Genomic DNA, 51,143 nt, shown 5'->3' with positions numbered 1-51,143 from the left:
GCGGTCTTCATCACCTCGGCGGACTGGAGCACGAACGGCAGCTGCATCTGACCGGAGCCGAACAGCTCGCCGACCGTCTTCATGCCGTCGAGGAGGGTGTCGTTGACGATGTCGAGGGCCGGGCGGGTCTGCAGGGCCTCGTCGAGGTCGGCCTCCAGGCCGTTCTTCTCGCCGTCGACGATCCGCCGCTTGAGGCGCTCGTCCAGCGGGAGGGCGAGGAGCTCCTCGGTCTTGCCGGCCTTCATCGACTTGGTGGTGGCGCCCTCGAAGAGGGCCATCAGCTTCTGCAGCGGGTCGTAGCCCTCGGCGCGCCGGTCGTGGATCAGGTCGAGGGCGGTGGTGACCTGCTCCTCGTCGAAGCGGGCGATGGGCAGGATCTTCGACGCGTGGACGATCGCCGAGTCCAGGCCCGCCTTGACGCACTCGTCGAGGAAGACCGAGTTGAGGAGGATGCGGGCGGCCGGGTTGAGGCCGAAGGAGATGTTCGACAGGCCCAGCGTGGTCTGGACGTCCGGGTGGCGGCGCTTCAGCTCGCGGATCGCCTCGATGGTGGCGACGCCGTCCTTGCGCGACTCCTCCTGACCGGTGCAGATGGTGAAGGTCAGGGTGTCGATGAGGATGTCCGACTCCCTGATGCCCCAGTTGCCGGTGAGGTCCTCGATGAGCCGTTCGGCGACGGCGACCTTGTGCTCGGCCGTCCGGGCCTGGCCCTCCTCGTCGATGGTGAGCGCGATGAGGGCGGCACCGTGCTCCTGGGCCAGTCGGGTGACCTTGGCGAAGCGGGACTCGGGGCCGTCGCCGTCCTCGTAGTTGACCGAGTTGATGACGGCCCGGCCGCCCAGCTTCTCCAGACCGGCCCGCAACACCTCCACCTCGGTGGAGTCCAGCACGATCGGCAGGGTGGAGGCGGTCGCGAAACGCCCCGCCAGCTCCCGCATGTCCGCGACGCCGTCACGGCCCACGTAGTCCACGCACAGGTCGAGCATGTGCGCACCCTCGCGGATCTGGTCCCGCGCCATCTCCACGCAGTCGTCCCAACGGGCCTCCAGCATGGCCTCGCGGAACTTCTTCGAACCGTTGGCGTTGGTCCGCTCGCCGATCGCCAGGTACGAGGTGTCCTGCCGGAAGGGCACGGTCTGGTAGAGGGAGGCGGCGCCGGGCTCGGGGCGGGGGGAGCGCTCGGGCGGGGTGAGGCCCTGGACCCGCTCGACGACCTGGCGCAGGTGCTCGGGGGTGGAGCCGCAGCAGCCGCCGACCAGGGACAGGCCGTAGTCGCGGACGAAGTTCTCCTGCGCGTCGGCCATCTCGGACGCGGTGAGCGGGAAGTACGCGCCGTCCTTGGTGAGCACGGGCAGGCCGGCGTTCGGCATGCACATGAGGGGCGTACGGGAGTGGCGGGCGAGGTAGCGCAGGTGCTCGCTCATCTCGGCGGGGCCGGTGGAGCAGTTCAGGCCGATCAGGTCGATGCCGAGGGGTTCGAGGGCGGTCAGCGCGGCGCCGATCTCGGAGCCGAGCAGCATGACGCCGGTGGTCTCGAAGGCGAGCGAACAGATCAGCGGCACGTCCACGCCCAGGGCGTCCATGGCGCGGCGCGCGCCGATGAGGCTGGACTTGGTCTGCAGCAGGTCCTGGGTCGTCTCCACGATCAGGGCGTCGGCGCCGCCGGCGAGGAGGCCCTCGGCGTTCTGCTGGTAGCCGTCGCGCAGCACGTCGTACGCGATGTGGCCGAGGGAGGGCAGCTTGGTGCCGGGGCCGATGGAGCCGAGCACCCAGCGCTGGCGGCCGTCCTCGGCCCCGAACTCGTCGGCGACCTCGCGGGCGATCCGGGCGCCCGCCTCGGAGAGCTCGAAGATCCGGTCGGCGATCTCGTACTCGCCCGCGGCCGAGTGGTTGGAGCCGAACGTGTTCGTCTCGACGCAGTCGACGCCGACCTCGAAGTACGCCGCGTGGACCGAACGGACGATGTCGGGCCGCGTGACGTTGAGGATCTCGTTGCATCCTTCGAGGTTCTGGAAGTCCTCGAGGGTGGGGTCCTGAGCCTGGAGCATGGTGCCCATGGCTCCGTCGGCGACGACGACTCGGCTTGCGAGTGCCTCGCGGAGGGCGGCGGCGCGGGTCCGGCTGTCAGCGGAAGGGGTCGGCGACGAGGCCATGGATGAGCTCCCTGGGATGCGACGGCTGTCGGCTTTGCACCCTCGGGGGAGGGTGCACGGGGCCAGCGTAACCGCGCCGGGCCCGGGGTGGACACGGCGTCCCACGGGCCGGACGGCATCCTGTGTGCGGGGACTCCCGGTCCTGCCCCTCCTTGGCCGACACTGTGTGGTGTGACGCGAGGTCGGCATCGACCGATAGTGTTCAGCATTGTCGAACAATGGGAGAAGGGTGAGGGGCCGGGCGATGGCGAAGAACATCCAGTCGCTTGAACGGGCGGCGGCCATGCTGCGACTGCTCGCGGGTGGCGAGCGCCGGCTCGGCCTGTCCGACATCGCGTCCTCGCTCGGGCTCGCCAAGGGAACGGCCCACGGCATCCTGCGCACCCTCCAGGCGGAGGGCTTCGTGGAGCAGGAGACGGCCTCGGGCCGCTACCAGCTGGGTGCGGAGCTGCTGCGGCTCGGCAACAGCTACCTGGACGTGCACGAGCTGCGGGCGCGCGCGCTGGTCTGGACGGACGACCTGGCGCGGTCCAGCGGCGAGAGCGTGCACCTGGGGGTGCTGCACCAGCGGGGCGTGCTGATCGTGCACCACGTCTTCCGGCCGGACGACAGCCGTCAGGTCCTGGAGGTGGGGGCCATGCAGCCGCTGCACTCCACGGCGCTCGGGAAGGTCCTGTCGGCGTACGACCCGGTGGCGCACAGCGAGGCGCTGGAGGTCGAGCGGGAGGCGTTCACGCCCCGGACGACCACGGAGCTCGGCGACTTCGAGTCGCTGCTCGACATGACGCGGGCCCGGGGCTGGGCGGCGGACGTGGAGGAGACCTGGGAGGGCGTGGCGTCGGTGGCGGCGCCGATCCACGACCGGCGGCGGATGCCGGTGGGCGCGGTGGCGGTCACGGGGGCCGTGGAGCGGGTCTGCCCGGGCGGGGAGCTGCGCCCCGAGCTGGTGGCGGCGGTGCGGGACTGTGCCCGCGCGGTCTCCCGGGACCTGGGGGCCAACCGCTTCTGACCGCCCGCCGCACAGAACCGAACCCGCCGGTAACGATCCCGTCATCGGCGGGTTTTTCACTTCCCAGACCCTTGACGCGCTGTTAACCCGAGGGCAAAACTTCCGTTCATCGGTCGGCATTGTCGAACACCTAACGGCAATAGGCGCTAAGGTGTGACAGTGCCAAGGGCCGGCAACGCCCTCACACGAGGGCGCGGACCACCGGAGGGACCCGGGGTTCGCCTTCCCCTGGACGAAGGACAAAGGAGTCGCGGGTGTCCAGCTCCGACATCTTCCTCGGCGAGACCATCGGTACCGCCGTACTCATTCTGCTCGGCGGCGGTGTGTGCGCCGCCGTCACGCTCAAGAGCTCCAAGGCCCGCGGCGCGGGCTGGCTCGCGATCACCTTCGGGTGGGGCTTCGCCGTCATGACGGCGGTCTACATGACCGCTTCCCTCTCGGGGGCCCATCTGAACCCCGCCGTCACGGTCGGAATCGCGATCAAGGACGGGGACTGGAGCAACGTCCCCGTCTACGTCGCGGGCCAGATGCTCGGCGCGATGATCGGCGCGGCGCTGGTCTGGGTGGCCTACTACGGCCAGTTCCGGGCGCACCTCACGGACCCGGAGACCCTCGGCGAGGAGCCGATCGAGGGTCCCGGCCCGGTGCTCGGCGTCTTCTCCACGGGTCCCGAGATCCGCAACACCTGGCAGAACCTGGCCACCGAGATCATCGGCACCGTCGTGCTGGTCCTGGCCGTGCTCACCCAGGGCCTCAACGACAGCGGCAAGGGCCTCGGCGTCATCGGCGCCCTGATCACCGCGTTCGTCGTGGTCTCCATCGGCCTCTCGCTCGGCGGTCCGACCGGTTACGCCATCAACCCGGCCCGCGACCTCGGCCCGCGCATCGTGCACGCCCTGCTCCCGCTGCCGAACAAGGGCGGCTCCGACTGGAGCTACGCCTGGATCCCGGTCGTCGGCCCGCTGATCGGTGGCGCCGTCGCCGCGGGTATCTACACCATCGCGTTCGCCTGAGCCGTCCTTCTTCGAGACCCCCTTGGAGCACACCGTGACCGACGCACACACCTCCGGCCCGTTCATCGCGGCCATCGACCAGGGCACCACCTCCTCGCGCTGCATCGTCTTCGACAAGGACGGCCGGATCGTCTCGGTCGACCAGAAGGAGCACGAGCAGATCTTCCCGAAGCCGGGCTGGGTCGAGCACGACGCCGCCGAGATCTGGACCAACGTCCAGGAGGTCGTCGCCGGCGCCCTGGAGAAGGCGAACATCACCGCCGCCGACGTCAAGGCCATCGGCATCACCAACCAGCGCGAGACCACGCTGCTCTGGGACAGGAACACCGGCGAGCCCGTCCACAACGCCCTCGTCTGGCAGGACACCCGCACCGACGCCCTCTGCAAGGAGCTCGGCCGCAACGTCGGCCAGGACCGCTTCCGCCGCGAGACCGGCCTGCCGCTCGCGAGCTACTTCTCCGGCCCGAAGGTCCGCTGGCTGCTCGACAACGTCGAGGGCCTGCGCGAGCGCGCCGAGCGCGGCGACGTCCTCTTCGGCACCATGGACTCCTGGGTCATCTGGAACCTCACGGGCGGCGTCGACGGCGGCCACCACGTCACCGACGTCACCAACGCCTCCCGCACCATGCTGATGAACCTCCACACCATGGCCTGGGACGAGAAGATCCTGCAGTCCATGGACATCCCGGCCGCCGTGCTGCCGGAGATCCGCTCCTCCGCCGAGGTGTACGGCACGGTCAAGGGCGGCATCCTCGACGGCGTCCCGGTCGCCTCCGCGCTCGGCGACCAGCAGGCCGCCCTGTTCGGCCAGACGTGTTTCGCCGAGGGCGAGGCCAAGTCCACGTACGGCACCGGCACCTTCATGCTGATGAACACCGGCGACAAGCTCATCAACTCCTACAGCGGCCTGCTGACCACGGTCGGCTACCAGATCGGCGACGCGAAGCCGGTCTACGCCCTGGAGGGCTCGATCGCCGTCACCGGTTCGCTCGTCCAGTGGATGCGCGACCAGATGGGCCTGATCAAGTCCGCCGCCGAGATCGAGACCCTCGCGTCCTCGGTCGAGGACAACGGCGGCGCCTACTTCGTGCCGGCCTTCTCCGGCCTGTTCGCCCCGTACTGGCGCTCCGACGCGCGCGGTGTCATCGCCGGCCTCACCCGGTACGTCACCAAGGCGCACATCGCCCGCGCCGTCCTGGAGGCCACCGCCTGGCAGACCCGCGAGATCACCGACGCCATGACGAAGGACTCCGGCGTCGAGCTGACCGCGCTCAAGGTCGACGGCGGCATGACCTCCAACAACCTGCTGATGCAGACCCTCTCGGACTTCCTGGACGCGCCCGTCGTGCGTCCGATGGTCGCCGAGACCACCTGCCTCGGCGCCGCCTACGCCGCCGGTCTCGCCGTCGGCTTCTGGCCGGACACCGACGCGCTGCGCGCCAACTGGCGCAGGGCGGCGGAATGGACCCCTCGCATGGACGCCGACAAGCGTGACAGCGAGTACAAGAGCTGGCTCAAGGCCGTCGAACGCTCCATGGGCTGGCTCGACGACGCATCCGAGGAGTAAGACGAGATGACCACCCTGCAGACCGTCCCTGCCCTGGGGACGCACCCGGCTGCCGGTTCCCTGCCGAGCCGCGCCGAGACCCGGGAACAGCTTGCCAAGGCGACGTACGACCTCCTGGTGATCGGGGGCGGCATCCTGGGCATCTCCACCGCCTGGCACGCCGCGCAGTCGGGCCTGCGGGTGGCCCTGGTGGACGCCGGCGACTTCGCCGGCGCCACCTCCTCCGCCTCCTCCAAGCTGCTCCACGGCGGCCTGCGCTACCTGCAGACCGGCGCGGTGAAGCTGGTCGCGGAGAACCACTTCGAGCGGCGCGCGGTCTCCCGCCAGGTGGCCCCGCACCTCGCCAACCCGCTCACCTTCTACCTGCCCGTCTACAAGGGCGGCCCGCACGGCGCGGCCAAGCTCGGCGCCGGCGTCTTCGCCTACAGCGCCCTCTCGGCCTTCGGCGACGGCGTCGGGCACCTGCTCTCCCCCGCCAAGGCCGCCCAGGACGTGCCGGAGCTGCGCACCGACAACCTGAAGGCCGTCGCCGTCTACGGCGACGACCAGATGAACGACGCCCGGATGGCGCTGATGACCGTCCGCGCCGCCGTCGCCGCCGGCGCCACCGTCCTCAACCACGCCGAGGTCACCGGCCTCCGCTTCACCCGCGGCCGGGTCACCGGCGCGGAGCTGCGGGACCGCACCACCGGCGACGAGTTCGGCGCGAACGCCCGGCTCGTGCTGAACGCGACCGGCCCGTGGGTCGACCACCTGCGCGCGATGGAGGACCCGAACGCGGCCCCGTCCATCCGCCTCTCCAAGGGCGCGCACCTGGTCCTCAAGCGGACCTCGCCGTGGAAGGCCGCGCTGGCCACCCCGATCGACAAGTACCGCATCACCTTCGCGCTCCCCTGGGAGGACATGCTGCTCCTCGGCACCACCGACGAGGAGTACGAGGGCGACCCCGGCCAGGTCGAGGTCACCGAGAAGGACACCGCCCAGATCCTGGACGAGGCCGCCTTCTCCATCCGCGACCAGCAGCTCTCCCGCGACCTGATCACGTACTCCTTCGCCGGTCTGCGGGTGCTCCCGGGCGGTCCCGGCGACACCTCCAAGGCCAAGCGCGAGACGGTCGTCACCGAGGGCCGGGGCGGCATGCTGTCGGTGGCCGGCGGCAAGTGGACGACCTTCCGCCACATCGGCCGCACGGTGATGAAGAAGCTGGAGTCCCTGCCCGGCCACCCGCTGGGCGAGGACTACGAGCCGGTGTCCGCGCTGCCGAAGCGGCTGCCGCTGCCCGGCATAGCCAACCCGAACGCGGTCGCCCACCGGCTGCTCGTCGACGGCCCGGCGCCCGGTCCGCGGATGGCCGCCGACACCGCCAGGCACCTGGCCACGCACTACGGCTCGCTCTCCTTCGACATCGCCCGGATGGCGAACGAGAACCCCGAGCTGGCCCGCCGGATCCACCCGGACGCGCCGGAGATCTGGGCGCAGGTCGCCTACGCCCGCGACCACGAGTGGGCCGAGACGGCGGACGACGTGCTGCGCCGCCGTACGACGCTGACCATCCGGGGTCTCGCGACGGACGAGATCCGCGCCGGGGTCGAGTCGATGCTGCGGAAGTAACTCCCCCGCGGACAGCGGCGATCGGGGGCGGTTCCTCGTCGAGGAGCCGCCCCCGACGCGTGCCATGCGCCGTCCACACGGCCGCAACACTCGGCGCGCACAGTGGGGGCATGAAGTTCCAGGTGCTCTCGATCGTCCACCACTCCCCTCATCCGCTCACCGGCGAACTGCTGTCCGCCGCCGACCGGTTGGAGCAGGTCGTCGCGCTCGGCGAGACCGCCGAACGGCTCGGCTTCGACGCGTACGCGGTCGGCGAGCGGCACGCGGGCGCGTTCCTCTCCTCGTCCCCGACCGTGCTGCTCTCCGCCCTGGCCGCCCGCACCAGCCGGATCCGGCTGCTCACCGGCGTCACCGTGCTCGCGATCCTCGACCCCGTCCGGGTCGCCGAGGACTACGCCACGCTCGACCAGCTCTCCCGCGGTCGGCTCGAACTCGTCGTCGGCAAGGGCGCGGAGGCCGGTCACTTCGACCTCTTCGGCCTGGACGAGGAGCGGCAGTGGGACCTCCAGAAGGAGAAGTACGAGCTGCTGCGCCGGCTCTGGACGGAGGAGGGCGTCGACTGGGAGGGCGAGTTCCGGCCCCCGCTGAAGAACGTGACCACGGTCCCGCGGCCGTACGCCGGCCCGCCCCGGATCTGGCACGGCTCGGCCACCAGTCTCAACTCCCCCGAGCTGGCGGCGAAGCACGGTGATCCGCTCTTCACCGCCAATGCGATCCAGCCGCGCGAGGCGTACGCGCGGCTCATCGCCCACTACCGCGAGAAGTTCGAGGAGTACGGGCACGATCCGGCCCACGCGCGCGTGGCGGCCGGTTCCGGCGGGCTGCTCGTCGCCGACACCCCCGAGCAGGCGGTGAGCCGGTACAAGGAGCTGTACGAGGCGAGGGTGCGGCAGAGCTTCAAGCCGCACCTGGAGGGGAAGGCCGGGTACAACACCCCCTTCCGCACGATCGAGGACGCGATCGCGGACGGCCCCCAGCTGATCGGCTCGCCGCAGCAGATCATCGACAAGATCCTCGGCTACCACGAGCACTACGGGCACGACCTGCAGTCCGTCACGGTCGACACCTTCGGCCAGTCGACGGCCGAGCAGACCGAGACGCTCCAGCGCTTCGCCGAGGAGATCGCGCCCGTCGTGCGGAGGGAGGCGCCGAGCACCCTCTGGGAGGAGTGAGGGGAGGTGCGGGAGCGCCGTGTGGGGAGGCGAATTCCTGGGTAGTCGATCAAGGCCGCACGGGTTTTCGGGGACGTCCGGGGACTGCGGGCGGACCACCGGAAAGCCGTAAGGTGGGGCCGTACGACAGGAACTTCGAATAAGGAGGCGCTGGGTGATCGAGCTCGAGGGGGTACCCGAGCTGATCGACCCGGTCATGGTGGCAGCGTTCGAGGGCTGGAACGACGCCGGCGACGCCGCCTCCACCGCGGTCGCCCACCTGGACCGGGAATGGAAGGGCGAGGTGTTCGCGGCGCTCGACGCCGAGGACTACTACGACTTCCAGGTCAACCGCCCCACAGTCTTCCTGGACAACGGCGTCCGGAAGATCACCTGGCCGACGACCCGGCTCTCCGTGGTCCGGGTCGGCGGCGAGAAACCCCGCGACCTGGTGCTTGTGCGCGGGATCGAGCCGTCGATGCGCTGGCGCTCCTTCTGCAACGAGCTGCTCGCCTTCGCGCACGAGCTGGGCGTGGAGATGGTGGTGATCCTGGGCGCGCTGCTCGGGGACACCCCGCACACCCGGCCGGTCCCGGTCAGCGGAGTGACCTCCGATCCGGACCTGGCGCGGACGATGGACCTGGAGGAGACCCGGTACGAGGGCCCGACGGGCATCGTGGGCATCCTCCAGGAGGCCTGCACGCACGCGGGCGTGCCGGCGGTGAGCCTGTGGGCGGCGGTGCCGCACTACGTGTCGCAGCCGCCGAACCCCAAGGCGACCCTGGCGCTCCTCAACCGCCTGGAGGACCTGATCGGGCTGCGGATCCCGCTGGGCGAGCTGCCGGAGGACGCGCGGGCCTGGCAGCTGGGCGTGGACCAGCTGGCCGCCGAGGACAGCGAGGTCGCCGAGTACGTGCAGACCCTGGAGGAGGCGCGGGACACGGCGGAGCTGCCGGAGGCCTCGGGCGAGGCGATCGCCCGCGAGTTCGAGCGGTATCTGCGGCGGCGCGAGCCGGGCACGGGGCCGGGCTCCGGCCCGGGGGTGGCCACGGAGGGCGGCGACTTCCTGCGGGACCCGGGGAGCGGCCGGACCCGCCCGCCGAAGCCGGAGCGGCCGGGCCCGGAGGCGGTGCCGGGGACGGGCCCGGGGACCGGACCGGAGCCCCCGTCCGACCCCGCGGAGACCGAGGACGACGGGGACGCCGGCGAGACCGGAGAGACCCGGGAGTAGCCGTACGGGAGGGGTGGCGCGGCCGCCCCTCCCGTACCGCGTTCCGGGCCCCGGGCGTCAGGCGCAGCCGAACCTGGCCGCCGCCCAGTCGCCGTGGTCGCCGCTCTTCGACCCGTTGGTGTCCGTGATCCGCAGCCGCACGTGCCGGGCGCCGGTCACGTCGACGTTCACGGGCAGGGTCTCGGAGGCCCCGGTCAGCCGGGGCGAGGTCCACAGGACCCGGCCGTCGGCCTCGACGGAGAAGGCCACGTCCCCGTAGCCGTTGATCTCGTCGTCGATGCCGACGTCGGCGGTGAAGGTGGTGCAGCGGCCGCCGAGGTAGACCTCGATGTCGGAGTCGGCGTGGGCGCCGACGCCCTTCTCGTAGGTCTGCCCGGCCAGGGTGAGGGGCTGGCCGTCGGCGGCGCCGGACTCGCCGTTGGAGCGGTCGCGCTCGGGCGGCCCCCAGCCGTTGGTCGCGCGCAGCCAGGCGAGGTCGCTCGCCCAGGCGTCGGCCGTCGGCGCCGGGGGCATCACCCCGAGCGCGAACCGCTGGACGGCCGTGCGGTCGGTCCCCGCGGCGCGGTGGCGGGCGGTCGCCGTGAGGGTGGCCTCGCCGGGCTTCGCGTCGGCCGCCGGGGTGACGGCGACCTCGACCCGGCGGGTGGTGCCGGCCGGGACGCGGGCGATCGGGGCGGCCGGGGTGACCTGCCAGCCGGCCGGGGCGTCCAGGGAGACCCGGACGTCGGTGGCGTCCCGGGTGCCCGCGGTGACGTCCACGGCGACGGTGCCGGGCGTGCCGGCGCCGAGCTCCTGCCCGGTGGGGGCGGCGAGGGCGGCGGAGGCGCCGGGGACGGCCCCGCCGACGGCGCTGGTGTCGGTCAGGCGCAGTTCGAAGGCGCGGTCGGTGGGCAGGGCGGTGGTCTTGATCCGGACCACTCCCCCGCGCTCGTCGCGGTCGTACCACCAGCCCCGGCCGGCCGCGTCGAAGGCGGCGCGGGAGGCGAGGGCGGGGAGTGCGCGTCCGTCGAGCCTCACCGTGCCGGGGGCGTCGCCGGTGTGGACGGTGAGGGCGTACGGCCGGGCGGCGGGCTTGCCGGTGTAGGTGCCGGTGCTCGCGCCGATCCGGACGGTGACGTCGCCGGGGCCGGACCGGGGGGCCCGGACCTCGGCGCGTTGGGTGGCGTACTTCCCGGTGCGGTGCTCGCGGGTGACGCCGTCGTCCTCGTACAGCTCGAAGGAGGAGTCGCCCTGCGGGTAGACGTCCCAGGCGAGCGGGTCGCCGGGGGCGCGGTCCTGGTACGAGCGGATGGACCCGGGCCACATGGGGACGGCCGCCCCGGCCCGTACGAAGAGGGGCAGGGTGTCGAGCGGGGCGCTGTAGTCGTCGAGGGTGAGCGGTCCCTCGTGGACGCGCCCGTTCCAGTAGTCGATCCAGGTGCCCTTGGGGAGGTAGATGCCGTCGCGCTCCACGGCGTCCTGGTGGACGGGGGCGACGAGGAAGTCCTCGCCGCTGAGGAACTCGTACTTCGCCGCCTCGGTCGCGGCCTTCGGGTCGTCCGGGTATTCGAGGGCGAGCGGCCGGGCGAGGCCGACGCCGCTCTTCGTGGCCTTGTACGCGTGGCTGTAGACGTACGGGAGCAGGGCCTCGTGGAGCTTGAGCGAGGCGCGGTTGATCGTGGTGTACGGCTCGCCGTACCGGAAGGGCTGCTTGTCGTTGGCGGCCCAGCCGTCCATGGTCATGGTGACGGGCAGGAACGTCTTCCACTGGAGGTCGCGGGTGTACGTCTTGGCGCTGCCGCCGAAGATGCCGTCGACGTCACCCGTGGTGTAGGCGAGTCCGGACATGGACGCGCCCGCGTAGGTGGGGATCTGCCAGCGGATGTACTCCCAGCTGCCGGACTGGTCGCCGGACCACTGGACGCCGCAGCGCTGGGCGCCGGACCAGCTCTCCGGGGCCCAGGTGAAGCCGCGGGCGTCGCTGTTGGCCTCGATGCCGGCGTGGGCGTCCTTGCAGCCGTCGAGGGCGAACTTGTAGCCGTCGCCGACCCAGGCGACGTCGAGCTTGGCGACCCGCTGGCCGGCCTTCACCTGGTCGGCGAGCTTGTCGATGCCGTCCTCGGTCCACAGCCCGAGCTTCATCTTCCGCTCGCCGAGGCCCGCGGTGGTCTCGGCGAGGTTCTCGTAGCCGCAGCCGTAGCCGTCGTTGACGAGCATCCAGCCGTTGGGCATGTCGTGCCGGACGTAGCCGTCGGCGATCCCCAGGGCGTCGAGCGTGTGGCGCTCGCCCCGGTTGGCGTTGTGCAGGTAGCAGTCGGAGTCGCCGATCTCCAGGCCGTACACCGGCGGCATGAAGGGCTTGCCGGTGAGCCGGGTGTACTGGCCGATGACGTCCTTGAGGGCGTCCTTCCCGGCGCCCGCGAAGTAGTAGGCGTCGAAGCGCCGTTCCTTCGCGCTGGTGGTGACGGGCTCGGTGAAGGCGTACGTGTTGGGCGCGTAGGTGTTGCGGTAGACGCCGTAGCCGGCGGAGGAGAGGTAGAAGGGGACGGAGTTGGGGTGGCCGCCGTCGTTCCAGTTGTAGTCGACGCCCACCTCGACGGTCTTGCCGCGGTGGGAGGTGTTGCCGCGGCCGTTCTGCATCCCGGCGCCGTAGAACTGCTCGTCGGCGCCGCGGGCGAGGGTCTGGACGGTGCGGTCCTGGTTCCAGGTGAGGCCCTGGGTCTCGGTCCAGAGCGGGGTGCCGTCGGCGCGTACGGCCGAGAAGCGCAGCGGTGACTTGGCGGCGCGCAGGGTCACCTCGGCGGTGGCGAGTTCGTACCGGTCGCCGAGGTCGCGCCAGCGGGTGGCCGGGGGCGGGCCCTGGGGCAGCGTGATGTCGGTGCCGGTGGGGTCGGTGAACTTCCCGTCGGGGGCGAGTTCGATGCGGAAGGTGTCGGCGGTGACGAAGGAGACGCGGGCCTCCGTGTGGCCGGCGGTCAGCCGGTAGACGGCTCCGTCGGCGGCGAAGCCGGTGACCTCGCCGACGGTGGTGTCGGACGGTTCGGCCGTGGCGGTGGCTCCGGGTCCCGCGAGGGTGGCGACGAACCCGAGGAGTGCACCGACGACTGCTGCTCTCATGCGCATTGATGATTGCATGAGGCCTATTTAGCGCAGATTCGAGCATTGCGACAGGACAAAAAGGAACCGCCCTCGGACTTCGTCGGGAAGTCCAAGGGCGGTCACTCAAAAGGAAGTTGTTCTTCCGGTACGACTACAGGGCGACGCCCAGGAGGGCGTCGACGGCGCGCGAGACGAGACCGGGGGCGGACTCGTCCGTGCCGCCCCCGGCCGTCTGGAGCTCGGCCCAGCGGTCGACCGCGGCGAGCGCGGCGGGCGTGTCCAGGTCGTCGGAGAGGGCCTCGCGGAGCTCCTCGACGAGCGCGTCGGCGGACGGGCCGTCGGGGCGCGAGACGGCGGCGCGCCAGCGGCCGAGCCGCTCCACGGCCGTCTCCAGGACCCGGTCGGTCCACTCCCAGTCGTCGCGGTAGCGGTGCGAGAGGAGCGCGAGCCGGATGGCGGCCGGGTCGACGCCGTCGCGGCGGAGCGCGGAGACGAAGACCAGGTTGCCCTTGGACTTCGACATCTTCTCGCCGTGCAGGGCGACCATGCCGGCGTGGACGTACGCCGTGGCCATGGGGAACTCGCCGGTGAGGGCCTGGGCGTGGGAGGCGCCCATCTCGTGGTGCGGGAAGATCAGGTCGGAGCCGCCGCCCTGCACGTCGAAGCCCATGCCGAGGTGGTCGAGGGCGATGGCGACGCACTCGATGTGCCAGCCGGGGCGGCCGGGGCCGAGGCTGCCGCCGTCCCAGCTCGGCTCGCCCTCGCGGGCGGCCATCCACAGCATCGGGTCGAGCGGGTTCTTCTTGCCCGGACGGTCCGGGTCGCCGCCGCGCTCGGCGGAGAGGTGGCGCATCAGCTCGGTGTCGTAGTGCGACACCTGGCCGAAGTGCGGGTCGGCCTCGACGGAGAAGTAGATGTCGCCGTCGAGCTCGTAGGCGGCGCCGGAGTCCCGGAGCCGCTCGACGAGCGGGACGATGCCCGGTATGGCCTCGACCGCGCCGATGTAGTGCTGCGGGGGCAGCATCCGCAGGGCGGTCATGTCCTCGCGGAAGAGGGCGGTCTCGCGCTCGGCGAGGCCGACCCAGTCGATGCCGTCGCGGAGCGCGCGCTCCAGGAGCGGGTCGTCGACGTCCGTCACGTTCTGGACGTAGTGCACCTGCCGCTTGGTGTCGAGCCACACGCGCTGAACGAGGTCGAACGCGTTGTAGGTCGCCGCGTGACCCATGTGGGTCGCGTCGTACGGCGTGATGCCGCAGACGTAGATACGGGCGACGGGGCCGGGGGCGAGGGTCACTCGTCCACCGGTCGCGGTGTCGTGGATCCGGAGGTCGCGGCCCTTGCCGGGAAGGGCGGGGACCTCAGAAGCGGGCCAGGCATGCATGACCCGAGCGTAACCGGACAGGTGTTCCGGATACGAACCGGATCCGGGATCTTGACCGATTAGGCGCCCTTGCGGGTCGGAGGTGTGCGTGCATACCCCCCAGGGGTGCAGGCCCCCCGGAACGCCCTGGCCGAAAACGATCGGCCGGGCCGGGAGCTCAGACGGGCGGCCAGGGGATCGCGGGCCACTGCCCCGAGGGCTCCGGGTGCCGCCCGGTGGCCCGCAGCGCCCCCACGCGGGCGCGTACGGCCGCGACCTCGGCGCCGGTCAGGAGTTCCGCCAGTCGGGTGGCGAGCGGCGCTCCCGGGGCCAGGGACCGGTCGAGCGAGTCGAGCACGCCGGCCGCCTCGGCGGGCAGTTCCTCGCCCGCCCAGCCCCACAGCAGCGTGCGCAGCTTGTCCTCGACGTGGAAGGTCACCCCGTGGTCGATGCCGTACAGCCGACCGTCGGGGGCCGGCAGCAGATGGCCGCCCTTGCGGTCGCCGTTGTTGATGACGGCGTCCAGGACGGCGAGCCGACGCAGCTCGGGGGTGTCCGCGTGGACGAGGAGCGCGGTGCGGTCCTCGTCGATCTGCGCGGGCCCCACGGCCTTCCAGCCCTCGCCCGCCTCCTCGTCCTCGGTGAGCGCCAGGAGCCGCGCCTCGGGGTCGGCCTCGATCCACAGCTGGACCATGCCCTCCCCGTACGGGCCGTCGCGCAGCACGGTCGGCGGGACCAGGCCCCAGCCGGTGGCCTCGGAGATCTCGTACGCGGCGACCTCGCGCTGGGCCAGGGTGCCGTCGGGGAAGTCCCACAGGGGCCGTTCCCCCGCGACCGGCTTGTAGACGCAGGCGGCTTCCCGGCCCTCGTGGGCGACGGAGCAGTACAGCACGGCGTTGGACGCCTCTCGGACCCGGCCGCGCACGGTCAGCTCACCGCGCGCGAGCAGCTCCGTGTCGCGCGCGCTCTCGGGGCTGCTCATGCTCCGCGACGGTATCCGTTCTGACGCGGGCAGACGTGCCCCTCCGGGTCGAGCGGCAGGCTGCACAGCGGGCACGGCGGCCGGCCGGCGTTGACGACGTCCAGGGCCCGCTTGGCGAAGGCCCGGGCCTGGGCCCCGCTGAGGCGGACCCGGAGCATCGGCGGGCCGTTCTCCTCGTCCTGGAGCAGCCGCTCCTCGGCCTCGGCGAGGTCCTCCTCGGAATCCACGTCGAGCTCGACGAGCGCCTGGGCCTCGACGATCATGCGCTGCTCCTCGCCGTCCCAGGCGAGGGCCATGGTGCCGACCCGGAACTCCTCCTCGACGGGCACGTCGAGGGGGGCCGTGTCGGCGATCTCCGCGGGGGCGACGGCGGGCACGGGCGCGTTGCCCCCGGTGCGGCGGACGACCTCGTCGAGGAGTTCGTCGATGCGCTCGGCGAGGGCCGCGACCTGGGTCTTCTCCAGGGCGACGCTGGTGACCCGGCCGCCGGCGGACGCCTGGAGGAAGAAGGTCCGGCGGCCAGGCAGCCCGACCGTGCCGGCCACGAAACGCTCCGGCGGGTCGTAGAGGAACACCTGACGGGACACGTTCCCGGCTCCTTGGGTCTCGACAGTCGTACTACAGCGGCGCGTCCACCCTACTGCGCAAGAGGATCACGGTGCGCCCGCACCGCCACCGACCTCCGCGGTCCCGCTGCCGCCGGGGTGCTCCCGGGGGGCGAAACCGGCGAAGTCCCCGGTGTCGCCGAGGCGGAGGAGGAAGGGACGCAGGCGCGTGTAGCGGATCGCCGTGACCGAGCAGGGGTCGACGTGGATGCGCTGGAAGAGGTCGAGGTGGAGCCCGAGGGCGTCGGCGACGATCGCCTTCACGATGTCCCCGTGGGAGCACATGAGGTACGTGGCGTCCTCGCCGTGCTCGGCCTCGACGCGGGCGTTCCAGTCCCGCACGGCCTCGACGGCGCGGTGCTGCATGGCGCGCATGGACTCGCCTCCGGGGAAGGCGGCGGCGGAGGCGTGCCCCTGGACGACCTCCATCAGCGGCTCGTCGTTGAGTTCCGCCAGCTTGCGGCCGGACCAGTCGCCGTAGTCGCACTCGCTGATCCGGTCCTCGACGTGGAGCGGGAGGCCGGGACGGGCGTCGAGGAGCGGCCGCAGGGTCTCCCGGCAGCGCTGGAGGGGGCTGGTGACGGCCGCGGCGAGCGGGACGTCCGCGAGGCGCCCGGGGAGGGCGGCGGCCTGGGCGGCCCCGCGCTCGTCGAGCGCGATCCCGGGCGTGCGCCCGGCGAGGACCCCGGAGGTGTTGGCGGTGGAGCGTCCGTGCCGGACGAGGATCAGCGTGGCCATGCGGGCCAGCCTAGGGGGTGCGGGGGCGGGGCGGGCGGGTGCGCGGGGTGGCCGCCCGGGACCGGTCGCCGCGCGCGTGCGTGACGGGACCCACCGGGACCGGCCGGCGCGCGCGTGCGTGGCGGAGGCGTTCCGGGGCAGAATGCGCCGCGTGATCGTGGACTCTGCCATCTACCGGGACGGGCGCCGTACGGACGGCCCCGCCGACCTCTCCGACGCCCTGGCGGAGGCGCGGGCGACGGGGGACGCGTTCCTGTGGGTGGGCCTGCACGAGCCCTCGGAGGCCGAGTTCGACCACGTCGCCTCGGAGTTCGCGCTGCACCCACTGGCCGTCGAGGACGCCTTGAAGGCCCACCAGCGGCCCAAGCTGGAGGTCTACGACGACTCGCTCTTCGCGGTGCTCAAGCCGATCGTGTACGAGCCGCGGAGCGACCGGGTGTCCTCGGGCGAGCTGATGGTGTTCATGGGCGACTCGTTCGTCGTGACCGTCCGGCACGGCGAGGGCGCGCCGCTCGCGGAGGTGCGCCGGCGCCTGGAGGCCGACCCGGAGGTCCTGAAGCACGGCCCGACGGCGGTGCTGTACGCGGTGAGCGACGCGATCGTGGACCACTACCTCGACGTGGCCGGCGAGCTCCAGGTCGACCTGGAGGAGCTGGAGGCGGACGTCTTCGCGCCCAGCGGGAGCAACCCGGCCAACACGGCGGAGCGGATCTACACGGCGAAGCGGCAGGTCCTGGAGTTCCGGCGGGCGAGCGGCCCGCTGGCCGGACCGATGGCGCGACTGACGGCCGGCACGGTGCCGTTCGTGAACGAACGCTCGCAGCCCTTCTTCCGTGACGTCAACGACCACCTGTTGCGCTCCAACGAGCAGGTGGAGGGCCTCGACCGGCTCCTGTCGGACGTGCTGTCGGCCCATCTCGCGCAGATGGGGGTCCGGCAGAACGACGACATGCGGAAGATCTCGGCGTGGGCGGCCATGGCCGCGGTCCCCACGATGGTCGCGGGGATCTACGGGATGAACTTCGAGCACATGCCGGAGCTGCACTGGGCGGGCTCGTACCCGGCGGTGATCGTGGTGATGACGGGCATCGTCGTCGCGCTGTACCGGGTGTTCAAGCGGCGCGGCTGGATGTGAGGCCCGTCCCCGTCGGGTGCGCTCAGAAGGCGGGGGCGGGCGTCGCGGGGCCGCCGAGGGCGTCCAGCCGCTCGGGCATCCGCAGGTCGACCATCCGGTGCCAGCCGGCGACGCGCTCGTACGCGTACATGGCGTGGATCCCGGCGGCGAGGGCGGCCGCCTTGGGCTTCGGCCAGTTCAGGATGCGGCCCATGTGGCGCATCACGGCGAGGCTGACGTCGCGGTAGACCTGGATCTCGGTGAGGGCGGACTCGCGCAGGGTCCGCTGGATGAGCCGGCCGTGGCCCCGGCGGGCGAGCCGGAGCAGTTCCTCGTGACAGTAGGCGAGGTGGTTGGCCTCGTCGTCGTCGATCATGTGGATGGCCTTGCCCAGTTCGGGGTGGTCCCCGAAGTACGTGACGAGCATGTCCATCTGGTCGGCGGCGCGCTGCTCGGTGACCCGGCTGTGGGCGAGGTAGACGATGACGTCGTCCTCGGTCAGCGGCCGGTCGGCGCGGAGCTTGTCGTGCGCGAGGCCGATGCCGCGGTGTTCGAGCAGCATCGTGTAGTCGGTGTCGGGAGGCACGGGGACGGGTTCGAGACCGCGCTTCTTCATCAACGCGTTGAAGATCCGGCCGTGCTTGTCCTCGTCGGCGCCGTGCCGGGTGATCTTGGGCGCGAGGGCGCGCATGCCGGGTGCGACGAGGGCCGCGATCCGGGCGTTCTCCCAGCCGCCCTGGGTCTCGCCGCTCGCGGCGATGGAGCAGAAGAGCCGGAAGGACTCGTCGTTGTCGATGATTTCCTGGAACAGGCCCTTGGCCGTGAGCATCGCCGCCACCTCCGTGCGGACGTCCGCACTCCGGTACGTCCGGGGAGAACGAGTCAAGTCGGCTCCCGGGCGGCGGGCAACAGGAGGGTGCGGCGACTCGGCCGAAAGAGTGAGGCCCGTGGGCGTAACCGGGGGCCCGGTGGAGCGTTGTGCTGCATGACGGCCGTGGCGGGGAAGACCCCCGAGCCCCCACCACGGCCGCAGGCTCCCTTTCCGACGGCGCTCCCGGTGCCGCTCCGGGCGTCACGCCAGGCCCGCGCGCTCCATCGCCTCGACGCCCGCCCGCAGGGCCGCCACCCGCTCGTCCAGGGTGAAGCCGGCCGGCGCGAGGGTGAGGGTGGTGACCCCGGCCTCCGCGTAGGCCGTCATCCGCTCGGCGATCCGTTCGACGGAGCCGAGCAGGGTGGTCCGGTCGATCAGGGAGTGGGGCACGGCGGCCGCGGCGCCGGCCTTGTCGCCGGCCAGGTACTTGTCCTGGATCTCGGCGGCCTCCTTCTCGTACCCCATGCGCCGGGCGAGCTGGTTGTAGAAGTTCTGCTTGCGGCTGCCCATGCCGCCGACGTACAGCGCGGTGTACGGCCGGAACACGTCGGCGAGCGCGGTCACGTCGTCGCCGAGGGCGAGCGGCAGGGTGGGACAGACGTCGAAGCCGTCCATGGTCAGACCGGCCTTCTCGCGGCCCGCGCGCAGGTGCCGGAGCGCGGTGTCCTCCAGGTGCTCGGCGGAGGGGAAGATCAGCAGGGCGCCGTCGGCGATCTCGCCGGTCTGCTCCAGGTTCTTCGGACCGATCGCGGCGATGTAGAGCGGGATGTGCTCGCGCTGGGGGTGCACGGTGAGCTTGATCGGCTTGCCCGGGCCGTCGGGGAGCGGCAGGGTCCAGTGCTCGCCGTCGTAGCTGAGCCGCTCGCGGGTCATGGCCCTGCGGACGATCTCGACGTACTCGCGGGTCCGGGCGAGCGGCTTGTCGAACTTCACTCCGTACCAGCCCTCGGAGACCTGCGGTCCGGAGACGCCGAGGCCGAGGCGGAAGCGACCGCCGGTGAGCGAGTCGAGGGTGGCCGCCGTCATCGCCGTCATGGCGGGCTGGCGGGCCGGGATCTGCATGATCGCGGAGCCGACGTCGATCCGTTCGGTCTTCGCCGCGACCCAGGCGAGCACGGTGGGGGCGTCGGAGCCGTAGGCCTCGGCGGCCCAGCAGACGTCGTAGCCGAGGCGGTCCGCCTCCTGGGCGACGGCGAGGTTGTCGCCGTCCATGCCGGCGCCCCAGTAGCCGAGGTTGATGCCGAGTCGCATTCCACGCACCCCTTACCCGTCGGTAACGTCTCTTGGGCCGGACTCTAGCGCGCGTGCGGGCCGTCCGTCAGGACACGGTTGTCCACAGGCTCTCTCCGCGTGGTGCCCTGGCCAGTAATCTCGCGCCCATGGAGCAGAGGCATCTCGGACGTACCGGCCTGCGTGTGTCGCGCATCGGACTCGGCACCCTCACCTGGGGCCGGGACACCGACGAGCACGACGCCGCCGAGCAGTTGAAGGCGTTCTGGGACGCGGGCGGCACCCTCGTGGACACCGCCGACGTGTACGGCGGGGGCGAGGCGGAGTATCTGCTCGGGCGCCTGATGGAGCGCCTGGTGCCCCGGCAGGACCTCGTCCTGTCCACCAAGGCGGGCAGCGTCCCGGACCCCGACCGGCGCACGGACGGCTCGCGCGGGCACCTGCTCGCCGCGCTCGACGCCTCCCTGACCCGTCTGGGCACGGACCACGTGGACCTGTGGCAGCTGCACGCCTTCGACCCGCACACGCCCCTGGAGGAGTCGCTCCAGGCCCTCGACATCGCGGTGCGCAGCGGGCGGGCGCGGTACGCGGGCGTGTCGAACTTCTGCGGCTGGCAGCTCGCCAAGGCGGGCACCTGGCAGCTCGGCGGCGACCGCACGCGGCTCGCCGGTGCGCAGCTGGAGTACTCGCTGCTCCAGCGGGGCGTCGAACGGGAGGTGCTGCCGGCCGCGATGGACCTCGGCATAGGCCTGCTGCCCTCGTCCCCGCTGGGGCGGGGGGTCCTGACGGGGAAGTACCGCGGCGGCACGCCGACGGACTCGCGGGGCGCCTCGGAGACGATGGCGCCCTTCGTGGAGCCGTACCTGGACGAGGCGGCGGGCCGGATCGTGGACGCGGTGGCGACGGCGGCCGACGGGCTCGCGACGACCCCGCTCCACGTGGCGCTCGCGTGGGTCCGCGACCGGCCCGGGGTGACCGCGCCGATCGTCGGGGCCCGCACGGCGCGGCAGCTCGCGACCGCGTTGTCAGTGGAGGCCCTTAGTCTTCCTGACGAGATCTGTCGGGCGCTGGACGATGTGTCGGCGCCCGTGCACCGCTATCCGGATCACGACTGGAGCACCTTGTGACCGAGCCTTCCGGGGAGACCGCGCCCGAGGCCGCGGAGCCCACCGAGGACCTGCGGGAGGAGGTCGCCGGGACCCCGGCCCCCGACGCGGCCGAGGAACCGGCTTCCACCGAGGGGCCGGGGACGACCGAAGAGCCCGGTACGGACGGGGAGCCCGCCTCCCCCGAACAGCCGGGAGCGGCCGGGGAGCCGATGACGGCCGAGGGGCCGGAGGCCGCCGAAGAACCGGAGCCCGCCGAGGAGCCGGAGGCCGCCGGGCGGTCGGGCGACGGCGAGGCGGCGGGGGCGGCCGAGGGCGACGGCGGTCCCGAGGTGAGCGACGCGCAGGCCGAGCTCGCCGCGCAGCGGGAGCTGCGGGCCAGGATCGAGGCCCGGAAGGCCGAGAAGGGCGGTCCGGTGGAGAGCGGCGCCAAGCTGAGCGGCACCGCGGCCGACCTCCTCGCCGCCGTCCGGGCCGTCGAGGGCGGCGCCGCCTCGGGCAGCGCGTTCTACGAGGCACCCGAGCCCGCACCCCGCCCCGCCACCGAGCCGGCCCCTGCGGCGACCGTGCGGCCCCCCGCACCGGAGCGGCCGACGGCTCCGGCGCCCGGCACCACGGCCGCCGTGCGCGAGGTCCTCGCAGAGGGCGGCGCCCCGGAGGCGCTGGCCGACCGGGTCGCCGCCGTGCTCGGCGAGGGCGCGGCCCCGGCGCTGCGCGAGGACCCGTGGCAGCTGCTCGTGGTGCCGGGGGTCCGGCCGGAGCAGGCCGACGGCTTCGCGCGGGCGCTGCTCGGCCCCGCGTGCGGCCCCGACGACCCGCGCCGCGCGGTCGCCCTGACCGTGTGGCTCCTGGAGCGGGCCGCCGCCCAGGGGCACACGGCCCTGGAGGTCCGGGCCGTGTGCGCCGGGCTCGCCGGGCACGCGGTGCCCGATCCGGAGCAGGCGGTCGAGACGGCGGTCTCCGAGGGCGCGGTCCTCCTCTTCCAGGAGGAGGAGACGGCGGAGGAGCCCGAGGGCGACGAGGACACCGAGGAGGCTCCCGCGCCCGCCGCGGAGCGGGAGCCCGCCGCGCCCCCGCTGCTCGGACTCGACCGGTACGCGCTGGCGGAGGAGAGCCTCGCCGACGGACTCGCCCGGCTGGTCAGGACGGCGAAGGCCGACGCCTGGGAGGGCGGCGAGCTGGAGCGCGCCGTCGGGGCGCACGGCCTCGTCCTGCACACGGGCGGGGAGGCCGCCCGCGCCGAACCGGTGGCGCTCGCCGCGGCGGCCCGTGAGCGGGGACTGCGCACCCTGGTGGCCGTCCACGCGGACGGCGGGCGTCGCGCGCTCGGCGCCGGGGTGGACGCGGTCACGGTCGCCGACCTGCTCTCCGGGGCCGTCGGCCCCGGCCGCGACGAGGACGGCGCGCTCGCCCTGGACCTGCTCGTGGTCCTCGACGCCCCGCAGCTGGACGTGGAGGCGGGCGCGATGCTCGTGGAGTCGCTGCCGGACGGCTGCCGTCTGGTGCTGAGCGGCGATCCGGAGGTGCTCGGCGCACCGGGCGCGGGCCGGGTCTTCGCGGACGTGCTCGCGTCCCGGGTGTGCCCGCGGATCGCCTCCCGCGTCCCCGACCCGGGACCGCTCGGCGAGCTGGTGTCGGGCATCGGCGTCGGCGAGCTGAACCAGGTCGAGGCCCCCGGCAAGGAGGTCGTGATCGTCCCGGTGCGGGACGCGGGCGAGGCCGTGCACCGCACGGTCCAGCTGGTGGCGGACTCGGTGCCCCGGGCGCTCGGGGTGCCGTCCGAGCAGACGCAGGTCGTCACGGTCGGCCACGGCGGCTCCGCCGGCACGCGCGCGCTGAACGCCGCCCTGAAGCAGCGGCTCAATCCCGGGCCCGGCCGGTTCGGCGGCTACGACCCCGGGGACCGGGTGGCGTACGCGCCCGCGCCGGGGCGCACGGTGACGGGCACGGTCCTCGCGGCCGACGCCGGGGGACTGCGGCTGCGCTGCGGGCACGACGAGCTCCTCGTGCCGAGGGACCGGGTGGAGTCGGCGCTGCGGCACGGCTGGGCGCTCACCGCGCACCAGGCGGCCGGGACCCGCTGGCCCGCGGTGGTGGTGGTGCTGCCCGGGGACGCGGCGGGCGGCCTGAGCCGGTCGTGGGTGTACACGGCCTTCGGTCGGGCGGAGCGCCATCTGTCGGTCGTGCACGGCGTGGACCAGGCGCTGCCGCGCGCGGTGGCCGAGGGGGTGGCCCCGGAGCGCACGACGCGGCTGCGCCCGCTCCTGGAGGCACTGCTGGCCGCCGACGGGGAGTAGGTCGAAACGCGGGAGGGCCGGGGCGCCGCGCGCGCTGCCCCGGCCCTCCCTGGTTCCGTCAGACGTCCGCGGCGCGGACTCCCGTGTCCACGGGCTCGTCCTCGTCCTCCTCGTCGAAGACGGAGCTGACGTCGAAGCGGCAGACGATCCGCTCGGGATCGGCGTGGTCGAAGGGGGCGGCCAGCCACTCCCCCGGTTCCGGGAGCTCCTGGGCGGCGGTGACCCAGAGCGTGGAGTCCCCCTCCTCCAGGCCGAACTCCTTGTGCCGGGAGGCGATCTCGTCCGGTTCGTACTCGCCGAAGAGCACGCCGAGCGCGGCGAGCGGCGAGACGCCGGCCTTGGCGGCCGCGCCGGTGTCCGCGTCGTCGTCGAGCTCGGCGACGCGGCGGGCCTGGGCGAGCAGCCGCTGTGGTTCGGCGACGGCGTAGTCGCGGCGGATCAGGAGGCTGAGGGCGTGGGGTTCGTCAGGTCCGGCGTACGGCGGCAGGTTGCCGTCGGCGCCGGGGATCTCGAAGGGGGTGACCTCGTCGTAGCGGTCGTAGAGGAGTTCGTCGTACGTCTCGGCGGCCGCGGCGAGGGCGTTGAAGGCCTCGTAGACGGCCGTGTCGTCGTCTCCCGTGCGGCGTTCGACCGCCGCGAGGTGACGGTCCAGTGCGGTCTTGACCGCCTCGGCGGCGGCACGTACCTCGGCAGCGGTGGGCTGCGCAGCATCAGACATGGGACAGACGCTATCCGTACCGGGCCCGTGCCCGCACAATAGATGCGATGCCGGAATACGAATTTGTCGACGTGTACGTGCCGCGCGGTGTCTCCCGCAAGGAGGCGACGCGGCTCCTGACCGACCATGCCGAGTACGGACACTGGGAGTTGGACCGTCTGAGCCTGCACCGGGACGGGAGCCGCAGAGTGCGGCTGAAGCGGCGGATCATCCGCCAGGTCCGGGCGACCTGGTAGCGCGCACCGGACGACGAGAAGACGGCGAGAAGGGGCCCCGCGGTGTGCGGGGCCCCTGTGCGTGGCGCGGCGGCTCAGGCGGCGCGGCGGGCGCGGCGGTAGATCAGCGAGCCGGCGAGCAGCATCCCGGCGCCGGCCGGAAGGATCACGCCGAGCGAACCGGAGCCGGTCTCGGCGAGCTCCTCGACGGCACGCGGCGGAGTGACGACCTGCGTACCGGGGGTGTTCCCCCCGCCCTCGTTGCCGGGGTGGCCGGGGGTGCCCGGGTGGCCGGGGGTGCCAGGAGTGCCCGGGTGGCCGGGGTTCCCGGGGTTGCCCGGATTCCCAGGGTTGCCCGGATTCCCAGGGTTCCCGGGATTCCCGGGGTTCCCGGGGTTGCCGGGGTTGCCCGGGTTGCCGGGGTTGCCGGGGTTGCCCGGCTCCTCGTCCCCGTAGCCCGTGTCCCCGCCGTTCGTGCAGTCGTTGCCCATGGCGGCGTTGCCCAGGCCGACGCCCGTGACGTCGTTGCCGCAGACGTTCACCGGGACGTCGACCGGCACCTCGACGGTGTTGCCCGAGCCCACGCCGGGAGAGTTTCCGGTGTGGGTCCCGGCGGAGGATCCGCCACCGGACGGGGAGGTGTGGGCGCACGTGTTGCCAAAGGCCGGATTGAGCAGTCCGATGACGTTGACGGTGTTCCCGCAGGCGTTCACCGGCGCGTGCACCGGGACCTGGACGGAATTTCCGGACGCGACGCCCGGGGAATTCATGGCCGTACCGTTCGCGCCGGAATCGGCGTGCGCATATCCGCCGCCGACGGCGGCGAAGACGCCTCCGGCGGCCGCGACGGTGATGAGGCCCTTGCGCGTGACCTGTCGCATAGCTTGTTCCCTGCCTGCTCGGCTTCGAAAGAGTGCCACCGGGCGGACGGCCCGGGGCGGAAATGGCCACCGGCCCCGGAGTGCATGGCACGCACTCCGGGGCCGGACCGGCTCACACCCTCACGGGGCGAGGCACGACGTCAGGCGTTGACGCAGGTGTTGCCGAAGGCGGGGTTCAGCAGGCCGATCACGGAGACCGTGTTGCCGCACACGTTCACGGGAACGTGAACCGGCACCTGGACGACGTTGCCCGAGAGCACGCCGGGGGAACCGATGGCGGCACCCTGGGCACCCGCGTCGGCAACGGCCATGCCCGCGCCCGCGAGAACGAGACCGCCGGTGGCAGCCGCAGCAGCGACGACCTTCTTGATCATTATTCCTCCTAGTTGGCAATGCGGTCCCAGCCGCGGACCGCACCACCTGTAACGAGGGGGAATGATGGGGGCTACGAGCCCTTGAGTTCATTCACTCTTTCCGGTCACACGCAAACGCGTGGGCGAATTCAGCAGGCGTCGAGGAAACGGTCCAGGACGCGGACGCCGAAGGTGAGACCGTCCACCGGGACCCGCTCGTCCACGCCGTGGAACATGCCCGCGAAGTCGAGCTCCGGCGGCAGCTGGAGCGGGGCGAAGCCGAAGCAGCGGATGCCGAGGTCGTCGAAGGACTTGGCGTCGGTGCCGCCGGACAGCATGTACGGCACGGCGCGGGCGATCGGGTCCTCGGCGCGCAGCGCCAGCTGCATGGCGTCCACCAGGGCGCCGTCGAAGCTGGTCTCCAGGGCCTTGTCTCCGTGCACGTCCTCGCGCTTCACGCGGGGGCCGAGGATCCGGTCGAGGTCGGCCAGGAACTCCTGCTCGTGGCCGGGCAGGAAGCGGCCGTCGACGTGCGCCGTGGCCTGGCCGGGGATCACGTTCACCTTGTAGCCGGCGCCGAGCATCGTCGGGGCGGCCGAGTTGCGGAGGGTGGCGCCGACCATCTTGGCGATGCCGCCGAGCTTGGCGAGGGTGCCGTCCATGTCCTCGGGGTCGAGCGGGGTGCCGAGGGCGTCCGACAGCTCGTCGAGGAAGCTCCGCACGGTCTTGGTGACCCTCACCGGCCACTGGTGGCGGCCGAGGCGGCCCACGGCCTCGCAGAGCTCCGTGATGGCGTTGTCGTCGTTGGTCATGGAGCCGTGGCCGGCCGTGCCCTCGACGGTCAGCCGCATCCAGTGCATGCCCTTCTGGGCCGTCTCGACCAGGTAGAGCCGCAGGTTCTCGTTGACCGTGAAGGAGAAGCCGCCGACCTCGCCGATCGCCTCGGTGACCCCCTCGAACAGGTCGCGGTGCTTGTCGACCAGGTGCCGGGCGCCGTAGGTGCCGCCGGCCTCCTCGTCGGCGAGGAAGGCGAGGACGACGTCGCGCGGGGGCTTGCGGCCGCTGCGCAGCCGGTCGCGGACGACCGCGAGGGTCATCGCGTCCATGTCCTTCATGTCGACGGCCCCGCGGCCCCAGACGCAGCCGTCGGCGATCTCGCCGGAGAAGGGGTGGTGGGTCCAGTCCTCGGCGTTGGCCGGGACGACGTCGGTGTGGCCATGGATGAGCAGGGCCGGGCGCGACGGGTCCTCGCCCTCGATCCGGGCGACGGTGGAGGCGCGCCCCTTGTGCGACTCGATGATCTTCGGCTCGAGTCCGACCTCCGCGAGCTTCTCGGCGACGTACTCGGCCGCCGCCCGCTCTCCCGGGCCGGAGTGGTCGCCGTAGTTGCTGGTGTCGATGCGGATGAGGTCGCGACAGAGGTCCACCACCTCGTCCTCGCCGCTGACCCTCCGGGCCGTGTTCGACTCGCTCACGCTGCTTCCTCCCACTACGTGCCCCACGTGGTTGCTTGGTGGTCGCCCCCATCCTCCCGCGTGGTCCCCTCGGCACCCAAGGGCGCCGGCCCCGCGACATGCGGCTGCCACATGACGGTGGCCGACCGGGGGTGGTGATCGACCGCTCCGAATGTTTGCTATGGTTTTCCTCGTCGGAAGGGCCCAGCGGCCGGGAAGACAGACACCTTGTCCGGGTGGCGGAATGGCAGACGCGCTAGCTTGAGGTGCTAGTGCCCTTTATCGGGCGTGGGGGTTCAAGTCCCCCCTCGGACACCAGCGAAGGACCCCACGTCACGTGGGGTCCTTCTTGTTACGGCAGCAGGAATCACGGCGGTGGGACCGGTGCGACGCAGATCCAGGACCCCCGCCTCGCCGCTCCCCCAGCTGCACGGGATCGATCCCGTGCGGGTGCGGCTGCCGGAGGACCCCGAGGGGCGTTGGGCGACCGTCCGGGAGTACCTCGTCGACCGGTACGGGGCGGCCGTCGGGCCCGGGCGGATCGAGGGGATGCTGCGGGAGGGGCGGTTCGTCGGGGTCGACGGGCCGGTCGACGGGGACGAGCCGTGCGCCGCGGGGCGGCACCTCTGGTTCCACCGCGACTTTCCCGCCGAGACGCCCGTGCCCTTCCCGATCGGGATCGTGCACCGTGACGAGCGGATCGTGGTCGTCGACAAGCCGCACTTCCTCGCGACGATGCCCCGGGGCCGGCACGTGACGGAGACCGCGCTCGCCCGGCTCCGGCGTGACCTGGGGCTTCCGCGCCTCCAGCCCGCGCACCGGCTCGACCGGCTGACGGCGGGGCTCGTGCTGTTCGTCGTACGGCCGGAGGACCGGGGGGCGTACCAGACGCTCTTCCGCGACCGGGCCGTGCGCAAGGAGTACGAGGCGGTGGCGCCGTACGACCCGGCGGTGGAGCTGCCGGTGACCGTGCGCAGCCGGATCGAGAAGGAGCGCGGGGTGATGGCCGCCCGGGAGGTGCCGGGCGAGCCGAACGCCGAGAGCCGGATCGGGCTCCTCGGGCACGCGGGAGGGCTCGGGCGCTACCGGCTGGTGCCCGTGACCGGGCGCACCCATCAGCTGCGGGTGCACATGAACGGCCTCGGGCTGCCGATCCTCGACGATCCGGTCTACCCGGTGGTCCGTGAGGACGGGCCGGAGGACTTCGCGCGTCCGCTGCGACTGCTCGCGCGGACGCTGGAGTTCACCGACCCGTTCACGGGCGACGAGGCGCGGTTCGAGAGCCGGCTGGCCCTCCTCAGTGGCCCCGGGTGATCCACTCCTCCAGGTGCGGGGCCTCGGCGCCGATCGTGGTGGTGTCGCCGTGGCCGGTGCGGACGACCGTCTCCGGCGGCAGGGTAAGGAGCTTCTCCCGGATCGAGCCGACGATCGTCGGGAAGTCCGAGTAGGACCGGCCGGTGGCGCCGGGGCCGCCCCGGAAGAGGGTGTCGCCGCTGAAGACCGTGCCCAGCTCGGGGGCGTACAGGCAGACCGCTCCGGGGGCGTGCCCCGGGGTGTGGAGGACCGTGAGGTCCGTGCCGGCGATGGTGAGGACCTGGCCCTCGGCGAGGTCGCCGTCCGGACTGTGGTCGGGGTGGGTGAGCTTCCACAGCGGCTGGTCGGCCGGGTGGAGCAGGATCCGGGCGCCGGTGGCGGCCGCGAGGGCCGGGGCGGCGTCGATGTGGTCGTCGTGGGCGTGGGTGCAGACGATGGCGCGCAGGGCGCGGCCGTCGAGCGCGGCGAGGATCGCCCCGGCGTCGTGGGCGGCGTCGATGACGATGGCCTCGGAGTCGTCGCCGACGATCCAGACGTTGTTGTCGACGTCCCAGGTGCCGCCGTCGAGGCTGAAGGTGCCGGAGGTGACGAGGTGGTCGATGCGGGCGGCCATCAGAGGACCACCACCGAGCGCAGGACGTCGCCCTCGTGCATGCGGGCGAAGGCCTTCTCGACGTCGCCGAGGCCGATGGTCTCGGTGACGAAGGCGGCGAGGTCGATGCGGCCCTGCTGGTGCAGGTCGATGAGCATCGGGAAGTCGCGGGACGGCAGGCAGTCCCCGTACCAGGAGGACTTGAGGGATCCGCCGCGGCCGAAGACGTCGAGGAGCGGGAGCTCCAGCTTCATCTCGGGGCCGGGGACGCCGACGAGGACGACGGTGCCGGCGAGGTCGCGGGCGTAGAAGGCCTGCTCGTACGTCTCGGGGCGGCCGACGGCCTCGATGACGACGTCGGCGCCGAAGCCGCCGGTGAGCTCGCGGATCGCCTCGACGGCGTCGGCGGTGCGGGAGTTGACCGTGTGGGTGGCGCCCATCTCGCGGGCCTTGTCCAGCTTCCGGTCGTCGATGTCGACGGCGATGACCTTCGCGGCTCCGGCGAGGCGGGAGCCGACGACCGCCGCGTCGCCGACGCCGCCGCAGCCGATGACGGCGACGGTGTCGCCGCGGCCGACGTTCCCGGTGTTGATCGCGGCGCCGATGCCGGCCATCACGCCGCAGCCGAGGAGGCCCGCGACCTCGGGAGCGACGGACGGGTCGACCTTGGTGCACTGGCCGGCGGCGACGAGGGTCTTCTCGGCGAAGGCGCCGATGCCGAGGGCCGGGGAGAGCTCGGTGCCGTCGAGCAGGGTCATCTTCTGCTTCGCGTTGTGGGTGGCGAAGCAGTACCAGGGGCGGCCCCGCGTGCAGGCGCGGCAGGTACCGCAGACGGCGCGCCAGTTGAGGACCACGAAGTCGCCGGGGGCGACGTCGGTGACGCCCTCGCCGACGGACTCGACGACTCCCGCGGCCTCGTGGCCGAGCAGGAAGGGGAACTCGTCGTTGATCGCGCCCTGTTTGTAGTGGAGATCGGTGTGGCAGACGCCGCAGGCCTGGATCGTGACGACGGCCTCGCCGGGGCCGGGGTCGGGGATCACGATGGTCTCGACGCGTACCGGTTCGTTCCTGCCGGGGGCGATGACCCCCTGGACGTGCTGCGGCATCGCGAACTTCCCTTCCTCCGACCGGATCTTGTAAGGCTCCTGCGTACCACTATCTCCTGACAAAAGGCGAGACCCCCGCAGGCCGTGCCCGTGGGGGTCCCGCCGTCTCCCGTGGGGGGAGTCTCAGCCCTGGTGTGCCGCGGAGGTCGCGCGGACCCGGCGGCGGACCAGGAACCAGCCGCCGACGAGGGCCGCCGCGATGAGCGGCAGGCAGTTCACGGTGGTGCGGCTGATGCCGCCGTCCATCCACATCAGGACGAGGACGGAGGCGAGGAAGACCAGGGTCACGATCTGGGTGTACGGGGCCCAGGGCAGGTTGTAGCCGGGGCGGGTGACCCTGCCCTCCTTGGCGCCGCGCCAGAAGAGCAGCGAGCAGACCATGATCATGGCCCAGGTGCCGATGATGCCGATCGAGGCGAAGTTGAGGACCAGCTCGAAGGCCTCGCCGGGCATGACGTAGTTGAGGGCCACGCCGAGGACGCCGAAGCCGGCGGTGAGCAGGATGCCGCCGTAGGGGACGCCGCCCTTGTTCATGACGCCGGTGAACTTGGGCGCGGAGCCGGAGAGCGACATGGAGCGCAGGATGCGGCCGGTGGAGTAGAGGCCCGAGTTGAGGCTGGAGAGGGCGGCGGTGAGGACGACGAGGTTCATCACGCCGGCGGCGCCGGGGATGCCCAGCTTGTCGAAGACGGTGACGAAGGGGCTCTGGTCGCCGGAGTACGCGGTGTACGGGAGGATCAGGGCGAGCAGGACCACGGAGCCGACGTAGAAGAGGCCGACGCGCCACATGATCGAGTTGATCGCCTTCGGCATGATCTTCTCGGGGTTCTCGGTCTCGCCGGCGGCGACGCCGCAGAGCTCGACGGAGGCGTAGGCGAAGACGACGCCCTGGATGAGCAGCAGCATCGGCATCATGCCCTGGGGGAAGATGCCGCCGTTGTCGGTGATGTTGGCGAGGCCCGGCGTGTGGCCGCCGACGTCGTGCGAGGTGACGACGAGGAAGATGCCGACGAGCATGAAGGCGACCAGGGCGGCGACCTTGATGATCGCGAACCAGAACTCCATCTCGCCGAAGTACTTCACGGAGATGAGGTTGGCGGTGAGGACGACCGCGAGGGCGATCAGGGCGAGGACCCACTGCGGGACGTCGCTGAACATGGCCCAGAAGTGGGCGTAGGTGGCGGCCGCGGTGATGTCGGCGACGGCGGTGGTCGACCAGTTGAGGAAGTACAGCCAGCCGGCCGTGTAGGCGCCCTTCTCGCCCATGAACTCACGGGCGTAGGAGACGAAGGCTCCGGAGGAGGGGCGGTAGAGCACCAGCTCGCCGAGGGCGCGCACCACGAAGAAGGCGAAGACGCCGCAGACGGCGTACGCGATGAAGAGGGACGGGCCCGCCTGGGACATGCGGCCGCCGGCGCCGAGGAAGAGGCCGGTGCCGATGGCGCCGCCGATGGCGATCATGTTGATGTGCCGGGACTTGAGGTCCTTGCGGTAGCCGGCGTCGCCTGCGTCGACGTGGGGGGAAGCGGCCGGGTTCGCCGGAGCGGCGGACAGCGGCTCGGCCGCGATGACGCGGTCAGTCATGGAGTTGTTCGCCTTCGTGAGGGGTCTGTGCGGTACCCGGCCGTACCTGAGTGGGGGGTCTCCCCGGCACGGCCAGCGCACATCCTCACGGCAAGGGCGCCCGGCTGACTGTGGCGCATGTCACTGAACGCCCATATTTGAGCTAGTTCAGAGCTTTACGGCCGGCCAACGGACGGTGAACTACGGGGCGAGGACGTCCAGCTCCCGCAGGGCGCCGACCGCGATCCGGCGGGTGAGCTCCTCGGCGCGGGCCGCGTCCCGCTCCCGCACGGCCTCGGCGACCTGGACGTGGAGGGTGACGGCGGCCGGGTCGGGGTCCTCGAACATCACGTGGTGGTGGGTGCGGCCGGTGAGGACCTCGGCGACGACGTCGCCGAGGCGGGCGAACATCTCGTTGCCCGAGGCGCCCAGCACGACCCGGTGGAAGGCGATGTCGTGGACGAGGTACTCCTCCAGGCGCCGGCCGCGCGAGGTGGCGACCATACCGAGGGCCTGCTCGGTGAGCTCGCGGCACTGCTCGGGGGTGGCGTTCAGCGCGGCCAGTCCCGCGGCGACGGGCTCGACGGCCGAGCGGAGCACGGTGAGCGAGCGGAGCTGGCGGGGGCGGTCGGCGCCGGCGAGCCGCCAGCGGATGACCTGGGGGTCGTACACGTTCCAGCTGGCCGTGGGCAGCACGGTGACGCCGACGCGGCGGCGGGACTCGACGAGGTGCATGGACTCCAGGACCCGCACGACCTCGCGGACGACGGTCCGGGAGACGTCGAAGCGCCGGGCGAGCTCGTCGGTGCGCAGCACGGTGCCCGGCGGGTACTCCCCGGCGGTGATCGCGAGGCCCAGGGCGGCCAGGACGTGCGAGTGGAGCCCCTGGGCCGGTGTCGTCATGGTGATCAGCCTATGCGCGCGGGTCCGCGTGACCACACCCGGAATTAAAAGTACTACTTTTATGTCACAGGCTCTTGAATACGTCGTACCCAATGGGTTTCATGAGCGCGACGGATTCACCGAATCGATGTCGATGAAGACAGCGAGGCACCCCCCCATGAGCACCACCCCCCTCACCGCTCCCCCGGTCGTCGTCGTGATGGGCGTCGCCGGGACCGGCAAGACCACCGTCGGTCCGCTGGTCGCGGAGGCGCTCGGCCTGCCGTACGCCGAGGGCGACGACTTCCACCCGGCGGCCAACGTCGCCAAGATGTCGGCCGGCGTCCCGCTGGACGACACGGACCGGGGGCCCTGGCTCGACGCCATCGGGGAGTGGGCGCACGGCCGGGCCGGGCTCGGCGGGGTCGTGAGCAGCTCCGCCCTCAAGCGGAGCTACCGGGACCGGCTGCGTGCCGCCGCGCCCGGGGTCGTCTTCCTGCATCTGACCGGTGACCGGGAGCTGATCGAGGAGCGGATGGCCGCACGCAGGGGCCATTTCATGCCCACCGCGCTCCTCGACTCCCAGTTCGCCACCCTGCAGCCGCTGCAGGACGACGAGGCCGGCGTCGCCGTCGACGTCTCCGGCACCCCGGAGGAGATCACCGCCCGCGCCGTCGCCGCCCTGCGCGGCCTGGCCGGCTGACCCTCCCCGCCCCGTCCCCACCTGCCCCACGAAGGACACCACCGTGACCAGTCTCAGCGTCGAGACCCTGGCAGCGGACGCCGCCGAACCGATCACCTCGGCAGGCGACGCCCAGCTCGGGATCGCCGTGCTCGCCGGCATCGCCGTCATCGTCCTGCTCATCACCAAGTTCAAGCTGCACGCGTTCCTCGCGCTGACCATCGGCTCGCTGGCGCTCGGCTCGTTCGCGGGCGCCCCGCTCGCGGACACCATCACGTCGTTCAGCACCGGACTCGGCAACACCGTGGCCGGGGTGGGCGTGCTCATCGCGCTCGGCGCGATCCTCGGCAAGCTGCTCGCCGACTCCGGCGGCGCCGACCAGATCGTGGACACCATCCTGGCGAGGACCGGCAAGCGGGCCATGCCCTGGGCGATGGTCCTGATCGCCTCCGTGATCGGTCTGCCGCTCTTCTTCGAGGTCGGCATCGTGCTGCTGATCCCGGTGGTGCTCATGGTGGCCAAGCGCGGCGACTACTCGCTGATGCGGATCGGCATCCCGGCCCTGGCCGGCCTGTCCGTGATGCACGGCCTCATCCCGCCGCACCCCGGCCCGCTCGTCGCGATCGACGCGGTCGGCGCCAACCTGGGCGTGACCCTCGCGCTCGGCCTGGTCGTCGCCATACCCACCGTGATCATCGCCGGTCCGGTCTTCTCCAAGTACGCCGCCCGCTGGGTGGACATCAAGGCCCCCGAGAAGATGATCCCCACGCGCCCTTCCGAGGACCTGGAGAAGCGCCCCGGCTTCGGCGTCACCGTCGCGACCATCCTGCTGCCGGTCGTCCTGATGCTGGTCAAGGCGCTCGTCGACATCGTGGTCGACGACCCCGAGAACGGCGTGCAGAAGGTCACCGACGTCATCGGCTCGCCGCTGATCGCACTGCTCGCGGCCGTCATGGTCGCCATGTTCACGATGGGCCGCGCGGCCGGCTTCACCCGGGAGCGGCTGTCCTCCACCGTCGAGAAGTCGCTCGCCCCCATCGCCGGCATCCTGCTGATCGTCGGCGCGGGCGGCGGCTTCAAGCAGACCCTGATCGACATCGGCGTCGGCCAGATGATCCTCGACTTCTCGAAGGACTGGTCGATCCCGGCCCTGCTGCTCGCCTGGCTGATCGCGGTCGCGATCCGGCTCGCGACCGGCTCGGCCACCGTGGCGACGATCTCGGCGGCCGGCCTGGTGGCCCCGCTCGCCGAGGGCATGTCGACGGGTGAGGTGTCGCTGCTCGTCCTCGCGATCGGCGCCGGTTCGCTCTTCTTCAGCCACGTCAACGACGCCGGCTTCTGGCTGGTGAAGGAGTACTTCGGCATGAGCGTCGGCCAGACGGTCAAGACCTGGTCGGTGATGGAGACGATCATCTCGGTCGTCGGCATCGTGTTCGTCCTGCTGCTGTCGCTGGTGTTGTAGCCGACCCCGTGTGCGCGGAGGGGCCCCGGACGTTCCGGGGCCCCTCGTGGCCGGACTCCTCCTCGGTCCGGGTGCCGTGGAGGACGTCGAGGGGGACCGGCGGGCACCGGGGGCCGTCGGGGGCGCCGGTGCCGAGCCGGGCGCGCGCCCGCCGTCAGCCCACCGCCTTCGCCGCCGCCCGGCCCGCGGCCCGGCCCGAGAAGAGGCAGCCGCCGAGGAAGGTGCCTTCGAGGGAGCGGTAGCCGTGGACCCCGCCGCCGCCGAAGCCGGCCGCCTCGCCCGCCGCGTACACGCCGTCCAAGGGCTCGCCGCCCTCCGTCAGGACGCGGGAGTCGAGGTCGGTCTCCAGGCCGCCGAGGGACTTGCGGGTGAGGATGTTGAGGCGGACGGCGATCAGCGGACCCGCCTTCGGGTCGAGGACGCGGTGCGGCGCCGCCGTGCGGATCAGTCTGTCGCCCAGGTACTTGCGGGCGCCCCGGATCGCCGTGACCTGGAGGTCCTTGGTGAAGGGGTTGGCGATCTCGCGGTCGCGGGCGGTGATCTCTCGGCGCAGTGCGGCCTCGTCGATCAGCGGTTCGCCGGTGAGCGCGTTCATGCCGCGGACGAGCGCGGAGAGGTCGTCCTCGACGACGAAGTCGACGCCGTGGTCCATGAAGGCCTGGACGGGAGCCGGTACGTCGGCGCGGGCGCGGACGAGGACGTCACGGACGGACCTGCCGGTGAGGTCGGGGTTCTGCTCGGAGCCGGAGAGCGCGAACTCCTTGCCGATGATGCGCTTGTCGAGGACGAACCAGGTGTGGTCGTGGCCGGTCCGCATGATGTGTTCGAGGGTGCCGAGCGTGTCGAAGCCGGGGAAGAGCGGGACGGGCAGTCGCCTGCCGGTGGCGTCGAGCCAGAGGCTGGAGGGGCCGGGCAGGATGCGGATGCCGTGCCGGGCCCAGACGGGGTTCCAGTTCTCGATGCCCTCGGTGTAGTGCCACATCCGGTCGCGGTTGATGTGGTGGGCGCCGGCCTTCTCGACGATGCCGAGCATGAGCCCGTCGACGTGGGCGGGGACGCCGGAGAGCAGCTTGGCCGGCGGGGTGCCGAGCCGGGCCGGCCACTGCGCGCGGACGAGGTCGTGGTTGCCGCCGATGCCGCCGGAGGTGACGATCACGGCCTGGGCGCGGAGTTCGAAGGCCTCCGTGACCTCGCGGCTCGACGCGGTGCCGCGGGCGGCGGCGGAGGGGGCCAGGACCTCGCCGGAGACGGTGTCGACGGCTCCGGCCGTGCGGCCGAGTCCGGTGACGCGGTGGCGGAAGCGGAGGTCGACGAGTCCGCGGGCGACGCCCTCGCGGACCTTGCGCTCGAAGGGGGCGACGAGGCCGGGGCCGGTGCCCCAGGTGATGTGGAAGCGGGGCACGGAGTTGCCGTGGCCGTTCGCGTCGTAGCCGCCGCGCTCGGCCCAGCCGACGACGGGGAAGAAGCGCACCCCGCGCGCGTGGAGCCAGGCGCGCTTCTCGCCGGCGGCGAAGTCGACGTACGCCTCGGCCCACTTCCTCGGCCAGTGGTCCTCGGTGCGGTCGAAGCCCGCCGTGCCGTACCAGTCCTGCAGGGCCAGGGCGTGGCTGTCCTTGACGCGCATCCTGCGCTGTTCGGGCGAGTCGACCAGGAACAGGCCGCCGAAGGACCAGTGGGCCTGGCCGCCGATGGACTGCTCGGGTTCCTGGTCGAGGAGGATCACGGAGCGGCCGGCGTCGACCAGCTCGGCGGTGGCGACGAGGCCGGCGAGGCCCGCCCCGATCACGATCACGTCAGCGTCGTAGGACATGGACCGCATCTTGGATACACGGATGTATCGAGTCAACCGTCCGGCCTTTCCGTTTTCTAATGTCGGGCATTAATGTGGGGGCATGGCAAGGACGTCGGGACCCGAGACCCGGGAGAAACTGATCCGCGCGGCGGAGGAGCTCTTCGCCGCCCGGGGCGTCGACGGCGCACAGCTGCGGGACGTGGTGGCACGGGCCGGACAGGCCAACCCCTCCGCCGTGCAGTACCACTTCGGCTCGCGCGCCGGGCTGCTCGACGCGGTCATGGCCGGCCGCCAGGCCCGTACGGAACAGGTGCTCGCCCCCCTCCTCGACGCCGTCGGCGCCGACGGCTCCGGCGACGACCTGGCGCAGCTGGTCGCCGCGCTCGTCACCGCCGAGGCCGGTGAGCTGCGCACCGACCGGGGCCGCCGCTGCCTGCGGATCTCCGCGCAGCTCAGCCACGAGAGCGGGGTCCGCACCCGCACCCCCCACCCCACGCTCGCCGGCACCGCCTACTGGCGCCTGATCGAGCGGATGGCGGACCGGCTCGCCGCCGACGGGCTGCCCGAGCCGCTGCTCCTGGAGCGCCTCGACCTGGCGCTGACCGTGGTGGGCGCGGCGATGGCGGACCGCGCCCGGCAGTACCTCGACGGCACCGAGCCCCTCACGGACGAGCCGCTCTTCCTCGCCGACCTCGTCGGGACCACCACCGCGCTGCTCCGGGCCGCACAGCCCCGGAGCGCCTGAAGACCCGAAGACCCGAAGACCCCGAAGGGACCACGCATGAACGACCTCACCGGCAAGACCGTGCTCATCACCGGCGGCGCCCGCGGCCTGGGCGCCGAAGCCGCCCGGCAGGCCGTGGCCGCCGGCGCGAACGTCGTGCTCACCGACGTGCTCGACGAGGACGGCGAGGCCACCGCCGAGGCGCTCGGCGAGCGGGCCCGGTTCCTCCACCACGACGTGACCTCCGAGGAGGAGTGGGCGGCGGCCGTCGCCTTCGCGGTGGCGGAGTTCGGCGGGCTGCACGGTCTGGTGAACAACGCGGGCATCTCGACCGGCGCGTTCCTGGAGGCCGAGTCCGTCGAGCACTTCCGCAAGGTCCTCGACATCAACCTGACCGGTGTCTTCATCGGCATGAAGGCCGCGATACCGGCGATGAAGCAGGCCGGCGGCGGCTCGATCGTCAACGTCTCCTCGGCCGCGGGCCTGATGGGCCTGGCCCTGACCGCCGGGTACGGCGCCTCCAAGTGGGGCGTGCGCGGACTGACGAAGATCGGCGCGGTGGAGCTCGGCACGGCCGGGATCCGCGTCAACTCCGTCCACCCCGGCATGACCTACACCCCGATGACGGCCTCCGTCGGCATCGAGCGCGGCGAGGGCAAGTACCCGAACACGCCCATGGGCCGGGTCGGCGAGGCCGACGAGATCGCGGGCGCGGTCGTCTTCCTCCTCTCGGACGCCGCTTCGTACGTGACGGGCGCGGAGCTCGCCGTGGACGGCGGCTGGACGACCGGTCCGACGGTCGAGTACGTCATGGGGCAGTGAGCCGCCCGGGGGTGCTTGGATGACGGCATGAGCGCCTCCGAAGAGATCCTCGACGTCGTCGACGAGCAGGACCGGGTGATCGGGCGGGCCCCGCGCGGCGAGGTGTACGCGCGGGGCCTGGTCCACCGCTGCGTCTTCGTCCGGGTCCGGGACGCCGAGGGCAGGGTCTTCGTCCACCGCAGGACGCCGACGAAGCTGGTCTTCCCGTCGATGTACGACATGTTCGTGGGCGGGGTCGTCGGCGCGGGCGAGTCCTACGACGAGGCCGCGCTGCGGGAGGCCGAGGAGGAGCTCGGCGTGTCCGGGCTGCCCCGCCCCGAGCCGGTGACGCGGTTCCTGTACGACTCCGGGGGCGTGGCCGGGAAGTGGTGGTCGGCCGTCTACGAGGTCCGCTGCGAGCTGCCGGTCGACCCGCAGGCGGAGGAGGTCGCCTGGCACGGCTTCCTCACCGACGAGGAGCTGGCCGCACGGCTGCCCGGGGCGGCGGAGGCCTGGGAGTGGGTGCCGGACGGCCTCGCCGCGTACGAGCTGCTGCGGACGGAGGGCGGGACGCCCTGACCGGCGCCGACCCGCGCCGGCGGTACCGACGGGCACCGGCGGGCCGCTCACCCGGCCGTTAGGGTGCACGGGTGAGCGATTTCGTGCAGAGCCTGCGGCTGTGGTTCGCGCCGCAGCGGATCCGGGACGAGGGCGAGACGCCCGACTACCGCTTCTCTCTCGCCAACGAGCGGACCTTCCTGGCCTGGATCCGGACCGCGCTCGCCCTGGTCGGCGGCGGCTTCGCCGTCGACCAGTTCCTGCCGGACCTGCGCTGGGGCGTGCGCGTCGGGCTCGCGCTCGCGCTGCTCGCCTCCGGTGTGCTGTGCGCCCTGCGGGCGGTGAACCACTGGGTGCGCTGCGAGCGGGCGATGCGCCGGGGCGAGGACCTTCCGGTGTCCCGGTTCCCGGCGCTGCTCAGCCTCGCCGTGGCCGTCGTCGCCCTCGCGATGGTGGTGCTCGTCGTCTTCGGCTGGGCCGGACGGTGAGTCCGGCCGCCGAGGCCGCCGAGGCCCGGGACCCCGGGCTCCAACCGGAGCGGACCCGGCTCGCGTGGCGCCGTACGACCCTGTCGTGCACGGTCGTCGCGGTGCTCGCCGTGAAGCTGGTGGCCGGCGACGAGGCCACGGCGCGGGAGCTGACCGGGCTCGCGCTCTCGTCCCTGGTGTGGGTCGCCTTCCTGGCCGTGGCCCACCGCAGGATCCGCTCCCTGGACTCGGCCCGGCCGCTCCCGCTCTCCCACCGGGGCGCGCTGCTCGCGACGGTGTGCACGATCGCGCTCGCCGTCCTCGGGGCGGCGGTGATCTGGTGAGCCGGTCCTACGGGACGGTCACCACGACCTTGCCGTTCAGGCCGCCCGCCGCGTTGGCGCGCTGGGCCTCGGCCGCCTGCTCCAGCGGAAACGTCCTCGCCACCCGTACGGTGAGGACGCCCGCGTCGGCCAGGTCGGCGAGGACCGCGAGGTCGGCGGCGTCGGGGCGGACCCAGAAGTAGCGGCCGCCGAGGGCGAGGACCTCTCCGTCGGCGATCGAGGCCAGGCGGCCCCCCGGGGCGAGGAGTCCGGCGGAGAGCTTCAGGAACGGGCCCCCGATGGTGTCGAGGACGGCGTCCACGCCCTGCGGGGCGAGGGCGCGGACCTGGTCGGCGAAGGTCTCCTCGTCGTAGCGGACGGGCTCGGCGCCGAGCTCCGCGACCCGTCCCAGGCCCGCGTCCCTGGCCGCGCCGATCACCCTGCAGCCGAGGTGACGGGCGATCTGCACGGCCATCGAGCCGACCCCGCCGGCCGCCGCGTGCACGAGGACGGTGTCGCCGGGGCGCACCGCGAGGGCCTGGGGCCGTTGGAGCACCTGGTACGCGGTGAGGCCGACCAGCGGGAGCGCCGCGGCCTCCTCGAAGCCGAGGGTGCGGGGCTTGCGGGCGAGGGTGCGGACGGGGGCGGCGACGTACTCGGCGAAGGTGCCGTGCGCGAGGACGTCCTCGCGCACGTACCCCATGACCTCGTCCCCGACGGCGTACTCGGGGACGGAGACGCCGAGCCGGACCACGACGCCGGAGACGTCCCAGCCCGGGACGACCGGGAAGACGGCGTCGAGCATCCCGTCGAGGTACCCCGCCTGCGCCTTCCAGTCGACGGGATTGACGGCGGCCGCCCGCACCTCGACCAGGACCTCGTCGGGGCCGACCTTCGGGTCGGGCAGCTCGCCGTACTCCAGCACTTCGGGACCGCCGTACCGGCTGTAACTGATCGCCTTCATACCCACGACCCTGGGCGCGGCGGGGCCGGCCCGCAAGCCGGGGCGTCAGCCGCCGAGCGCCGCCGGCGGCGGGAGCATGGCGCGCGGGTCGCGGCCCGAGGTCCAGAGGCCGATGAGGAAGGCGGTGGTCGCCTCCAGGAGGTCGGCGTGGGCCAGCGGCCCGGCGACGAACGGGGCGCAGCCCAGATCGGCGGCGAGGACGGAGACGAGCGCGAGGGCCTCCTCGTCGTCCCCGCACAGGGGGACGGCGACCGGTCCGTCCGCGAAGACGGGCGGGGTACGGCTCCACACCGCCGGCGTCACGTGGTTGAAGGCCTTCACCACCCGGGCGCCCGTCGCGGCGGCGAGGGTGCGGGCGGCGCCGGGGCCCTCGCCGGTGGTGAGGACCGGGCCCGGACCGACCGCGTTGGTGCAGTCGATCAGGATCCGGCCGCCGAACGAGTCGACGGGACCCGCCGTCCCGAGGGCCGGCAGGACCGCGTCGTACGGCAGGGCCAGGAGGGTCGCCCCGCCGAACCGGGCGGCCTCGGCGAGGGTGCCCGCCCTGGCCCCCGTGCTCGCGGCGAGTGCGGCGGTCCGTTCCGCGTCCCGGCCGCCGACGAGCACCTCGTGACCGGCCCTGGCCCATCCTCCGCCGAGCGCCCGTGCCATCGCTCCCGTACCCAGTACTCCCACTCTCATGGGGCGTCCTCCCTCACGTACCGTTGTGCGTGCTGACATGAACGACCGTAGGCGGGGGGCGACTTACCGAATGGTTCCCGACCGGGTCCTCGCGGACTGCCGGGCGCGGCTCGGCTTCGACCTGCTCGCCCACACCTGGAACGGGGTCGTCCTGTACGCGCTCGCGGACGGGCCGCGCCGACCCGGTGAGCTGCGGGCGCAGATCGGCGGGATCAGCGCGAAGGTGCTGACGGAGACGCTACGGCGCCTGGAGGGGTACGCGCTGGTGGAACGGCGGGCGTACGCGGAGACGCCGCCCCGGGTCGAGTACGCGCTGACCGCGCTGGGGCGTTCGCTGCTCGGGCCGATCGAGGCGCTCGGCCGTTGGTCGGCGGAGTACGGGGACGCCTTCGCGGCGGCGCAGGGGTGGGACGAGGGGTAGGGCGAGGAGGGGTCCGCTCCGGCTTCCCCCGGGCCGGGGCCGACTGGCAGTCTTCCCCCTGTCCAGTCGGGCTCTCATCCGGGGGAATCCCTTTGTCTGCCACCGATCCCTATGTGGTCGCGCTCGCTCCGCACGTGCACGCCTTCGTCCAGCCCGACGGCGGCTGGTGCCTGAACAACGCCGGGTTCATCGGCGACGCGGACGAGTCGCTGCTCGTCGACACCGCCGCCACCGAACGGCGCGCGAAGCTGCTGCGCGAGGCGGTGCTCGCCGAGGGGCTGCCGCTGCCCCGCACCATCGTCTCCACCCACCACCACGGCGACCACACCTACGGCAACGGGGTGTTCCGCCCCGAGGCGCGGATCGTGGGGCACGAGAACTGCCGGTCCGAGCAGCTCGCGGCCGGGCACCAGCTCCATCTGCTGTGGCCGCAGACCGACTTCGGCCGGGTCGACATCCTGCCGCCCTCCGTGACGTACAGCGACCGGCTCACGCTGTACGTCGGCGGGATCGAGGTGCGGCTGCTCCACCCCGGTCCCGCGCACACCACCGGCGACTCGATCGTCCACCTCCCCGAGCAGGACGTCGTCTTCACGGGCGACCTGATCTTCCACGGCGGGACGCCGTTCCTGCCGATGGGTTCGCTCGCCGGTTCGCTGCGCGCGCTCGACCTGCTGCGCTCCCTCGACGCGTCGACGGTGGTGCCGGGGCACGGACGGGTGACCGACCCCACGGCGTACGACGCCACGGAGCGGTACCTGCTGTGGGTGCGGGAGCTCGCCGTCGAGGGGTACGCGAAGGGGGCGACGCCCCTGGAGACGGCGCGGCGGGCGTCCCTCGGGGAGTTCGCGGCCTGGCGGGAGAGCGAGCGGCTCGTGGCGAACCTGCACCGGGCGTACGCGGAGCTGGAGGGGCTGCCGGAGGGGTCGCCGCTCGATCCGGTGGCGGTCTTCGGGGACATGGCGGCGATGAACGGGGGGAGGCCGGTGGCCTGCCACGCGTGACCTCCGCCCCCGTTGCGGGCCGCGCCTGCCGGGGCGGTGCGCTTCCGCCCCCTGCCCGTGTGGGCAATCGTCCCGCTGGGGCGAAGGGGGTCCCCTCTGCTCGAGCGGAGCCGAGAGCTTGGGGGAGGGTGGGCACACGGGACGGCGCCCTGCAGCGGCGCCTCCGCGTTCCGCGCCTGGCCCCGCACCCGCGTGCGCCGTACCTGCCGGTGCGGGTCCAGGCGCGGGAGCCTCGGGCGCCGGCAGGGGCGCCGTCCGTTGTGCCCACCCGTTCCGCCCCAGCGGAACAGTTGCCCACAACGGGCGGCGGAGAGGGCACCGCCCAGCCGGGCGCGGACCACACGGTGGGGCGCCGGTCCGGCGGGGGGCCCGCGTCGTGGGCGGGGGGCTACCACCTGGTCGGGGTCCAGGTCGGGTGTGCCGTCCGCATCGCCGCCCCGTCGTCCCGGTTCCTGAACGTGCCGTCGTCGGCGAGCCAGCGCCGGTGCAGGGCCGCGAGCGCCTCGCGGTCCAGGTCGACGCCGAGGCCCGGCGCGTCGGAGACGGTGAGCCGGCCCGCCCGGAAGACGGGGCGGGTGGTGACGACGTCCTCCGTCTGCCACGGGTAGTGGGTGTCGCAGGCGTGCCGGAGGCCGGGCAGCGTGGCGGCGACCTGGGTCATGGCGGCGAGGCTGATGCCCAGGTGGGTGTTGGAGTGCATGGAGAGCCCGACGCCGTACGTCCGGCAGAGCGCGGCCAGTTCGCGGGTGCGGTGGAGTCCGCCCCAGTAGTGGTGGTCGCAGAGGACGATCCGCACCGCGCCGGCGGCGAAGGCCTCCGGGATCTCCTCGAAGGTCGTCACGCACATGTTGGTGGCGAGCGGGACGTCCGTGCGGGCGGCGATCTCGGCCATGGCGGCGGTGCCGCTCGCCGGGTCCTCCAGGTATTCGAGGACGTCCCCCAGTTCGCGGGCGACGGCGAGCGAGGTCTCCACGGACCAGGCGCCGTTGGGGTCGAGGCGGAGCGGCCGGCCGGGGAAGGCCTCGGCGAGCGCCCGGATCGCGGCGACCTCCCGATCGGGCTCGAACACCCCGCCCTTGAGCTTGAAGGAGCGGAAGCCGTACTCCCGGTCGAAGCGGCGGGCCTGGGCGATGATGCCGGCGGGGTCGAGGGCCGCGCCCCAGTCGTCCGTGCCGGCCCATTTGTGGAAGAGGTACGCGCCGTACTCGACCTCGTCGCGGACCTTGCCGCCGAGGAGGGCGTGGACGGGCAGACCGAGGGTCCTGCCGAGGGCGTCGAGGCAGGCGGTCTCGACGGCGGAGACGACGGAGAGGCGGAGCTTGTCGGCGGTGCGCACTCCGCGCAGACCGCTCGCGTCGACCCCGGAGTCCGGCCCGGGATGCGGGGTGACGCCCCCTGTCTCCTCCGCCAGCCCGAACAGGCCGTTCACATCCGTCACCGATCGGCCCGGCAGCGCCTCGGCCAGCGGTCGGGCGGTGTCCAGGTGGACGCCGTCGCCGTAGGTCTCCCCGAGTCCGCTCACCCCTCCCCCGGTGACCACTTCGACCACGAGCCGGGGCGTGTAGGGCTGGTGGACGCCCTGGGTGTTGAGGAGGGGCGGGTCGGAGACGAGGATCGGGGTGAGCCGGACCGCGTCGACGATCAGCTTCGTATCCATATGTGAACCCTATTCAGTGACCCGATCGGCCACCAGGGCGCGGACGCGCCTCCCCCGACCCCTGGACGACATACCGACTGGTCGGTCATCATGAACGCCGACGAAGCCGATCCGGAGGTACGCACCCATGAGCCCCGCCCCGCCGCCAGGACTCGACCCCAAGCAGCTGCGCCGGTTCCTCGACCGCGAGCGGCCCGGGCTGCTCTCCGGCCCCCTGGAGGCCCGGCTGATCGAAGGAGGCCGGTCGAACCTGACGTACGCCGTGAGCGACGGCACCGGCCGCTGGGTGGTGCGCCGCCCCCCGCTCGGCCACGTCCTCGCCACCGCCCACGACATGCGGCGCGAGCACCGCGTCATCAGCGCCCTGGGGGCGACGGACGTGCCCGTCCCCGGGACGGTCCTGTTCTGCGAGGACGAATCCGTGCTCGGCGCGCCGTTCTACGTCATGGACTTCGTCGACGGGACGCCGTACCGCTCGGCGGGCCAGCTCGCCGCGCTCGGCCCCGAGCGCACCCGCGCCACCGTCCTCGGCCTGGTCGACACCCTCGTCGACCTGCACGCCGTCGATCCGGAGGCCGTGGGACTCGGCGACTTCGGCCGCCCCGACGGTTTCCTCGACCGGCAGCTGCGCCGCTGGGGCAAGCAGCTCGACGCCTCGCGCGGCCGCGAACTGCCCGGGATCGACGAGCTGCACGCCGCCCTCGGGCGCGCGCTGCCCGCCTCGCCGCCGCCGACCGTGATCCACGGCGACTACCGGCTCGACAACGTCCTCGTCGGCGGGGACGACCGGATCCGGGCCGTCCTCGACTGGGAGATGTCCACCCTCGGCGACCCGCTCACCGACCTCGGCCTCCTCGTCATGTACAGCACCCCGCTCGACCTGCCGGGCTCCCCCATCTCCACGACCGCCACCGCCCCCGGGCACCCGGGTCCGGCCGAGCTGGTCGAGCGCTACGCGGCCCGCTCGGGCCGCGACACCTCCGCACTCGCCTGGTACACGGCCTTCGCCTGGTTCAAGCTCGCCGTGATCCTGGAGGGCATCCACTACCGGTGGACCCTCGGGCAGACGGTCGGCGCAGGCTTCGACCGCATCGGCGAACTCGTCCCCGTCTTCATCGAGCACGGCCTCACCACCCTTCAGGAAGGCTGATCCGCCATGGACTTCGCGTACGACGCCCGCACCGAGGAACTGCGGGCGAAACTCCTCGCCTTCATGGACGAGCACGTCTACCCGGCCGAGGCCGTCGCCGAGGAGCAGCGCGCCCGGCTCGCCTCCCCCTGGGACACCCCGCCGGTCGTGGAGGAGCTCAAGGCGGAGGCCAGGCGGCAGGGGCTCTGGAACCTCTTCCTCCCGGACGAGGAGTACGGTGCCGGGCTCACCAACCTCCAGTACGCGCCGCTCGCCGAGATCACCGGCCGCAGCCCGCACCTCGCTCCGACCGCCCTCAACTGCGCCGCCCCGGACACCGGGAACATGGAGCTGCTCGCCCAGTTCGGCGACGAGGCGCAGAAGAAGCAGTGGCTGGAGCCCCTCCTGGCCGGCGAGATCCGCTCGGCCTTCGCGATGACCGAGCCCGAGGTCGCCTCCTCCGACGCGACCAACATCGAGACCCGGATCCGGCGGGACGGCGACTCGTACGTCGTCGACGGGCGCAAGTGGTACATCTCCGGGGCGATGAACCCCGACTGCGGGATCTTCATCGTGATGGGCAAGACCGACCCCGACGGCCCGGACCTCCGCCGCCAGCAGTCGATGGTCCTCGTGCCGCGCGACACCCCGGGCGTCGAGGTCCGGCGCGCGATGCGGGTGTACGGGTACGAGGACCACTCCCACGGCGGCCACGCCGAGGTGGTCTTCGACGGGGTGCGGGTCCCGGCGTCGAACATCGTCGGCGAGGTGGGCGGCGGCTTCGCCATCGCCCAGGCCCGGCTCGGCCCCGGCCGCATCCACCACTGCATGCGGCTCATCGGCATGGCGGAGCGGGCGGTCGAGCTGATGTGCCGGCGCGCCGTCTCCCGCACCGCCTTCGGCAAGGCGCTCGCCCAGCAGGGCGTCGTGCAGAACTGGATCGCCGACGCCCGGGTCACCATCGAGCAGCTGCGGCTCCTCGTCCTCAAGACGGCCTGGCTCATGGACACCGTCGGCAACCGGGGCGCGCACACCGAGATCCAGGCCATCAAGATCGCGACCCCGCGCGCGGTCGTCGACATCATCGACAGGGCCGTGCAGGCGCACGGGGCGGGCGGCGTCTCGCAGGACTTCCCGCTGGCCGAACTGTGGGCGGCGGCCCGGACGCTGAAGCTGGCGGACGGACCGGACGAGGTGCACCAGCGGTCGCTGGCGCGCCGGGAGCTGAAGAAGTACCTGTAGGGCGGCCTTACGGACGGAGGGCCCGCAGGAGGAGGTCGGCGAGGTGGGCGGCGACCTCCTCGGGGGCGAGGGGGCCGTCCGGGCGGTACCAGGTCGACAGGTGGTGCACCGAGCCGAAGTGGTAGTCGACGACGAGGTCGGCGGGCGTGGCGGAGGAGAAGACGCCCGTCCGCTGGCCCTCCTCGATCAGGGCGCGGAAGCGCTCGTGGTAGCGGCGGCGCTCGGACCGCACCTGCTTGTTCTTCTCGGGGCTCAGGTGGTGCATCGAGCGGAAGAAGATGGCGGCGTCGTCGAGGTTCTCGATCGTGGTGACCACGACGTCGGCGGCGGCGTCGCGCAGCCGGTCCTCGACGGGCGCGTCGGCGTCCGCGTAGGCGTCGAGCCGCTCCTGCTGGAGGCGCAGGACCCGGGAGTAGACCTCCTGGAGGAGGTCCTCCTTGGAGCCGAAGTAGTGGTAGAGCGCACCCTTGGTGACCCCCGCGGCCTCGACGATCTCCTGGACGGAGGTGCGGTCGTAGCCCCGCTCGGCGAAGAGCCGGGTGGCGGCGGCGAGGAGCCTCTGGGGGACGGGGGCGCCGCTCCCTTCCGTCGTCCTGGCCATGCTCCGCCGCCTTCCTCGCTGATCGTTTCCGGTCACGGGAACGTGTTCCCGCCGCTAGATCTTCCCATCCGCCGGGACTACGGCCGACGGGCGCCCGTCTCCCAGGTCCGCTGGACGTGGTTCATCGTGCCGAGCCACCGCTCGGGGTCGGTGGCGCGGTTGCGGTAGTAGCCGGCGACCTCGGGGTGGGGCAGGACGAGGAAGCGGTCGGCCGCGACGGCGTCGAGGAGGGCGTCGGCGACGTCCTCGGGCTCGATGGCGGTGGGGGCGAGGACGAGTTCGCCGGCGGATCCGGCGGCGGTGAGCATGTCCGTACGGACGCCCTGCGGGCAGATGGCGTGGACCTTCAGGCCGCGGTGGCGGTAGGTGAGGGAGAGCCATTCGGCGAAGGCGTACGCGCCGTGCTTGGAGACGCTGTACGGCGCCGCGCCGATCATGGTGAGCAGTCCGGCGGCGGAGACGGTGGAGACGAAGCGGCCGCTGCCGCGCTCCAGCCACTCCGGGAGCAGGGCCCGGGCCGCGCGGACGTGGGCCATGACGTTGACGTCCCAGGCGGCGGCCCAGACGTCCTCCTCGGCGAAGGCGTCGCCGGGCGAGGAGAGTCCGGCGTTGGCGCACCACACGTCGATGGCGCCGGTGCCGCCGAGGGCCTCGCGGGCCTCGTCGACGACGGCGGAGGCGTCGCCGGGGACGGCGACGGCGCCGATCTCCTGGGCGACGGCCTCGGTCCGCCCGGGGTCGAGGTCGTTGACGACGACGCGGGCGCCCGCGGCGGCGAAGCGGCGGGCGAGGGCGGCGCCGATGCCGCCGCCCGCACCGGTGACGACGACACCGGCGCCGTGGAGCTCGTTCGTGTCCGCGGTCATGGACCCACCTCTCGGCTGCGGCGACGCGCTGTGACGGCGCGCCGCGAAGACCGGCACAGACTAACCGGTCGGTATGGAACGGCGGAAGACCCGTTCCGCACGCCTCGTTCCCCGGGGCGGTCAGGAGCGCTAGCCTGCGTGCCCGTGTCACCGGCGAGGAGGTCCCCCATGAGCCTGTCGCGACGGAGTCTGCTGGCCGCGGGAGGCGCCCTCGGGGCGGCCGCGGCCACCGCCGCCCCCGCTTCCGCCGCCCCCGGGGGCCACGGCCGCGTGCGGACCGGCTTCGAGCGGCTCGCGGCCGACGGGTACGCGCTCCTGGCGGGCGAACGGGTCGGCGTCGTCACCAACCCCACCGGCGTCACTCCGGACGCGCGCCACGTCGTGGACGTGATGCACGCCGACGAGCGGGTGGACCTGGTCGCCGTCTTCGGCCCCGAGCACGGCTTCCGGGGCACCGCCCAGGCGGGCGGCTCCGAGGGGCGGTACGACGACCCGGCGACCGGCCTGCCCGTCCACGACACGTACCTGAAGAGCGGGCAGACGCTGGCGGACGTCTTCACCGCCTCCGGGGTGGACACCGTCGTCTTCGACATCCAGGACGTCGGCGCCCGCTTCTACACGTACGTCTGGACGCTGTACGACTGCATGGCGGCCGCCGCCCTCGCCGGGAAGCGGTTCGTGGTCCTGGACCGGCCGAACCCGGTGACCGGGCGGGCGGCGCTCGGCCCCGTCCTGGACCGGGCGTTCGCCACCTTCGTCGGACGGGAGCCGATCGCGCAGGCGCACGGCATGACGGTGGCGGAGCTGGCCGGGCTCTTCAACGGGGAGTTCCTGGCGACGCCCGTCGCCCTGGAGACCGTACGGATGACGGGATGGCGGCGGACGGAGTTCTTCGACGCGACCGGACTGCCGTGGGTGCCGCCCAGCCCGAACATGCCGACGCCGGAGACCGCGCTCGTCTACTCCGGCACGTGCCTCTTCGAGGGCACGAACCTCTCCGAGGGGCGGGGCACCACCCGGCCCTTCGAACTCCTCGGCGCCGAGGGGATCGACCGGCGGTGGGCGGAGGCGGCGAACGCCCTCGACCTGCCCGGGGTCCGCTTCCGCGAGGCGTACTTCGCCCCGACCTTCTCCAAGTTCCAGGGGAGGACCGTGGGCGGGGTGCAACTCCACGTCCACGACCGGGAGTCCTTCGACCCGGTACGGACGGGCATCGGGCTCCTGGTCACGGCCCGGAGCTCGTGGTCCGGCTTCGCCTGGCGGGCGGACCACTGGATCGACAGGCTGACGGGCTCGACCCGGGTGCGGACCCTGATCGACGCCGGCGCGGACACGGACGAGGTCGTCGGCGCCTGGGAAGCGGACCTGAAGGCCTTCCGGGCGGTGCGCGAGGGGTACCTGCTGTACCGCTGAGAAGGGGGCAGGCCCCCGTACCGAACGGGTGCGGGCGGGATGTCCCCCCGGGCGTCCCGTCGACCACGCTTGCCCCATGCGCCTCTCCTTACGACGACGTCTGCCCCTCGTCGGACTCCTCCTCGCCGCCTGCCTGGGCGCCCTCGCCCCCGCCGCCGACGCCGCTCCCGCCGCCCCCGACCCCGCGCGGGAACTCGCCCGCTCTGCCCGGCCCCTGACCGATCTGCGCCCGCTCGACCGGATGGTCGGCTCGGCCGAGGTCGTCGGTCTGGGCGAGGCCACCCACAGCTCGGCGGAGTTCTTCACCACCAAGCACCGCGTCTTCGAACACCTCGTGGAGTCGAAGGGGTTCACCACCTTCGCCCTGGAGGCCAGCTGGTCCACCGGCCTCCTCGTCGACGAGTGGGTCCGCACCGGCCGGGGCGACATCCGGGCGATCATGCGGGACGAGTTCCAGGAGTCGTACCGCCTCTGGAACACCGAGGAGTACCTCGACCTCCTCCTCTGGATGCGCGAGCACAACCGGCTCCACCCCGGCCGCCAGGTCCGCTTCATGGGCAACGACCTCGGCTACGCCGGCCCGAACCTCTTCGACGCCGTCACCTCGTACGTCGCCCGCGTCCACCCCGAACTCCTCCCCCGCTTCCGGGAGCTGTACCGGGAGTCCCGGCCCACGGGCCCCGTGGAGGCCTGGATGAAGGGCTACATGGAGCGGCCGCGCGCCGAGCGGCAGCGGATGGCAGGCGACGCGGACCGCGCCCTCGCCCTCCTGGAGCGGCAGGGTCCCGGCAAGGGCCCCGGGGCCCGGGAGGCGCACCTCTGGGCGGTGCAGCACGCACGCGCGATCGCCCAGGTCGGCACCGAGTACGCCCACGACCTGACGACTCCGGAAGGGATCGCCGCCGCGATGCTCTACCGCGACCGGGTCATGGCCGAGAACACCGTGTGGTGGCAGCGGCGGACCGGCGACCGGATGGTGCTCTCCGCGCACAACGGGCACGTCGGCTACGCGTCGCCGAAGCCGGACCACTACCCCCGCACCCAGGGCGCCTTCCTGCGGGACGCCCTCGGCCGGGACTACGTGAGCGTGGGCACCTCCTTCGGGCGGGGCTCCTTCAACGCGCACGACACCGAGGTCCCCGGCGAGCCGATCCGGGCCTTCACCGTCGCCCCGCTCGGCCCCGACAGCAGCACCCACACCCTGGACCGGGTCGCGTCCGGCCCGTTCTACCTGGACATGAGGCGCACGACTCCGGCCGCACGCGACTGGCTGGCCGCGCCCCGGCCGGTCCGGCAGGTCGGGACGGCGTACCCCTGGCCGGGCGAGACGGCGTCGATGCCGCTCTCCGCCACGTACGACCTGCTGATCCACTTCCCCAGGATCTCGGCGGCCCGGCTGCGCTGACGCGCCGTCGCACGTCTGAGCGGGGCCGCGCGCGGGCATGCTGGCCGAGGAGCCGCCGCCCGCGCACGGGGCGCACTCGGCGCTGCGGCCCCCTCGACGTGGAGGGACGGTCTGGCCGTGACCGGGATGAGTGTGGAGCCGTACCGGGAGATCATCTTCGACAAGGACGGCGACGGTCCACCGGGCCAGGCCTCGGAGCTGGCCGCGCTGGCGCGCCAGGGGGTCGGCGACCTGGTGCTCTTCGCCCACGGGTGGAACAGCTCGCCGTCCGGCGCCACCCGCCTGTGCTCCGACTTCTTCGCCCCCTTCCCCGGACTGCTCGCGCCCGGGGTGGAGGCGGGGTACGCGGGGGTGATCTGGCCCTCGATGATGTTCTCGGACGAGCCGGTGCCCGACTACCGGGCGCTGGTGACGGTCCTCCCCGAGAAGGAGCCGGTCATCGGGCGGCTCACGGAGCTCCTCGCCGCCGCGCCGCCCGAGGAGGCGGCGTTCGCCGAGTTCGGTGCGCTGCTGCGGGAACTGACGGACGTGGACGTGCGGGCCTTCGTCCCGGAGCCGGTGCCGGAGTTCCTGGTCGCGGACCCGGTCGCGGTGTGCGCCCTGTTCACCGGGGCGCTCGAGGGCACCGGACCGGTCCCGCCGGAGGGCTTCTTCGGCGAGGGGCCGAAGCGGTACTGGAAGGGGGCCAGGGAGGCGCTGCGGCAGGCCACGTACTACGTGATGAAGAAACGGGCCGGGCGGGTCGGCGAGCACGGGC

At 72.9% G+C, this 51,143-nt stretch carries 47 protein-coding genes and 1 tRNA gene (1 of these 48 only partly in view); 26 read left to right on the top strand and 22 right to left on the bottom strand.

The features are described 5' to 3' along the window. Nucleotides 1-2,153: homocysteine S-methyltransferase family protein (locus tag ACZ66Z_RS28750; RefSeq protein WP_469938269.1), on the bottom strand; the 2,153-nt coding region annotated here is incomplete at its 3' end. 244 nt (nt 2,154-2,397) lie between these two features. Between ACZ66Z_RS28750 and ACZ66Z_RS28745 the strand changes: the two genes are divergently transcribed. From ACZ66Z_RS28745 to ACZ66Z_RS28720, 6 genes are all read left to right on the top strand, one after another. After that, a complete protein-coding gene (locus ACZ66Z_RS28745) occupies nt 2,398-3,162 on the top strand; it encodes an IclR family transcriptional regulator (RefSeq protein WP_469938268.1) in 765 nt (254 codons plus the stop codon). Between the two features lie 254 nt (nt 3,163-3,416). Further along, complete coding sequence (locus tag ACZ66Z_RS28740; RefSeq protein WP_469938267.1) at nt 3,417-4,175, top strand: MIP/aquaporin family protein; 759 nt, start codon at nt 3,417-3,419, stop codon at nt 4,173-4,175. Nucleotides 4,176-4,209: 34 nt separating this feature from the next. Then, the gene (gene glpK, locus ACZ66Z_RS28735; RefSeq protein WP_469938266.1) at nt 4,210-5,742 is read left to right on the top strand and encodes a glycerol kinase GlpK; all 1,533 of its coding nucleotides are present in this window, start codon (nt 4,210-4,212) and stop codon (nt 5,740-5,742) included. Nucleotides 5,743-5,748: 6 nt separating this feature from the next. Continuing rightward, on the top strand, nt 5,749-7,353 hold the full coding sequence (locus tag ACZ66Z_RS28730; protein WP_469938265.1) for a glycerol-3-phosphate dehydrogenase/oxidase: 1,605 nt from the start codon (nt 5,749-5,751) through the stop codon (nt 7,351-7,353). A 110-nt stretch (nt 7,354-7,463) separates the two neighbouring features. Continuing rightward, entirely contained in the window at nt 7,464-8,525 is a 1,062-nt protein-coding gene (locus ACZ66Z_RS28725) for an LLM class flavin-dependent oxidoreductase (protein WP_469938264.1), read from the top strand. Nucleotides 8,526-8,679: 154 nt separating this feature from the next. After that, nucleotides 8,680-9,735, top strand: coding sequence for a PAC2 family protein (locus ACZ66Z_RS28720; RefSeq protein ID WP_469938263.1), 1,056 nt, complete (start codon nt 8,680-8,682; stop codon nt 9,733-9,735). A 57-nt stretch (nt 9,736-9,792) separates the two neighbouring features. Here the strand turns inward: ACZ66Z_RS28720 and ACZ66Z_RS28715 are convergent, their stop codons facing one another. The 5 genes from ACZ66Z_RS28715 to ACZ66Z_RS28695 all read right to left on the bottom strand — a co-directional run bounded on the left by ACZ66Z_RS28715 (nt 9,793) and on the right by ACZ66Z_RS28695 (nt 16,498). Beyond that, nucleotides 9,793-12,849 (bottom strand): NPCBM/NEW2 domain-containing protein, encoded by a 3,057-nt coding sequence (locus ACZ66Z_RS28715; protein ID WP_469938262.1) that lies wholly within the window; start codon nt 12,847-12,849, stop codon nt 9,793-9,795. A gap of 115 nt (nt 12,850-12,964) precedes the next feature. After that, nucleotides 12,965-14,194, bottom strand: a complete 1,230-nt coding sequence (mshC, locus tag ACZ66Z_RS28710; RefSeq protein WP_469938261.1) for a cysteine--1-D-myo-inosityl 2-amino-2-deoxy-alpha-D-glucopyranoside ligase — start codon at nt 14,192-14,194, stop codon at nt 12,965-12,967. A 157-nt stretch (nt 14,195-14,351) separates the two neighbouring features. Continuing rightward, entirely contained in the window at nt 14,352-15,155 is an 804-nt protein-coding gene (locus tag ACZ66Z_RS28705; protein ID WP_469938260.1) for an SCO1664 family protein, read from the bottom strand. Then, nucleotides 15,152-15,742, bottom strand: a complete 591-nt coding sequence (locus tag ACZ66Z_RS28700; RefSeq protein WP_093876934.1) for a DUF3090 domain-containing protein — start codon at nt 15,740-15,742, stop codon at nt 15,152-15,154. Before ACZ66Z_RS28700 ends, ACZ66Z_RS28705 begins: the two co-directional genes overlap by 4 nt. Before the next feature lie 66 nt (nt 15,743-15,808). Continuing rightward, nucleotides 15,809-16,498 carry a histidine phosphatase family protein gene (locus ACZ66Z_RS28695; RefSeq protein ID WP_469938259.1) on the bottom strand — a complete coding sequence of 230 codons (690 nt, stop codon included), beginning with the start codon at nt 16,496-16,498 and terminating at the stop codon, nt 15,809-15,811. Between the two features lie 142 nt (nt 16,499-16,640). On the opposite strand from ACZ66Z_RS28695, the gene ACZ66Z_RS28690 reads away from it, so the two are divergent. Continuing rightward, entirely contained in the window at nt 16,641-17,633 is a 993-nt protein-coding gene (locus ACZ66Z_RS28690; protein ID WP_469938258.1) for a magnesium and cobalt transport protein CorA, read from the top strand. Between the two features lie 22 nt (nt 17,634-17,655). Here ACZ66Z_RS28690 and ACZ66Z_RS28685 read toward each other — a convergent pair whose 3' ends face one another. Both ACZ66Z_RS28685 and ACZ66Z_RS28680 read right to left on the bottom strand, forming a co-directional pair. Further along, a complete protein-coding gene (locus ACZ66Z_RS28685) occupies nt 17,656-18,441 on the bottom strand; it encodes a ferritin-like domain-containing protein (RefSeq protein ID WP_469938257.1) in 786 nt (261 codons plus the stop codon). A 243-nt stretch (nt 18,442-18,684) separates the two neighbouring features. Beyond that, entirely contained in the window at nt 18,685-19,734 is a 1,050-nt protein-coding gene (locus ACZ66Z_RS28680) for an LLM class F420-dependent oxidoreductase (RefSeq protein ID WP_469938256.1), read from the bottom strand. A 128-nt stretch (nt 19,735-19,862) separates the two neighbouring features. On the opposite strand from ACZ66Z_RS28680, the gene ACZ66Z_RS28675 reads away from it, so the two are divergent. Both ACZ66Z_RS28675 and ACZ66Z_RS28670 read left to right on the top strand, forming a co-directional pair. Then, nucleotides 19,863-20,840, top strand: coding sequence for an aldo/keto reductase (locus ACZ66Z_RS28675; protein ID WP_469938255.1), 978 nt, complete (start codon nt 19,863-19,865; stop codon nt 20,838-20,840). Next, on the top strand, nt 20,837-23,116 hold the full coding sequence (locus ACZ66Z_RS28670) for a helix-hairpin-helix domain-containing protein (protein ID WP_469938254.1): 2,280 nt from the start codon (nt 20,837-20,839) through the stop codon (nt 23,114-23,116). The genes ACZ66Z_RS28675 and ACZ66Z_RS28670 overlap by 4 nt, the downstream gene beginning before the upstream one ends. A gap of 58 nt (nt 23,117-23,174) precedes the next feature. Here the strand turns inward: ACZ66Z_RS28670 and ACZ66Z_RS28665 are convergent, their stop codons facing one another. Beyond that, the gene (locus tag ACZ66Z_RS28665) at nt 23,175-23,834 is read right to left on the bottom strand and encodes a hypothetical protein (protein WP_469938253.1); all 660 of its coding nucleotides are present in this window, start codon (nt 23,832-23,834) and stop codon (nt 23,175-23,177) included. Nucleotides 23,835-23,881: 47 nt separating this feature from the next. Here ACZ66Z_RS28665 and ACZ66Z_RS28660 point away from each other — a divergent pair, with 47 nt between their 5' ends. Next, nucleotides 23,882-24,070 (top strand): DUF5703 family protein, encoded by a 189-nt coding sequence (locus ACZ66Z_RS28660; protein WP_015032473.1) that lies wholly within the window; start codon nt 23,882-23,884, stop codon nt 24,068-24,070. Nucleotides 24,071-24,144: 74 nt separating this feature from the next. Here the strand turns inward: ACZ66Z_RS28660 and ACZ66Z_RS28655 are convergent, their stop codons facing one another. The 3 genes from ACZ66Z_RS28655 to ACZ66Z_RS28645 all read right to left on the bottom strand — a co-directional run bounded on the left by ACZ66Z_RS28655 (nt 24,145) and on the right by ACZ66Z_RS28645 (nt 26,758). Further along, nucleotides 24,145-24,930, bottom strand: a complete 786-nt coding sequence (locus ACZ66Z_RS28655) for a chaplin (RefSeq protein WP_469938252.1) — start codon at nt 24,928-24,930, stop codon at nt 24,145-24,147. Nucleotides 24,931-25,070: 140 nt separating this feature from the next. After that, nucleotides 25,071-25,304 carry a chaplin ChpH gene (chpH, locus tag ACZ66Z_RS28650; protein WP_015032475.1) on the bottom strand — a complete coding sequence of 78 codons (234 nt, stop codon included), beginning with the start codon at nt 25,302-25,304 and terminating at the stop codon, nt 25,071-25,073. A 128-nt stretch (nt 25,305-25,432) separates the two neighbouring features. After that, nucleotides 25,433-26,758: a M20/M25/M40 family metallo-hydrolase gene (locus ACZ66Z_RS28645; RefSeq protein ID WP_469938251.1), complete on the bottom strand. Its 1,326-nt coding sequence runs from the start codon at nt 26,756-26,758 to the stop codon at nt 25,433-25,435. A 209-nt stretch (nt 26,759-26,967) separates the two neighbouring features. On the opposite strand from ACZ66Z_RS28645, the gene ACZ66Z_RS28640 reads away from it, so the two are divergent. Further along, nucleotides 26,968-27,055, top strand: a tRNA-Leu gene (locus ACZ66Z_RS28640). Nucleotides 27,056-27,121: 66 nt separating this feature from the next. Continuing rightward, entirely contained in the window at nt 27,122-28,051 is a 930-nt protein-coding gene (locus tag ACZ66Z_RS28635) for a pseudouridine synthase (RefSeq protein ID WP_469938250.1), read from the top strand. Here the strand turns inward: ACZ66Z_RS28635 and ACZ66Z_RS28630 are convergent. From ACZ66Z_RS28630 to ACZ66Z_RS28615, 4 genes are all read right to left on the bottom strand, one after another. Further along, nucleotides 28,035-28,664, bottom strand: a complete 630-nt coding sequence (locus ACZ66Z_RS28630) for an MBL fold metallo-hydrolase (RefSeq protein WP_469938249.1) — start codon at nt 28,662-28,664, stop codon at nt 28,035-28,037. The two genes, ACZ66Z_RS28635 and ACZ66Z_RS28630, sit on opposite strands and share 17 nt — an antisense overlap. After that, nucleotides 28,664-29,749, bottom strand: a complete 1,086-nt coding sequence (locus ACZ66Z_RS28625) for an S-(hydroxymethyl)mycothiol dehydrogenase (protein WP_469938248.1) — start codon at nt 29,747-29,749, stop codon at nt 28,664-28,666. The genes ACZ66Z_RS28630 and ACZ66Z_RS28625 overlap by 1 nt, the downstream gene beginning before the upstream one ends. Nucleotides 29,750-29,872: 123 nt before the next feature. Continuing rightward, nucleotides 29,873-31,333, bottom strand: a complete 1,461-nt coding sequence (locus ACZ66Z_RS28620; protein ID WP_469938247.1) for an amino acid permease — start codon at nt 31,331-31,333, stop codon at nt 29,873-29,875. 180 nt (nt 31,334-31,513) lie between these two features. Next, a complete protein-coding gene (locus tag ACZ66Z_RS28615) occupies nt 31,514-32,215 on the bottom strand; it encodes a FadR/GntR family transcriptional regulator (RefSeq protein ID WP_469938246.1) in 702 nt (233 codons plus the stop codon). A 157-nt stretch (nt 32,216-32,372) separates the two neighbouring features. Between ACZ66Z_RS28615 and ACZ66Z_RS28610 the strand changes: the two genes are divergently transcribed. Together ACZ66Z_RS28610 and ACZ66Z_RS28605 are read left to right on the top strand one after the other, a co-directional pair. Further along, complete coding sequence (locus ACZ66Z_RS28610; protein WP_469938245.1) at nt 32,373-32,897, top strand: gluconokinase; 525 nt, start codon at nt 32,373-32,375, stop codon at nt 32,895-32,897. A gap of 43 nt (nt 32,898-32,940) precedes the next feature. After that, nucleotides 32,941-34,338 (top strand): GntP family permease, encoded by a 1,398-nt coding sequence (locus ACZ66Z_RS28605; protein ID WP_469938244.1) that lies wholly within the window; start codon nt 32,941-32,943, stop codon nt 34,336-34,338. A gap of 154 nt (nt 34,339-34,492) precedes the next feature. Here the strand turns inward: ACZ66Z_RS28605 and ACZ66Z_RS28600 are convergent, their stop codons facing one another. Then, on the bottom strand, nt 34,493-36,148 hold the full coding sequence (locus tag ACZ66Z_RS28600) for an FAD-binding dehydrogenase (RefSeq protein WP_469938243.1): 1,656 nt from the start codon (nt 36,146-36,148) through the stop codon (nt 34,493-34,495). 82 nt (nt 36,149-36,230) lie between these two features. Between ACZ66Z_RS28600 and ACZ66Z_RS28595 the strand changes: the two genes are divergently transcribed. The 5 genes from ACZ66Z_RS28595 (at nt 36,231) to ACZ66Z_RS28575 (ending at nt 39,024) form a co-directional block, all read left to right on the top strand. Next, nucleotides 36,231-36,875, top strand: a complete 645-nt coding sequence (locus ACZ66Z_RS28595; protein WP_469938242.1) for a TetR/AcrR family transcriptional regulator — start codon at nt 36,231-36,233, stop codon at nt 36,873-36,875. A gap of 36 nt (nt 36,876-36,911) precedes the next feature. Continuing rightward, nucleotides 36,912-37,676, top strand: coding sequence for a glucose 1-dehydrogenase (locus tag ACZ66Z_RS28590; protein WP_469938241.1), 765 nt, complete (start codon nt 36,912-36,914; stop codon nt 37,674-37,676). A gap of 27 nt (nt 37,677-37,703) precedes the next feature. After that, nucleotides 37,704-38,234, top strand: coding sequence for an NUDIX domain-containing protein (locus ACZ66Z_RS28585; protein ID WP_469938240.1), 531 nt, complete (start codon nt 37,704-37,706; stop codon nt 38,232-38,234). Between the two features lie 71 nt (nt 38,235-38,305). Next, nucleotides 38,306-38,701: a YidH family protein gene (locus ACZ66Z_RS28580; RefSeq protein ID WP_469938239.1), complete on the top strand. Its 396-nt coding sequence runs from the start codon at nt 38,306-38,308 to the stop codon at nt 38,699-38,701. Continuing rightward, nucleotides 38,698-39,024, top strand: a complete 327-nt coding sequence (locus ACZ66Z_RS28575; RefSeq protein ID WP_469938238.1) for a DUF202 domain-containing protein — start codon at nt 38,698-38,700, stop codon at nt 39,022-39,024. Before ACZ66Z_RS28580 ends, ACZ66Z_RS28575 begins: the two co-directional genes overlap by 4 nt. 7 nt (nt 39,025-39,031) lie before the next feature. Here the strand turns inward: ACZ66Z_RS28575 and ACZ66Z_RS28570 are convergent, their stop codons facing one another. Continuing rightward, nucleotides 39,032-39,967, bottom strand: coding sequence for an NADP-dependent oxidoreductase (locus ACZ66Z_RS28570; RefSeq protein ID WP_469938237.1), 936 nt, complete (start codon nt 39,965-39,967; stop codon nt 39,032-39,034). A 45-nt stretch (nt 39,968-40,012) separates the two neighbouring features. Beyond that, entirely contained in the window at nt 40,013-40,648 is a 636-nt protein-coding gene (locus ACZ66Z_RS28565) for an NADPH-dependent F420 reductase (protein WP_469938236.1), read from the bottom strand. 70 nt (nt 40,649-40,718) lie between these two features. Here ACZ66Z_RS28565 and ACZ66Z_RS28560 point away from each other — a divergent pair, with 70 nt between their 5' ends. Both ACZ66Z_RS28560 and ACZ66Z_RS28555 read left to right on the top strand, forming a co-directional pair. Then, nucleotides 40,719-41,069 carry a winged helix-turn-helix transcriptional regulator gene (locus ACZ66Z_RS28560; RefSeq protein WP_469938235.1) on the top strand — a complete coding sequence of 117 codons (351 nt, stop codon included), beginning with the start codon at nt 40,719-40,721 and terminating at the stop codon, nt 41,067-41,069. Between the two features lie 92 nt (nt 41,070-41,161). Next, a complete protein-coding gene (locus tag ACZ66Z_RS28555; RefSeq protein ID WP_469938234.1) occupies nt 41,162-42,073 on the top strand; it encodes an MBL fold metallo-hydrolase in 912 nt (303 codons plus the stop codon). Between the two features lie 388 nt (nt 42,074-42,461). Here the strand turns inward: ACZ66Z_RS28555 and ACZ66Z_RS28550 are convergent, their stop codons facing one another. After that, nucleotides 42,462-43,730, bottom strand: coding sequence for an enolase C-terminal domain-like protein (locus tag ACZ66Z_RS28550; protein ID WP_469938233.1), 1,269 nt, complete (start codon nt 43,728-43,730; stop codon nt 42,462-42,464). 127 nt (nt 43,731-43,857) lie between these two features. Between ACZ66Z_RS28550 and ACZ66Z_RS28545 the strand changes: the two genes are divergently transcribed. Both ACZ66Z_RS28545 and ACZ66Z_RS28540 read left to right on the top strand, forming a co-directional pair. Beyond that, complete coding sequence (locus ACZ66Z_RS28545) at nt 43,858-44,880, top strand: phosphotransferase family protein (protein ID WP_469938232.1); 1,023 nt, start codon at nt 43,858-43,860, stop codon at nt 44,878-44,880. Between the two features lie 6 nt (nt 44,881-44,886). Next, nucleotides 44,887-46,101 (top strand): acyl-CoA dehydrogenase family protein, encoded by a 1,215-nt coding sequence (locus ACZ66Z_RS28540; RefSeq protein ID WP_469938231.1) that lies wholly within the window; start codon nt 44,887-44,889, stop codon nt 46,099-46,101. Nucleotides 46,102-46,108: 7 nt separating this feature from the next. Here ACZ66Z_RS28540 and ACZ66Z_RS28535 read toward each other — a convergent pair whose 3' ends face one another. Both ACZ66Z_RS28535 and ACZ66Z_RS28530 read right to left on the bottom strand, forming a co-directional pair. Continuing rightward, nucleotides 46,109-46,702, bottom strand: coding sequence for a TetR/AcrR family transcriptional regulator (locus tag ACZ66Z_RS28535; protein ID WP_469938230.1), 594 nt, complete (start codon nt 46,700-46,702; stop codon nt 46,109-46,111). Nucleotides 46,703-46,779: 77 nt separating this feature from the next. Continuing rightward, a complete protein-coding gene (locus ACZ66Z_RS28530; RefSeq protein WP_469938229.1) occupies nt 46,780-47,568 on the bottom strand; it encodes an SDR family oxidoreductase in 789 nt (262 codons plus the stop codon). A 168-nt stretch (nt 47,569-47,736) separates the two neighbouring features. On the opposite strand from ACZ66Z_RS28530, the gene ACZ66Z_RS28525 reads away from it, so the two are divergent. The 3 genes from ACZ66Z_RS28525 to ACZ66Z_RS28515 all read left to right on the top strand — a co-directional run. Further along, a complete protein-coding gene (locus tag ACZ66Z_RS28525) occupies nt 47,737-48,981 on the top strand; it encodes an exo-beta-N-acetylmuramidase NamZ family protein (protein ID WP_469938228.1) in 1,245 nt (414 codons plus the stop codon). 76 nt (nt 48,982-49,057) lie between these two features. After that, entirely contained in the window at nt 49,058-50,386 is a 1,329-nt protein-coding gene (locus ACZ66Z_RS28520; protein WP_469938227.1) for an erythromycin esterase family protein, read from the top strand. A gap of 126 nt (nt 50,387-50,512) precedes the next feature. Next, a protein-coding gene (locus tag ACZ66Z_RS28515) for an alpha/beta hydrolase (RefSeq protein WP_469938272.1) crosses the window boundary here: on the top strand, nt 50,513-51,143 show its 5' portion. The gene runs 572 nt beyond the window's last position; the window shows 631 of its 1,203 coding nt (coding positions 1-631); it begins with the start codon at nt 50,513-50,515; the stop codon falls past the right edge of the window.

It is taken from the genome of Streptomyces sp. NPDC107498 (assembly GCF_055582805.1).
This window is presented reverse-complemented; position numbering and strand designations above follow the sequence as displayed.

Excerpts from the sequence above, each read along its gene's own strand:
- ACZ66Z_RS28745 (WP_469938268.1), top strand. The coding sequence starts at position 2,398 with ATGGCGAAGAACATCCAGTCGCTTGAACGGGCGGCGGCCATGCTGCGA.
- ACZ66Z_RS28730 (WP_469938265.1), top strand. The coding sequence starts at position 5,749 with ATGACCACCCTGCAGACCGTCCCTGCCCTGGGGACGCACCCGGCTGCC.
- ACZ66Z_RS28725 (WP_469938264.1), top strand. The coding sequence starts at position 7,464 with ATGAAGTTCCAGGTGCTCTCGATCGTCCACCACTCCCCTCATCCGCTC.
- ACZ66Z_RS28715 (WP_469938262.1), bottom strand. The coding sequence starts at position 12,849 with ATGCAATCATCAATGCGCATGAGAGCAGCAGTCGTCGGTGCACTCCTC.
- mshC (WP_469938261.1), bottom strand. The coding sequence starts at position 14,194 with ATGCATGCCTGGCCCGCTTCTGAGGTCCCCGCCCTTCCCGGCAAGGGC.
- ACZ66Z_RS28705 (WP_469938260.1), bottom strand. The coding sequence starts at position 15,155 with ATGAGCAGCCCCGAGAGCGCGCGCGACACGGAGCTGCTCGCGCGCGGT.
- ACZ66Z_RS28695 (WP_469938259.1), bottom strand. The coding sequence starts at position 16,498 with ATGGCCACGCTGATCCTCGTCCGGCACGGACGCTCCACCGCCAACACC.
- ACZ66Z_RS28690 (WP_469938258.1), top strand. The coding sequence starts at position 16,641 with ATGCGCCGCGTGATCGTGGACTCTGCCATCTACCGGGACGGGCGCCGT.
- ACZ66Z_RS28685 (WP_469938257.1), bottom strand. The coding sequence starts at position 18,441 with ATGCTCACGGCCAAGGGCCTGTTCCAGGAAATCATCGACAACGACGAG.
- ACZ66Z_RS28680 (WP_469938256.1), bottom strand. The coding sequence starts at position 19,734 with ATGCGACTCGGCATCAACCTCGGCTACTGGGGCGCCGGCATGGACGGC.
- ACZ66Z_RS28675 (WP_469938255.1), top strand. The coding sequence starts at position 19,863 with ATGGAGCAGAGGCATCTCGGACGTACCGGCCTGCGTGTGTCGCGCATC.
- ACZ66Z_RS28665 (WP_469938253.1), bottom strand. The coding sequence starts at position 23,834 with ATGTCTGATGCTGCGCAGCCCACCGCTGCCGAGGTACGTGCCGCCGCC.
- ACZ66Z_RS28660 (WP_015032473.1), top strand. The coding sequence starts at position 23,882 with ATGCCGGAATACGAATTTGTCGACGTGTACGTGCCGCGCGGTGTCTCC.
- ACZ66Z_RS28655 (WP_469938252.1), bottom strand. The coding sequence starts at position 24,930 with ATGCGACAGGTCACGCGCAAGGGCCTCATCACCGTCGCGGCCGCCGGA.
- chpH (WP_015032475.1), bottom strand. The coding sequence starts at position 25,304 with ATGATCAAGAAGGTCGTCGCTGCTGCGGCTGCCACCGGCGGTCTCGTT.
- ACZ66Z_RS28630 (WP_469938249.1), bottom strand. The coding sequence starts at position 28,664 with ATGGCCGCCCGCATCGACCACCTCGTCACCTCCGGCACCTTCAGCCTC.
- ACZ66Z_RS28625 (WP_469938248.1), bottom strand. The coding sequence starts at position 29,749 with ATGCCGCAGCACGTCCAGGGGGTCATCGCCCCCGGCAGGAACGAACCG.
- ACZ66Z_RS28620 (WP_469938247.1), bottom strand. The coding sequence starts at position 31,333 with ATGACTGACCGCGTCATCGCGGCCGAGCCGCTGTCCGCCGCTCCGGCG.
- ACZ66Z_RS28615 (WP_469938246.1), bottom strand. The coding sequence starts at position 32,215 with ATGACGACACCGGCCCAGGGGCTCCACTCGCACGTCCTGGCCGCCCTG.
- ACZ66Z_RS28610 (WP_469938245.1), top strand. The coding sequence starts at position 32,373 with ATGAGCACCACCCCCCTCACCGCTCCCCCGGTCGTCGTCGTGATGGGC.
- ACZ66Z_RS28600 (WP_469938243.1), bottom strand. The coding sequence starts at position 36,148 with ATGTCCTACGACGCTGACGTGATCGTGATCGGGGCGGGCCTCGCCGGC.
- ACZ66Z_RS28595 (WP_469938242.1), top strand. The coding sequence starts at position 36,231 with ATGGCAAGGACGTCGGGACCCGAGACCCGGGAGAAACTGATCCGCGCG.
- ACZ66Z_RS28590 (WP_469938241.1), top strand. The coding sequence starts at position 36,912 with ATGAACGACCTCACCGGCAAGACCGTGCTCATCACCGGCGGCGCCCGC.
- ACZ66Z_RS28585 (WP_469938240.1), top strand. The coding sequence starts at position 37,704 with ATGAGCGCCTCCGAAGAGATCCTCGACGTCGTCGACGAGCAGGACCGG.
- ACZ66Z_RS28570 (WP_469938237.1), bottom strand. The coding sequence starts at position 39,967 with ATGAAGGCGATCAGTTACAGCCGGTACGGCGGTCCCGAAGTGCTGGAG.
- ACZ66Z_RS28565 (WP_469938236.1), bottom strand. The coding sequence starts at position 40,648 with ATGAGAGTGGGAGTACTGGGTACGGGAGCGATGGCACGGGCGCTCGGC.
- ACZ66Z_RS28560 (WP_469938235.1), top strand. The coding sequence starts at position 40,719 with ATGGTTCCCGACCGGGTCCTCGCGGACTGCCGGGCGCGGCTCGGCTTC.
- ACZ66Z_RS28550 (WP_469938233.1), bottom strand. The coding sequence starts at position 43,730 with ATGGATACGAAGCTGATCGTCGACGCGGTCCGGCTCACCCCGATCCTC.
- ACZ66Z_RS28545 (WP_469938232.1), top strand. The coding sequence starts at position 43,858 with ATGAGCCCCGCCCCGCCGCCAGGACTCGACCCCAAGCAGCTGCGCCGG.
- ACZ66Z_RS28540 (WP_469938231.1), top strand. The coding sequence starts at position 44,887 with ATGGACTTCGCGTACGACGCCCGCACCGAGGAACTGCGGGCGAAACTC.
- ACZ66Z_RS28535 (WP_469938230.1), bottom strand. The coding sequence starts at position 46,702 with ATGGCCAGGACGACGGAAGGGAGCGGCGCCCCCGTCCCCCAGAGGCTC.
- ACZ66Z_RS28530 (WP_469938229.1), bottom strand. The coding sequence starts at position 47,568 with ATGACCGCGGACACGAACGAGCTCCACGGCGCCGGTGTCGTCGTCACC.
- ACZ66Z_RS28525 (WP_469938228.1), top strand. The coding sequence starts at position 47,737 with ATGAGCCTGTCGCGACGGAGTCTGCTGGCCGCGGGAGGCGCCCTCGGG.
- ACZ66Z_RS28520 (WP_469938227.1), top strand. The coding sequence starts at position 49,058 with ATGCGCCTCTCCTTACGACGACGTCTGCCCCTCGTCGGACTCCTCCTC.